The organism is Terrabacter ginsenosidimutans (assembly GCF_039539425.1).
Lineage (GTDB): Bacteria > Actinomycetota > Actinomycetes > Actinomycetales > Dermatophilaceae > Terrabacter > Terrabacter ginsenosidimutans.
The window spans coordinates 223,075-279,847 of record NZ_BAABDC010000001.1; the positions used below are offsets into that span (position 1 = coordinate 223,075).

At 70.4% G+C, this 56,773-nt stretch carries 52 protein-coding genes, 1 tRNA gene and 1 riboswitch (2 of these 54 running past the window's edge); of the genes, 25 read left to right on the top strand and 28 right to left on the bottom strand.

Translation table 11 applies throughout. The features are described 5' to 3' along the window. Together ABD831_RS01145 and arfB are read left to right on the top strand one after the other, a co-directional pair. Positions 1-743, top strand: the 3' portion of a protein-coding gene (locus ABD831_RS01145) for an SDR family NAD(P)-dependent oxidoreductase (protein ID WP_344940317.1). It extends 34 nt beyond the left edge of the window; 743 of the gene's 777 nt are visible here — the last part of the coding sequence; its start codon lies off the left edge, out of view; it ends in the stop codon at positions 741-743. Positions 744-783: 40 nt separating this feature from the next. Further along, positions 784-1,239 carry an alternative ribosome rescue aminoacyl-tRNA hydrolase ArfB gene (gene arfB / locus ABD831_RS01150; RefSeq protein ID WP_344940320.1) on the top strand — a complete coding sequence of 152 codons (456 nt, stop codon included), beginning with the start codon at positions 784-786 and terminating at the stop codon, positions 1,237-1,239. Between the two features lie 41 nt (positions 1,240-1,280). On the opposite strand, the gene ABD831_RS01155 is transcribed toward arfB, so the two are convergent. After that, on the bottom strand, positions 1,281-1,607 hold the full coding sequence (locus tag ABD831_RS01155) for a DUF952 domain-containing protein (RefSeq protein WP_344940324.1): 327 nt from the start codon (positions 1,605-1,607) through the stop codon (positions 1,281-1,283). Positions 1,608-1,756: 149 nt separating this feature from the next. On the opposite strand from ABD831_RS01155, the gene ABD831_RS01160 reads away from it, so the two are divergent. Next, positions 1,757-2,632 (top strand): alpha/beta fold hydrolase, encoded by an 876-nt coding sequence (locus ABD831_RS01160; protein ID WP_344940327.1) that lies wholly within the window; start codon positions 1,757-1,759, stop codon positions 2,630-2,632. A gap of 52 nt (positions 2,633-2,684) precedes the next feature. On the opposite strand, the gene ABD831_RS01165 is transcribed toward ABD831_RS01160, so the two are convergent. After that, positions 2,685-3,359, bottom strand: a complete 675-nt coding sequence (locus ABD831_RS01165; protein ID WP_344940331.1) for a Crp/Fnr family transcriptional regulator — start codon at positions 3,357-3,359, stop codon at positions 2,685-2,687. Positions 3,360-3,509: 150 nt separating this feature from the next. Here ABD831_RS01165 and ABD831_RS01170 point away from each other — a divergent pair, with 150 nt between their 5' ends. Continuing rightward, a complete protein-coding gene (locus tag ABD831_RS01170; protein WP_344940334.1) occupies positions 3,510-3,704 on the top strand; it encodes a hypothetical protein in 195 nt (64 codons plus the stop codon). A gap of 4 nt (positions 3,705-3,708) precedes the next feature. Here the strand turns inward: ABD831_RS01170 and ABD831_RS01175 are convergent, their stop codons facing one another. The 4 genes from ABD831_RS01175 to ABD831_RS01190 are packed head-to-tail and all read right to left on the bottom strand — an operon-like array spanning position 3,709 to position 9,567. Continuing rightward, on the bottom strand, positions 3,709-5,325 hold the full coding sequence (locus tag ABD831_RS01175) for a peptide ligase PGM1-related protein (RefSeq protein WP_344940337.1): 1,617 nt from the start codon (positions 5,323-5,325) through the stop codon (positions 3,709-3,711). Next, positions 5,322-6,509 (bottom strand): adenylate/guanylate cyclase domain-containing protein, encoded by a 1,188-nt coding sequence (locus ABD831_RS01180; protein WP_344940340.1) that lies wholly within the window; start codon positions 6,507-6,509, stop codon positions 5,322-5,324. The genes ABD831_RS01175 and ABD831_RS01180 overlap by 4 nt, the downstream gene beginning before the upstream one ends. Beyond that, entirely contained in the window at positions 6,506-6,901 is a 396-nt protein-coding gene (locus ABD831_RS01185; RefSeq protein ID WP_344940344.1) for a response regulator, read from the bottom strand. Before ABD831_RS01185 ends, ABD831_RS01180 begins: the two co-directional genes overlap by 4 nt. Beyond that, positions 6,898-9,567 carry a GAF domain-containing protein gene (locus ABD831_RS01190; protein WP_344940346.1) on the bottom strand — a complete coding sequence of 890 codons (2,670 nt, stop codon included), beginning with the start codon at positions 9,565-9,567 and terminating at the stop codon, positions 6,898-6,900. The genes ABD831_RS01185 and ABD831_RS01190 overlap by 4 nt, the downstream gene beginning before the upstream one ends. 215 nt (positions 9,568-9,782) lie before the next feature. Here ABD831_RS01190 and ABD831_RS01195 point away from each other — a divergent pair, with 215 nt between their 5' ends. After that, the gene (locus ABD831_RS01195; protein ID WP_344940349.1) at positions 9,783-10,538 is read left to right on the top strand and encodes an aquaporin; all 756 of its coding nucleotides are present in this window, start codon (positions 9,783-9,785) and stop codon (positions 10,536-10,538) included. A gap of 55 nt (positions 10,539-10,593) precedes the next feature. Then, a complete protein-coding gene (locus tag ABD831_RS01200) occupies positions 10,594-12,864 on the top strand; it encodes an MMPL family transporter (RefSeq protein WP_344940352.1) in 2,271 nt (756 codons plus the stop codon). Here ABD831_RS01200 and ABD831_RS01205 read toward each other — a convergent pair. Genes ABD831_RS01205 through ABD831_RS01215 form a run of 3 tightly spaced genes read right to left on the bottom strand, consistent with a single transcriptional unit; the run spans position 12,833 to position 16,323 of the window. Next, a complete protein-coding gene (locus tag ABD831_RS01205) occupies positions 12,833-13,276 on the bottom strand; it encodes a hemerythrin domain-containing protein (protein WP_344940355.1) in 444 nt (147 codons plus the stop codon). The two genes, ABD831_RS01200 and ABD831_RS01205, sit on opposite strands and share 32 nt — an antisense overlap. A 37-nt stretch (positions 13,277-13,313) precedes the next feature. Further along, a complete protein-coding gene (locus ABD831_RS01210; protein WP_344940358.1) occupies positions 13,314-16,001 on the bottom strand; it encodes a multicopper oxidase domain-containing protein in 2,688 nt (895 codons plus the stop codon). Positions 16,002-16,023: 22 nt separating this feature from the next. Beyond that, on the bottom strand, positions 16,024-16,323 hold the full coding sequence (locus tag ABD831_RS01215; RefSeq protein WP_344940360.1) for a DUF2249 domain-containing protein: 300 nt from the start codon (positions 16,321-16,323) through the stop codon (positions 16,024-16,026). Between the two features lie 75 nt (positions 16,324-16,398). On the opposite strand from ABD831_RS01215, the gene ABD831_RS01220 reads away from it, so the two are divergent. The 4 genes from ABD831_RS01220 (at position 16,399) to ABD831_RS01235 (ending at position 19,279) form a co-directional block, all read left to right on the top strand. Continuing rightward, positions 16,399-17,145, top strand: coding sequence for a helix-turn-helix transcriptional regulator (locus tag ABD831_RS01220; protein WP_344940363.1), 747 nt, complete (start codon positions 16,399-16,401; stop codon positions 17,143-17,145). 76 nt (positions 17,146-17,221) lie between these two features. Further along, on the top strand, positions 17,222-17,926 hold the full coding sequence (locus ABD831_RS01225) for a haloacid dehalogenase type II (RefSeq protein ID WP_344940366.1): 705 nt from the start codon (positions 17,222-17,224) through the stop codon (positions 17,924-17,926). Between the two features lie 62 nt (positions 17,927-17,988). Beyond that, positions 17,989-18,759, top strand: coding sequence for a class I SAM-dependent methyltransferase (locus ABD831_RS01230; protein WP_344940369.1), 771 nt, complete (start codon positions 17,989-17,991; stop codon positions 18,757-18,759). Then, complete coding sequence (locus tag ABD831_RS01235; protein ID WP_344940373.1) at positions 18,746-19,279, top strand: NUDIX hydrolase; 534 nt, start codon at positions 18,746-18,748, stop codon at positions 19,277-19,279. The genes ABD831_RS01230 and ABD831_RS01235 overlap by 14 nt, the downstream gene beginning before the upstream one ends. Before the next feature lie 28 nt (positions 19,280-19,307). On the opposite strand, the gene ABD831_RS01240 is transcribed toward ABD831_RS01235, so the two are convergent. Together ABD831_RS01240 and ABD831_RS01245 are read right to left on the bottom strand one after the other, a co-directional pair. Then, positions 19,308-19,544: a DUF1059 domain-containing protein gene (locus tag ABD831_RS01240; RefSeq protein WP_344940376.1), complete on the bottom strand. Its 237-nt coding sequence runs from the start codon at positions 19,542-19,544 to the stop codon at positions 19,308-19,310. A gap of 91 nt (positions 19,545-19,635) precedes the next feature. Further along, on the bottom strand, positions 19,636-21,534 hold the full coding sequence (locus tag ABD831_RS01245; RefSeq protein ID WP_344940379.1) for a potassium transporter Kup: 1,899 nt from the start codon (positions 21,532-21,534) through the stop codon (positions 19,636-19,638). A gap of 204 nt (positions 21,535-21,738) precedes the next feature. On the opposite strand from ABD831_RS01245, the gene ABD831_RS01250 reads away from it, so the two are divergent. The 3 genes from ABD831_RS01250 (at position 21,739) to ABD831_RS01260 (ending at position 24,949) form a co-directional block, all read left to right on the top strand. Next, a complete protein-coding gene (locus ABD831_RS01250) occupies positions 21,739-22,425 on the top strand; it encodes an ATP/GTP-binding protein (protein ID WP_344940383.1) in 687 nt (228 codons plus the stop codon). Between the two features lie 101 nt (positions 22,426-22,526). Further along, positions 22,527-22,895: an SCP2 sterol-binding domain-containing protein gene (locus ABD831_RS01255; protein WP_344940386.1), complete on the top strand. Its 369-nt coding sequence runs from the start codon at positions 22,527-22,529 to the stop codon at positions 22,893-22,895. Positions 22,896-22,897: 2 nt separating this feature from the next. Continuing rightward, positions 22,898-24,949, top strand: coding sequence for an amylo-alpha-1,6-glucosidase (locus ABD831_RS01260; RefSeq protein WP_344940389.1), 2,052 nt, complete (start codon positions 22,898-22,900; stop codon positions 24,947-24,949). Between the two features lie 39 nt (positions 24,950-24,988). On the opposite strand, the gene ABD831_RS01265 is transcribed toward ABD831_RS01260, so the two are convergent. Beyond that, positions 24,989-26,659 carry an RNA polymerase sigma factor gene (locus ABD831_RS01265; protein ID WP_344940392.1) on the bottom strand — a complete coding sequence of 557 codons (1,671 nt, stop codon included), beginning with the start codon at positions 26,657-26,659 and terminating at the stop codon, positions 24,989-24,991. A 421-nt stretch (positions 26,660-27,080) separates the two neighbouring features. Here ABD831_RS01265 and ABD831_RS01270 point away from each other — a divergent pair, with 421 nt between their 5' ends. The 3 genes from ABD831_RS01270 to ABD831_RS01280 all read left to right on the top strand — a co-directional run bounded on the left by ABD831_RS01270 (position 27,081) and on the right by ABD831_RS01280 (position 29,451). Then, the gene (locus ABD831_RS01270; RefSeq protein ID WP_344940395.1) at positions 27,081-27,587 is read left to right on the top strand and encodes an RNA polymerase sigma factor; all 507 of its coding nucleotides are present in this window, start codon (positions 27,081-27,083) and stop codon (positions 27,585-27,587) included. Next, complete coding sequence (locus ABD831_RS01275) at positions 27,580-28,662, top strand: hypothetical protein (RefSeq protein WP_344940398.1); 1,083 nt, start codon at positions 27,580-27,582, stop codon at positions 28,660-28,662. Before ABD831_RS01270 ends, ABD831_RS01275 begins: the two co-directional genes overlap by 8 nt. Before the next feature lie 489 nt (positions 28,663-29,151). Continuing rightward, positions 29,152-29,451, top strand: coding sequence for a hypothetical protein (locus ABD831_RS01280; RefSeq protein WP_344940401.1), 300 nt, complete (start codon positions 29,152-29,154; stop codon positions 29,449-29,451). Between the two features lie 118 nt (positions 29,452-29,569). Here ABD831_RS01280 and ABD831_RS01285 read toward each other — a convergent pair whose 3' ends face one another. From ABD831_RS01285 to ABD831_RS01295, 3 genes are all read right to left on the bottom strand, one after another. After that, entirely contained in the window at positions 29,570-30,181 is a 612-nt protein-coding gene (locus ABD831_RS01285) for a septum formation family protein (protein WP_344940404.1), read from the bottom strand. Between the two features lie 337 nt (positions 30,182-30,518). After that, entirely contained in the window at positions 30,519-31,577 is a 1,059-nt protein-coding gene (locus tag ABD831_RS01290; RefSeq protein WP_344940407.1) for a glycosyltransferase, read from the bottom strand. 774 nt (positions 31,578-32,351) lie between these two features. Beyond that, on the bottom strand, positions 32,352-32,825 hold the full coding sequence (locus ABD831_RS01295) for a hypothetical protein (RefSeq protein ID WP_344940410.1): 474 nt from the start codon (positions 32,823-32,825) through the stop codon (positions 32,352-32,354). Positions 32,826-33,567: 742 nt separating this feature from the next. On the opposite strand from ABD831_RS01295, the gene ABD831_RS01300 reads away from it, so the two are divergent. The 3 genes from ABD831_RS01300 (at position 33,568) to ABD831_RS01310 (ending at position 35,141) form a co-directional block, all read left to right on the top strand. Further along, positions 33,568-33,768, top strand: a complete 201-nt coding sequence (locus tag ABD831_RS01300) for a hypothetical protein (RefSeq protein WP_344940412.1) — start codon at positions 33,568-33,570, stop codon at positions 33,766-33,768. Positions 33,769-34,002: 234 nt separating this feature from the next. Next, on the top strand, positions 34,003-34,473 hold the full coding sequence (locus ABD831_RS01305; RefSeq protein WP_344940415.1) for a hypothetical protein: 471 nt from the start codon (positions 34,003-34,005) through the stop codon (positions 34,471-34,473). Between the two features lie 299 nt (positions 34,474-34,772). Beyond that, complete coding sequence (locus ABD831_RS01310) at positions 34,773-35,141, top strand: hypothetical protein (protein WP_344940418.1); 369 nt, start codon at positions 34,773-34,775, stop codon at positions 35,139-35,141. Positions 35,142-35,396: 255 nt separating this feature from the next. On the opposite strand, the gene ABD831_RS01315 is transcribed toward ABD831_RS01310, so the two are convergent. Then, positions 35,397-35,546, bottom strand: coding sequence for a hypothetical protein (locus ABD831_RS01315; RefSeq protein ID WP_344940421.1), 150 nt, complete (start codon positions 35,544-35,546; stop codon positions 35,397-35,399). Between the two features lie 1,010 nt (positions 35,547-36,556). Between ABD831_RS01315 and ABD831_RS01320 the strand changes: the two genes are divergently transcribed. Then, positions 36,557-37,990, top strand: coding sequence for a sialidase family protein (locus ABD831_RS01320; protein ID WP_344940423.1), 1,434 nt, complete (start codon positions 36,557-36,559; stop codon positions 37,988-37,990). Positions 37,991-38,174: 184 nt separating this feature from the next. On the opposite strand, the gene ABD831_RS01325 is transcribed toward ABD831_RS01320, so the two are convergent. The 4 genes from ABD831_RS01325 to ABD831_RS01340 all read right to left on the bottom strand — a co-directional run bounded on the left by ABD831_RS01325 (position 38,175) and on the right by ABD831_RS01340 (position 41,928). Continuing rightward, positions 38,175-38,247, bottom strand: a tRNA-Thr gene (locus ABD831_RS01325). A gap of 149 nt (positions 38,248-38,396) precedes the next feature. Beyond that, a complete protein-coding gene (locus ABD831_RS01330; protein ID WP_344940426.1) occupies positions 38,397-39,083 on the bottom strand; it encodes a transglycosylase family protein in 687 nt (228 codons plus the stop codon). Positions 39,084-39,087: 4 nt separating this feature from the next. After that, positions 39,088-39,276, bottom strand: a riboswitch (cyclic di-AMP (ydaO/yuaA leader). Positions 39,277-39,621: 345 nt separating this feature from the next. Then, the gene (locus ABD831_RS01335; protein WP_344940428.1) at positions 39,622-41,406 is read right to left on the bottom strand and encodes a serine/threonine-protein kinase; all 1,785 of its coding nucleotides are present in this window, start codon (positions 41,404-41,406) and stop codon (positions 39,622-39,624) included. 90 nt (positions 41,407-41,496) lie between these two features. Then, positions 41,497-41,928, bottom strand: a complete 432-nt coding sequence (locus ABD831_RS01340) for a CBS domain-containing protein (RefSeq protein ID WP_185744598.1) — start codon at positions 41,926-41,928, stop codon at positions 41,497-41,499. A gap of 206 nt (positions 41,929-42,134) precedes the next feature. Here ABD831_RS01340 and ABD831_RS01345 point away from each other — a divergent pair, with 206 nt between their 5' ends. Beyond that, a complete protein-coding gene (locus tag ABD831_RS01345; protein WP_344940432.1) occupies positions 42,135-43,649 on the top strand; it encodes an alpha,alpha-trehalose-phosphate synthase (UDP-forming) in 1,515 nt (504 codons plus the stop codon). Beyond that, the gene (gene otsB, locus ABD831_RS01350; protein WP_344940435.1) at positions 43,646-44,449 is read left to right on the top strand and encodes a trehalose-phosphatase; all 804 of its coding nucleotides are present in this window, start codon (positions 43,646-43,648) and stop codon (positions 44,447-44,449) included. Before ABD831_RS01345 ends, otsB begins: the two co-directional genes overlap by 4 nt. A 241-nt stretch (positions 44,450-44,690) precedes the next feature. On the opposite strand, the gene ABD831_RS01355 is transcribed toward otsB, so the two are convergent. The 5 genes from ABD831_RS01355 to ABD831_RS01375 all read right to left on the bottom strand — a co-directional run bounded on the left by ABD831_RS01355 (position 44,691) and on the right by ABD831_RS01375 (position 51,556). Further along, complete coding sequence (locus tag ABD831_RS01355; protein WP_142176784.1) at positions 44,691-45,704, bottom strand: substrate-binding domain-containing protein; 1,014 nt, start codon at positions 45,702-45,704, stop codon at positions 44,691-44,693. A 1-nt stretch (position 45,705) separates the two neighbouring features. Continuing rightward, the gene (locus ABD831_RS01360; protein ID WP_344940440.1) at positions 45,706-47,592 is read right to left on the bottom strand and encodes a glycoside hydrolase family 13 protein; all 1,887 of its coding nucleotides are present in this window, start codon (positions 47,590-47,592) and stop codon (positions 45,706-45,708) included. Further along, the gene (locus ABD831_RS01365) at positions 47,589-48,539 is read right to left on the bottom strand and encodes a sugar ABC transporter permease (protein ID WP_344940443.1); all 951 of its coding nucleotides are present in this window, start codon (positions 48,537-48,539) and stop codon (positions 47,589-47,591) included. Before ABD831_RS01365 ends, ABD831_RS01360 begins: the two co-directional genes overlap by 4 nt. After that, positions 48,539-50,083, bottom strand: a complete 1,545-nt coding sequence (locus ABD831_RS01370) for an ABC transporter permease subunit (protein WP_344940446.1) — start codon at positions 50,081-50,083, stop codon at positions 48,539-48,541. The genes ABD831_RS01365 and ABD831_RS01370 overlap by 1 nt, the downstream gene beginning before the upstream one ends. 153 nt (positions 50,084-50,236) lie before the next feature. Next, entirely contained in the window at positions 50,237-51,556 is a 1,320-nt protein-coding gene (locus ABD831_RS01375; protein WP_344940448.1) for a sugar ABC transporter substrate-binding protein, read from the bottom strand. 331 nt (positions 51,557-51,887) lie between these two features. Between ABD831_RS01375 and ABD831_RS01380 the strand changes: the two genes are divergently transcribed. From ABD831_RS01380 to ABD831_RS01390, 3 genes are all read left to right on the top strand, one after another. Continuing rightward, positions 51,888-52,991: a sn-glycerol-3-phosphate ABC transporter ATP-binding protein UgpC gene (locus ABD831_RS01380; protein WP_142176779.1), complete on the top strand. Its 1,104-nt coding sequence runs from the start codon at positions 51,888-51,890 to the stop codon at positions 52,989-52,991. A 136-nt stretch (positions 52,992-53,127) separates the two neighbouring features. Further along, on the top strand, positions 53,128-53,784 hold the full coding sequence (locus tag ABD831_RS01385; protein WP_344940451.1) for a Pr6Pr family membrane protein: 657 nt from the start codon (positions 53,128-53,130) through the stop codon (positions 53,782-53,784). Further along, entirely contained in the window at positions 53,781-55,025 is a 1,245-nt protein-coding gene (locus ABD831_RS01390) for a DUF4032 domain-containing protein (RefSeq protein WP_344940454.1), read from the top strand. Before ABD831_RS01385 ends, ABD831_RS01390 begins: the two co-directional genes overlap by 4 nt. Before the next feature lie 22 nt (positions 55,026-55,047). On the opposite strand, the gene ABD831_RS01395 is transcribed toward ABD831_RS01390, so the two are convergent. The 3 genes from ABD831_RS01395 to rlmB all read right to left on the bottom strand — a co-directional run. Next, the gene (locus tag ABD831_RS01395) at positions 55,048-55,599 is read right to left on the bottom strand and encodes a vitamin K epoxide reductase family protein (RefSeq protein ID WP_344940457.1); all 552 of its coding nucleotides are present in this window, start codon (positions 55,597-55,599) and stop codon (positions 55,048-55,050) included. 6 nt (positions 55,600-55,605) lie between these two features. Next, entirely contained in the window at positions 55,606-56,475 is an 870-nt protein-coding gene (locus ABD831_RS01400; RefSeq protein ID WP_344940460.1) for a DUF929 family protein, read from the bottom strand. Between the two features lie 196 nt (positions 56,476-56,671). Further along, positions 56,672-56,773 carry the 3' portion of a 23S rRNA (guanosine(2251)-2'-O)-methyltransferase RlmB gene (rlmB, locus tag ABD831_RS01405; RefSeq protein ID WP_344940463.1) on the bottom strand. It continues 867 nt past the right edge of the window, so the window shows 102 of its 969 coding nt (coding positions 868-969); the start codon falls outside the window, past its right edge; the stop codon is at positions 56,672-56,674.

Below are 56,773 nucleotides of genomic sequence, written 5' to 3' on the forward strand. Positions count from 1 at the left end.
CCGGAGGTGGCTCCGGCCTCGGCGGAGCCACTGCACGTCGCCTCGTCGCCGACGGCGCGACCGTCGTCATCGTCGACCTCGAGTCCTCGACCGCCCCGGCACTCGTCGAGGAGCTCAACGCCCAGCGCGAGGGCAGTGCCGTCTTCGTCGCCGCCGACGTGCGCGACGAGACCCAGGTGCAGGCCGCGATCGAGCGGGCCACGCAGCTGGGCGAGCTGCGCATCGCCGTCAACTGCGCCGGCGTCGCGACCCCCGGCCGCGTCATCGGGCGCGGCGGCCCGCTCTCGCTCGACACGTTCAAGACGGTCATCGACATCAACCTCGTCGGCTCGTTCAACGTCCTGCGCCTCGCCGCAGCGGCGATGCTCGGCAACGAACCCGTCGACGGCGACCGCGGTGTCATCGTCAACACCGCGAGCATCGCCGCGTTCGACGGCCAGATCGGCCAGGCCGCCTACGCTGCGAGCAAGGGCGGCATCGTCGGCCTCACGCTGTCGGCCGCCCGCGACCTCGCGGACAAGGCGATCCGCGTCATGACCATCGCCCCCGGCACCTTCGAGACGCCGATGCTCGCGGGCCTGCCGGGCGAGGTCAAGGAGCTCCTCGAGAAGCAGGTGCCGCACCCGTCGCGCCTCGGCCGTCCCGAGGAGTACGCCAACCTCGTGCGCCACATCGTCGACAACCCGATGCTCAACGGCGAGGTCATCCGTCTCGACGGCGCCCTCCGCATGCCGCCTCGCTGAGCTCGGCGGCCGCCTGGTCGATACCTGTGACAATGGCGGGGTGAACGAGCCCGGCGGTGACCTCGTGATCGCGCCCGGTCCCGGTGTGCGGCGCGGCCTCGTCATCCCCGCGCCCGAGCTCGTCGAGCGCTTCAGCCGGTCGTCCGGCCCGGGCGGTCAGGGTGTCAACACGACGGACAGCCGGGTCGAGCTCGTCTTCGACGTCGAGGCCTCGGCGGCGCTGACGCCGACCCAGCGCGAGCGTCTCACCGCCGCACTGGCTGGACGGCTCATGGGCGGCCGGATCACGATCGTGAGCTCCGAACGGCGGTCCCAGCTGCGCAACCGTGCCGCGGCGAGGGAGCGGCTCGCGGTCCTGCTGCGCGAGGGCCTCGCTCCTCCGCCGCCGGCCCGGCGCGCGACGAGGCCGACGCTCGGCTCGAAGCGGCGCCGCATCGAGGGCAAGAAGCGCCGGTCGCAGGTGAAGTCCGGCCGCGGTCGGATCCAACCCGACTGAGCCACACGGCATTCCGCGCCGAGCGCCGCTGCAGTCCTCGGTCAGGCGTGCGGCGGCGCCAGCACCGTCGTGTCGACGACGGCGTCAACGTCGATCGGTCCGTAGACGTGCGGGAACGCCTCGCCGGTCTCCGGGTCGCCGACCTCGTGGACGACGCGCGACGAGAGCCGCGTCTCGTCGATGTGGAGCAGGACGAGCGGCTCGGTGACGTCGGCGTAGAAGCGCGCCCGGACGACCGGCCACTGCTGCTCCGACGAGGCGTGCACGAAACCCTCCTCCGCGAGCGAGCGCCCGCGGGTCGATCGGGTGTAGGTGCCGTCCCGGAGCGCCTGCTCCCACTGGGCCTGCTCGGCGAGGTGGTAGATCATGGCGAGCGACGCTACCAAGCCCGCAGCGCCGTCGGTGAGGTGCGTCTCAGGTCCCACCTGCCGCCCCCACGGAGAGGGACGCTGGAGGTGTGGACCGTTGCGGACCAGCCGTTTCCGGCCGCACCCACCTGCTGGGAGGGCGAGGGAGCATGACGAGGACGCAGGAGCCGCGGGACGACGCCGAGCTGCGCTACCCACCGAGTGTCCTGAACCTGCGCGGGCACGACCTCTCCTTCGTCGACACCGGCGAGGGCTCGGCCATCCTCTTCATCCACGGCCTGCTCGGCTCGCACGAGAACTGGACGCACCTCGTCGACCGCCTCGACACCGACCACCGCGTCGTCATCCCCGACCTCTTCGGCCACGGCGCCTCCGCGAAGCCCGTCGGCGACTACTCCCTCGGCTCTCACGCCGCGGTCCTGCGCGACCTCATCGACCGGCTCGGCATCGACCGCGTCACCCTCGTCGGCCACTCCCTGGGTGGTGGCATCGCCATGCAGTTCTGCTACCTGTTCCCCGAGCGCGTCGAGGCCCTCGTCCTCGTCTCGACGGGAGGGCTGGGTCGCACGGTCAGTCCGCTGCTGCGCTCGGCGACGCTGCCCGGCGCCGAGCTCGTGCTGCCGGTCATCGCGTCGAGCTGGGTGCGCGAGCGCGTCGAGACCGTGGGACGGGCGGTCCGCGGGCTGGGCTGGAGACCGAGCGCCGACGCGTCGGCGGCGTGGAAGGGCTTCACGTCCCTCTCCGACGCCGAGAGCCGCCGCGCCTTCCTCGCCACGACCCGCGGGGTCATCGACCCGGGCGGACAGACGGTCAACGCGCTCGGCCACCTGGCCGCGGGCGAGCACATCCGCACCCTCGTCATCTGGGGCACCCGGGACCGGATGATCCCGGTCGGCCACGCCGAGCGGGCCCACGAGATCTTCCCGGGGGCCAAGGTCGTGCTCTTCGAGGGCGCCGGCCACTTCCCGCACCTCGAACAGCCGGACCGCTTCGCGAGCGTCCTCGAGGCCTTCGTCCACGAGTGACATGAACCCTCCAGCCCCCGACCGCCGTATGCCGTGTGGCCACGTCGGGCGGCTACCCGCGGCCCCCTGCGCGGCGCAGCGCGACAGGGTCCAGCACGACGACGCGTCCGCGGTCGAGTGCGACCACGCCGGTCGACTCGAGACGACGAAGCACCCGGTTCGCCGTCGGCCGGGTCACGCCGGCGAGCTCGGCGAGCGCGGTCTGGTTCAGCTCCACGGCCACCGGCGAGCGCTCCTGCGCGCCGGTGGAGTAGACGCCGCACAGCGAGACCAGGCTCCGCACGACGCGCAGCTCCGCCGGGGTGTGCAGGGCCTCCATGAGCGCCTCGGTGAGGCGGTTGACCCGCGCCGCCAGCAGACGGACGAGGAGGCGGCTGACCTCGGGGTGCCGCGCGCAGAGCCGCTCGAAGTCCGCGTAGCGCAGCGCCAGCGTCACGGTCGGCTCGACTGCCTCGATCGTCGCCGTCCGGCGGCCCCTGCGCACGATCATGGCGAGCTCTCCGAAGGCCTGCCCGGGCCCCATCACCGCGTAGGCGAGCCGGTCGCCGTGCTCGGAGGAGCGCTGGGCCACGACCCGTCCCTCGACGACGAAGTGGACGGAGTCCGCGGCGTCCCCTTCATGGAAGACGACCTCGCCGGCGGCGTACGTGTGCCGGTGCATGCTCGCCAGCACCTCCCGGCGCTCGTCGTCAGCGAGGTCGGAGAGCAGTCCGAGGCTGACGTTCACGGCACCGACCGGGCGGCTGGAGCGTGCCGGTGGACACGTCCCGGGTGTCGCCGCGGACACAGACGTGCACGCCCGGCGGCGAGATCGTCGAGCGTGAGCACATCCACGGGGCGAGGGGCAGCGAATCCCTCGACGAAGAGAGGCACTTCGATGACGACGACGGCACGACGACGAGTCCACCCGGATCTGGCACACCACCACCCGCGGGTCACCCGGACCTCCCCCGGAGGCTGGACGTGGGAGTGCGTCTGCGGCGGTGCGTCCGCCCACGCGGTCGTGGCCCGGCTGACCTGGCACCAGGCATACGTGGGCGCGCTCATCCACTCGGCCTCGATCGCCCCCTGAGCGGTCACCGCAGACCCTCGCCGAGGCGCACCCGGAGGGGTACCGGGAGCGGAACCAGCGACGCACGCGCCTCGGCGAGCAACGCCGACTCCGCCCGGTCGAACACATCCTGGGCGGAGTCTGGCGTGTCCCCGATCGCGGTCATGCCCACCCGACCGCACTCGGTGATCGAGCTCATCATGTGGAAGACGACGCCGGACTGGCGCGACTGGTCGAAGTGCAGGCCCGCCCGGGCGACGAGGTCGAAGAGGTCGTCGACCTCGAGGCCTCGCAGCGCCTCGTCCTCGAGGTGGTCGGTCGCCACGAGGTGACGCTCAGCCCCGGACGGCGTGCGGAAACGTCCCTCCTCGTGGACGTAGACGCCGTCGGTGAGGAACTGCAGGGTCAGGAACGGGTGCGTCGTGCCGCCGCGACGCAGGTTGATCTCGATGGCATGCGTCTGCCAGTCGTCTCCGTGCCGGACGACGACGAAGTCGAGGGCGAAGCGGCCGAGGACCCCTTTGTCGGCAAGGACCCTGCCGACCTTCTCCGCCTCCCGCGTGATCGCCGTCGCGTAGGCCGGGTTCGCCGGGAATCGTGCGCCGAGGTAGCTCTGGCCCGTGGGTCCCCCGAGCACCTGGTCGTGCGTGGAGAGGATCTCGAGCTTCCCGAGCGGCGTCACCCGCAGCTGCACGCTGGGGCTGAGCACCTCGTCGCCGACGATGCGCTCCTCGACGATCCCGCCTCGCTCCTCGAGGCTGCGCAGGTAGACGTCGATGCCGATGCGCTCGTCCTCGAGCTGCATCGCCCGCACCCGCTCGGCGACGAGCGCGCGCACGCCGCTCTCGTCGCCCGAGATGCCCTGTCCCGTGGGAAGGTCCGCGAGGTCGACGAGTGCGTTCCCCGAGCCGGAGACCCCTTCGTCGAGCTTGACCATGGCCCACCGCGCCGCGGGGCGGGCCGCACGCAGCTCGAGCAGGGCATCGACGACGTCGTCGACGGTGTGGACGTCCTCGGCACCGAAGGGGTGGTCGACGCCGGCCTCGGCGAAGACGCGGCGGCAGCCGGTCTTGGTGCCCAACGGGTAGAGCCGCGGGTCGGGGGCATACATGGGGATCCCGAGCAGGAGTGAGAGGTCACGCTCGCGCGTGGTGCTGTTGTAGGGCACCAGGTGCGAGCGCGCGGGGTCGGGCACCAGCGACGCGATCCGGGCCAGCAGGCGCGGGCGCTCCAGCAGCTTGTCGACGAGCGGCCTCGGCGACGAGTCACCGACGGCGACGAGGGAGAGCCGCGCGCGGGCATGGCTGGGGATGACTCCGGGCAGCAGGGAGAGGTAGTACTCGATGACGTGCTCGTGGATCGGCATCGACGTCACGTAGACCACGCGAAGCCGTGGCTGGCGCAGGAGCAGCAGGAGGAAGAGAAAGCGCTCCTCCAGCGCCTGGTTCATCGCGCCCGCTGAGGGTCCGAGCCGCTCGATCGTCATCGACGGCACGACGACGACCGACTCGAGCGGGTCGCCCTGGCGGATGAGGCGCCACACGTCGGGCAGCGTGTCCTGCAGGTCCTGGAAGAGCCGGCTCCGCGCGTCCTCGTCGAGGTCGTCGAGGCCGGGTCTCGTCGCCGGGTCCGTCACGTTCATGGGTCGACCTCCTGCTGGCGGGTGCCGATCGTGCCGATCGTGCCGATCGTGCCGATGACCTCGTGGACCTCGAGGGGCCGCGAGATGCCGCGCAGCTCCATCGGGCCGAGCGAGCGCGTCTCGAACCCGTCGTCGAGGCCGGCGCGCACGCGGGGGCTGACGAGGACCTGCCGGGTCGCGGCCGCCGCGCACAGCCGCGCCGCCACGTTGGTGACGGTGCCGATGGCGGCGTAGTCCCACCGGCCCTCGAAGCCGACCCGCCCTAGCGTCGCGTAGCCCTGCGCGATGCCGACCCCGAAGCCGAGGTCGTGTCCCTGTCGGTGCCAGTGGTCGGCGAGCTCGTCTACGCGGTCGCGCATGTCCAGCGCCATCCGCACGGCCCGTTCCGGCGCGTCCGCGCACGGCGGCGGGTCGTTGAAGAAGACCATGAGCCCGTCTCCGGCGAAGTGCTCGAGCGTGCCCTCGTAGCGGAACACGAGCTCGCCGAGCGCGGCGTGGTAGTCGCGCAGCACCGACATCGTCTCCTCCGGCTCCGACGTCTCGGCGAAGGCGGTGAAGCCGCGCAGGTCGGTGAAGACCGTGGTGATGTCGCGGCGGTGGCTCTCGAGGAACGACTCGTCGCCCGACTCGACGATGAGACCGGCGATCTGCGGCGAGAGGAAGCGGCGCAACCGGCTCAGGCGCTCGAGGTCGGCGACCTGCTCGGCCACCCGGGACTCGAGCTCGGCGTTCCAGCGCTCGAGCGCGACCGTCTGCGCGACGACGGTGTCGTGGAGGCGCTTGACCCGGGCCAGGGACCGGACCCGCGCCATGAGCTCGGCCTGGTCGAAGGGCTTGGTGACGAAGTCGTCGGCGCCCACCTCGAGCGCGCGCAGCCGCTCCCGTGACCCGCTGGCGGTCACCATGACGACGGGCAGCATCGCGGTCCGGGGGTCGCCCTTGATCCGCGCACACGTCTCGTAGCCGTCCAGGCCGGGCATGAGCACGTCGAGCAGGACGACGTCGACGGCGCACTCGGCGAGGGCGTCGAGGGCGGCAGCACCTGAGGCCTCCGAGCGCACGACGAAGCCGTGCGGCTCGAGGACGGCGTGCAGGAGCTTGCGGTTCTGCTCGAGGTCGTCGACCACGAGCACCCGCACGCCCCCGGGGGGCAGGGTCGCGAGCTCCTCGGCAGCGGCCGTCATGGCCGCCCACCGTCGTCTCGTCGGGGCAGGTGGCGACGCACCTGTGCCGGGAACTCACGGACGCTGATCGGCTTCTCGAGGTAGCCGGCGAAGCCGGAGTCGAGCGCTCGCTCGCGGTCACGCTGCATCGCGAAGGCGGTGAGCGCGACGACGGGGATGTGCGCGGTCGCCTCGGTGCCACGGAGCAGCTCGAGGGCGGCGAACCCGTCGATCCCCGGGAGCTGGAGGTCCATGAGGATGACGTCGGGCAACGTCGTCCGGGCCTGCTCGACCCCCTCCTCACCGGTGGCGGCGACGACGACGGCGAACCCGGCATACTCCAGCACGTCACGGGCGAGCTTGAGGTTGCGCGGGTTGTCCTCGACGAGGAGCACCACCGGTGGCCGGCTCATGGCCCCTCCTCCGGTGCCGGATGGGCAGCCGCGACGGCTGCGAGCCGGCGCGCTAGACCCGGCAGGTCGATGCCCGCCTTCTCGGCGACGAAGGCGATGCGGCCCTCCAGCCGCGAACGGTCCTGTGCCGTGAGGGACTTGGCCGTGAGCACGACGATGGGCGGACCGTCGGTGTCGCGGTCCGGCCGCAGCTCGTCGATGACGGCGAAGCCGTCGACCTGGGGCATGAGCAGGTCCATGACGACGACGGACGGCGCGACCGCCCGCACGAGGTCGGCCGCCCGCTGGCCGCCCGCGCAGGTGTGGACCTCCCAGCCGAGCGGCTCGAGGGTGCTGCGCACGAGCTTGAGGGCGAGAGGGTCGTCGTCGACGACGACGACGCTGAGCCCGGCGCCCGCCTCGGACGCCCGGGTCGGGGACAGCAGCCGGGTCACGGCGGCCAGGAGATGGTCGCCGCTGACCGGCTTGACGAGGTACTCCGTGGCCCCGAGCGCGAAGCCTCGACCGCGCTCCGGCTCGACGCTGACGACGACCACCGGCACGGCGGCCGTGGCCGGGTCGCTCTTGAGGGCCGTCAGCACCTCCCAGCCGTTCATCCCGGGCAGGTGGATGTCGAGGATGACGGCGAAGGGCGACTGCGTCCTCACGAGGTCGAGCCCGAGCTCGCCCGTCGGGGCGCCGACGGCACGCAGCCCGGCCGCCCTCAGGTGCAGTCCGACGAGCTCCGCGGAGCGCGGGTCGTCCTCGATGACGACGACCGTCGGGCCGCCCACGAGCTCCTCGTCGTCCACCCACACGCCGGCCTCGGGGGTCGGCGGGGCGCTCGGCTGCGGGATCGAGAGCCCGAAGGTGCTGCCCTCCCCGGGCCTGCTCGTGACCCAGAGGCGACCGCCGTGCAGCTCGACGATGCGGCGGCTGAGAGTGAGGCCGAGGCCCGTGCCCTCGCTCGACGACGCCGACCGCTCGCCCTGCTGGAAGGAGTCGAAGATCCGGTCCTGGTCGGCCGGGTCGATGCCGATGCCCGTGTCCGTGACGGTGACGGCGACCTCCTCACGGTCGCGCCACGCGCGCACGTCGACGCTGCCCCCGTCGGGCGTGAACTTGACGGCGTTGCTCAGCAGGTTGAGCAGCACCTGCTTGAGCCGCAGCTCGTCTGCGGTCACGGTCCCGAGCCCGCCGTCCATGTCGAGCGTCAGGCGTATGCCGTGCAGCGCGGCCCGCTCACGGACGAGCGAGAGGGCCTGCACCACGACGTCGTCGATGGGGAAGGTCGTGAGGTCGAGCTCCATCCTGCCGGCCTCGATCTTGGACAGGTCGAGGATGTCGCCGAGCAGGGCGAGCAGGTGCCGGCCGGCAGCGAGGATGTCCTTGAGGTAGTCCTCCTGACGCTCGTTGAGGTCACCGAACATCCGCTCGAGGAGCACCTCGGAGAAGCCGATCACGGCGTTGAGCGGGGTGCGCAGCTCGTGCGACATGCTCGCGAGGAACTCGGACTTGTGCCGGCTGGCCTGCGCGAGCTCGACGCTCTGCCGCTCGAGCTCCTGATAGAGCCGGGCGTTCGTCAGCGCGACGGCCGACTGGCTCGCGAAGGCGGCGAGCAGCTCGCACGTCTCGGCGCTGAACGACCCCGTCGACTTGCGTCGCACGACGAGCGCACCGACGACCCGGTCGGGGCGCACGAGCGGGATGGCCACGAGGGAGCGCCAGCCCGACCCGTGCAGCACGGCGAGGTGCGGGTCGAGCGGCTCCGGCTCGGCGTCGAGGTCGGGGATCTGGAGCACCTCGCGGCTGCGGGCGGCCCGGCCCACCCACGTCCGGTCGATGTGGATCTCCGCGCCGCGCAGCGCCCCGATGACCTCCTCGCTCGTGCCGTACGCCGTGCGCACCCGGAAGAGTCCCGTCGCCTCGTCGAACTCCATGAGCGACCCGCCGTCGGTGTCCGACAGCTCGACCGCGTGGCTGACGATCGTCGTCAGCACCTCGTCCGCGACGAGCGTCGAGCTGATCGCCTCCCCCACCTCGGCGAGCGCCTCGAGCTGGTCGACCTTGCGGGCGAGCTCGGCCGAGCGGCTCTCGAGCGCCGAGTAGAGCTCGACGTGCCGGAGGGCGAGGGCCGCCTGCTCGGCGAAGGTCGACAGGAGGTCCTCGGCCGCCTCGTCGAAGGGCGCGACCTGGGTGCGCCACACGTTGAGCGCACCGACGACCTGCTCACCGACCACCATTGGCGCGCCCATCATCGTCCGGTAGCCGCCGACCCGCTGGAAGTCGGTGCGCCGGTAGTCCGGGTCGGCGAGGACGTCCTCGATCTGGTGCACCCGCCGGTCGATCGTGACCCGCCCGACCAGCGTCGCCCGGTCCCGCACGATCGGGTGCTGTGAGACGAAGTCGACGAACTCCGGCGTCAGACCGCTCGACCGCGCGAGCACGTAGGAGTCGCCGTGCACGAGGTAGATCTGCGCGACCTGCGCGCCGAGGAGGCGCCGGGCGCTGTCGACGACCGCGTCGAAGACCTCGTCACGACTGGCGGCGCCCCCGGTCGTCGAGGCCGTGAGGACCTTGAGGATGTCGCTCGTGGCCCGCAGCTGCTCCTGCGTCGTCGCCAGCCGATCGGCGAGCTCGTGGGCACCCTCGACCGTCTCGTCGCCCGCTTCTCCGAACCCGCTCATGCGAGTCCCCCATCGACCTGTGAGTCCCTGTGGTCCCCCACACGAGTGTCCTCCTGGCCGGCCTCCGGCACCACGGATTCCGCGGACTCGCGGGCCGGTGTGCGCGGCGTCTTACACCCACGAAGGGTGACGCGCCGCCCGGAGGGCCCGTCCTACGCTCGGCCCGGAGCGTCCCGGGGGAACGGGTCCGCTCGACCCTTTACGGAAGGAGTGCCATGCCCGACACCAGCAGGTCTGCCGCCGCCACCCGGATGCCCGACCTCACGCGTCGCGCCGTGGCCGAGGCGGTGGGGACGTTCGTCCTCGTCTTCTTCGCGGTCGGTTCCGTCGTCTTCGGCATCGACACCATCGGCTTCGTGGGCGTCGCCCTCGCCTTCGGCTTCGTCCTGCTCGCGCTCGCGTATGCCATCGGCCCGGTCTCCGGGTGCCACGTCAACCCCGCCGTCACCCTCGGCGTCCTCCTGCGCAGGGGGGTGACCACGACCGAGGCGGTCTACTACTGGATCGCCCAGCTCATCGGTGCCATCGTCGGCGCCGCGCTGCTCAAGCTCATGGTGTCCGGCTTCGGCGGCGCCAAGGACGTGAGCGGCGCCCTCGGCACCAACGACTGGGGCAAGAACATCTCGGCAGGCGGCACCTTCGTGCTCGAGGTCGTGCTCACGTTCCTGCTGGTCCTCGTCGTGCTCCTGGTGACCAACCGCGCCGCTGCTCCGGGCTTCGCCGGACTCGCGATCGGTCTGGTGCTCACCGTGATCCACCTCGTCGGCCTTCCGCTCGACGGCACCTCGGTCAACCCGGCCCGCTCGATCGGCCCGGCCCTGCTCTACGGCGGCGAGCCCCTCGCGCACGTGTGGATGTTCATCGTGGCGCCGCTCGTCGGTGGTGCCGTCGCCGCGTTGGCCGCGCCGTACTTCGAGACGGCCGTCTCGAAGGCCGACACCGACCCCACGGGCGCGGACGTGCCCGCATGACCGGCGTGGTGCGCTGTCGAACGTTGGGACCCGCCGACTGCTCCATGATGTGTCCATGAGCGACACCTCTCGGGGCACGGCCACGCCGACGAGACCGAAGGGACGTCGCGCCGTGCGCTGGATCGCCGCCCTCGCCGTCCTCGCGTGGCTGGCCATCGGCGGCGTCGGTGGTCCTCTCGTCGGGCGCCTCTCGGAGGTCGCGACGAACGACAACGCCAACTTCCTGCCGCCGTCGGCGGAGTCGACGTCGGTGAGCAAGCTCGTCGGGCGCACCACGGACACGCAGACGCTGCCCTACCTCGTCGTCGTCGAACGCACGAGTGGGCTGACCCCGGCCGACCTGCAGGCCGTGCAGACCTGGGTCGCCGGCATCCCGGGCCTCAAGCTCGCCGACCCGACGCGGACGGTCGGAGAGTTCCTGCAGGCGCCCCCGACCGCCGCGATCCCCAGCCAGGACAAGCAGGCCGCCCTCGTCCCCGTGGCCTTCCTCGCCGACCGGGCCGAGGTCACGATCGCCGGGGACACCGCGTTGTATGCCGTCGCGAAGGCCCTTCGCGAGTCCGCGGCCTCGTCGCTGGGATCGACGGGTCTCACGGTGCACGTGACGGGGGCGGGCGGTTTCTTCGCGGACTTCATCATCGCCTTCAGCGGCATCGACGGCATCCTGCTGCTCGTCGCCCTCGGCGTCGTCTTCGTCATCCTGCTCATCGTCTACCGCAGCCCGATCCTGCCCTTCGCCGTGCTCATCACCGCGATGTTCGGCCTGTCGCTCGCCGCGCTCGTCGTCTTCCCGCTGGCCCAGAACGGCTCCATCAGCCTCAGTGGCCAGAGCCAGGGCATCCTGTCGATCCTCGTCGTCGGGGCGGCCACGGACTACGCCCTGCTGCTCGTCGCCCGCTTCAAGGAGGAGCTGCACGACGAGGAGTCCACGTGGGCGGCGATGAAGACCGCCTGGCGGGCCTCGCTCGAGCCCATCGCGGCAAGCGCCGCCACCGTGGTGCTGGGACTGCTCTGCCTGCGCCTGTCGGACCTCGGGAGCACGAAGGGCCTCGGCCCCGTGGGCGCCCTCGGCATCGTCGGCGCCTTCGTCGCCTCACTGACGTTCCTGCCGGCCGTGCTCCTCCTCATCGGCCGCCGCATCTTCTGGCCCCAGGTCCCGCGCGTCGACCACGTCCACAGTGCAGACGCCGTCGGTACCCGGGGCATCTGGGGTCGGGTCGCCGGGGTGGTCGGGCGTCGTCCGCGGCGCACCTGGGTGGTGACGCTGCTGGCCCTCGTGGCCTGCGCTGCCTTCCTGCCCACCCTCAACGCCCGCGGCATCGCGCAGTCCGACCTGTTCCTCACCAAGGTCGACTCCGTCACCGGCCAGGAGGTGCTGGCCCGCCACTTCCCTGCCGGCTCGGGCTCCCCCGTCCAGATCGCCGCGCCCGAGGCCAAGGCCGATGCCGTCGTGCAGGTGCTCGGCGCCACCGACGGCGTGAGCAACCCGCAGGTGGGCCTGGTGCCGGGGCAGCCTCCCAAGGTCGTCGACGGGCAGGTCATCGTGCAGGGAACCCTCGACGCGGCGGCCGACAGCGTGGAGGCCGAGGACACCATCGAGACGCTGCGCGCCTCGCTCGACCGCGTCGGCAGCGACGTGCTCGTCGGTGGGACGACGGCCACCAACCTCGACGTGCGCCTCGCGAGCGAGCGCGACCTCAAGGTCATCATCCCGACGATCCTCGGCGTGATCTTCGTCGTCCTCATGCTGCTGCTGAGGTCGGTCGTCGCCCCGCTCGTGCTCGTCGCGGCCAACGTCCTGTCGTTCGCCGCGACCATGGGGGTCTCGGCGATCGCCTTCAACCACGTCTTCGGCTTCCCGGGGTCCGACCCGTCGACGCCGCTCTACGGCTTCGTCTTCCTCGTCGCGCTGGGCATCGACTACTCGATCTTCCTCATGACCCGCGTCCGGGAGGAGTCGCGCACCCGCGGCACCCGGCCCGGCATCCTCGTCGCCCTCGCCGTGACGGGTGGCGTCATCACGAGCGCGGGCATCGTTCTGGCGTCGACCTTCTCGGCCCTCGCGGTGCTGCCGATCCTCTTCCTCGTGCAGATCGCCTTCATCGTCGCCTTCGGGGTGCTCCTCGACACCCTCGTCGTCCGGAGCCTGCTCGTCCCGGCCGTCTCCTACGACCTCGGCGACCGGATCTGGTGGCCCATCGGGCTGCCCCGTGCCGGACGTCACGAGCCGGGCGCCGACGCCGTCGTGGACGTGCGGGCTCGCCTGGACGACGTCGCCGCGCGCGAGGCGGGGCCTACCCCTTGGCCGCCCGGTCCGACGGCGTGAGCCGCTCCACCTCGTCCCACTCCGGGCCCCCGAGGTGGATGGCTGCCGCAGGGAAGAGGCCGTTGTCCTCCCGGTTGATGTGCTCCCGGAGTGCGTCCTCGAAGCGCGGGTAGAGCTCTACCTCCCCGTCGGCGACGCGCGCGAGCAGGTCGTCGAGCTCGCGGTGCTCGCTGCAGAGCCGGCTGATGTGGTCGGTGAAGAGCTCGTCGCGGGCCATCACCGTGAAGAGCCCGACCTCCTCGGCCTCGACGTGGGGCAGCAGGTGCGCGGCGAGCGTCTCGGCGGCTGCGCGCCGGCGCCCCGGGTCGTCGAGTCCGTCGCGCAGGGCGCCCAGGTGGTTGATGATGTGCTCGTGCTCGGCCATGAACCGTCCGACGACCTCGAGGTCGGCACATCCGCAGTAGCTGCACATCAGCTGGTCCCTTCCGGGTGGGGTGGCATGGTGGTCCTCACGGCCGCACGACCACTGTTCCACGGGCGCCGCGCTCGGCGTCGGCCATGACGTGGTCGACGAAGGAGTAGTGGCCGGCCTCCGTGAAGACCGTCTCGACGAAGCCGCCCTGTGAGGCGCCGAGCGACAGGCTCTGGCTCCCGCCCGCAGACCCCGGGCGGAGCAGCCAGGCGCCCTCGACCCATACCGCGTCGAACTGTGCCCCGACGACGTGGAAGCTCGTCGGCCGGTTCGGTCCGGCATCGAGGACCCAGAAGCGGACTCGCTCACCGACCGTGGCGGCCAGAGGGTGGGTGTCGTACTGGTCGGCGGTGCCGTTGAAGCTGACGACGTCGGGGGTGTCCGCCCGCGCCTTGGCCGCGTCGACCTCGCTCGCGGACCCCTTGGCCGTGCCTGCTCCGAGGTAGGCCTCCGACTGCACGAGGAGGTAGGAGCGGTCGACGGCCGGCAGGTCCGGCGGCTCGATGACGACGGCACCGAAGAGCCCTGCCGAGATGTGCGCCGTCATCGGCATCGTGGCGCAGTGGTACATCCAGATGCCCGTCCTCGTCGCCGTGAAGCGGTAGGTGAGGCTGCCTCCCGGTGGGACGGTGCGCATGACGTCGTCCGGGGCCCGCGACCCGGCGTGGAAGTCGATCGAGTGGCCCATCGTGCCGTGGTTGACGAGGGTGACCTCGAAGACGTCGCCGACGCTGCCGTGCAGCGTCGGGCCGGGCGACGTCCCGTTGTAGGTCCACCGCCGCTGCCACGTCCCCGGCGCGACCTCCTGCTCGCGCTCCTCGACCGTGAGCGTCACCCGGTGCGTCCGGGTCGCCGTGAGCGGTGCCAGGACGGGGTCGTATGCCGAGAAGCCCGGGTCCATGGCCGGCTGACCCGACGGTGCTGTCCCTCCTACCATCTCGCGGGTGCCGGGCGACGTGGCCATGGCGTCGTGACGGGCCGTGGGGCCGCCCTCGGCTGTCGGCGCACCGACGACGAGAACGTGAAGGACCATGCCCATCTGACGGTGCCCGACCACGGAGCACCAGCCCTCGACCGACCGGCTGACGACGCCGGCGTCGATGCGGGCGCTGGCTCCGGGGGCGAGGCGGGGCGTGCGCAGCCCGATGTCGAGGACGAGGTCGTGCGTGGTGGTGCGGTCCAGGTTGGTCAGCTCCACGACGAGCCGGTCACCGAGCGGAACGCTGATCGTCGACGGGCTGAACCGCATCGCGTCGGCGACGACGTGGACGGTCGTCGTGTGACCCGTCGGTCTCACGTCGACCGCTGACGCCGACCCACTGTCGCTCTGGATGCCGAGGCTGCCCGCGACCGCGAGCGCCACCACCGAGAGCGCCACGGGGATCTGCGGCGAGGACCAGAACGGCTTGTCGGGCAGCGGAACTCGTGGCTGCGGCCCCGCCGCGACGCCGGCCGCCGCCTTGCGAGCCCGGACGGAGTCGCGGACGGAGAGACCGACGAGGGGCAGGAACGAGGCGACCGCGAGGCAGACCGACACCGCGGCGGCGGCGCGGGTCGGGGCAGGCAGGGGCAGCAGCCACAGGAGGATGGCCGCGTTGAGGACCACGACGCGGAACGGCGCTCCACGCTCGAACCACGCGAGCCCGGCGCGGACTGCGGACGGTCCGCCTCCGAGGACGCTCGGGACGAGGTGGCTGAGGGCGGCCAGCACGAGCTGGAGCGCGAAGCCGACCGCGAGCGCGGCTGCCACCCTGTCGTACTGCTCACCGACGGCAGCCCAGCCCGGGGACGCGATCACGAGGACGGCCACGCCGACGACGGTCACGACGAGCCACACGAGGGCCGCCGCGGCGGAGACCGTGGCGAAGCGGCGGGGCGCGCTGCGACGGGCGGGTGCGAGCAGGGCACGGCCCCACCAGAGCAGGCCCACGGCATACGCCATCAGTGCCGCCGAGGTGAGCGGGCGCGCGTCGGCGAGGGACGCAGTGACCGCGCCGGCAAGACTGACGAGGAGCAGTGGAAGCGCCTGTCGGGCAAGCGTTTCCGCGCGGTCGTCCATCCTCGTCCTCAGCATCGTCGGCCAGAGGGTCACGAGCGTCCCGGTGACGGTGAGGCCGAGCCAGCCGAGGACCATCGTCAACGAGTGGGCCACGACGAGGCGGGCGTGCCACGGGTCCGCGGGCTCTCGGGCCAGGAGCACCCCGAAGGTCGCGCCGACGGGCATGCACGCGGCGGCCGCGACGTAGTAGCGGATGGTGATGCGGAATCGTCCGGGTAGGGCGGACCTCAGCCGGCGCCAGAGCTGCACGCCGTGCCAGGTGACAGCGGTGGCGGCGCACGTGGCCCCGGCAACCGTCACGGGCCACCAACCCGCCGGCACCCCGACGACGACGAGGGCCGAGCCGAGCAGGAGCAGCGCGAGCCGGCGCCCCTGCTGACGTCGCCCGTCGAGGGTCGGCGGGGTCTTGAGCAGGGCTTGTGCGAAGTGCGTGCTCCACACCATGACCGCGTGGGTGACCGCGCCGAGCAGGACGAGGTGGACGACGAGCCAGTCCGCCGCCGGCAGACCTCGCCCCACCGCCGCGACCACGAGGGCCGCAGTCAGCCAGAGCGTGGTCGGGTGGTCGCGCAACGGCCATGCGCCACGACCGGGGAGCACTGCGGCTGTGGTGCGTTCGGCCGACGCGGCGTCGCCGGGGCGGCTCGTGCGGTCGGAGGAGGTCACGGACGTCGCGCCGGGTCGGGCGTCAGGCGCGGCGGGTGAGGCGGAGCGTCCAGGCGTCCGGCCCGGACACGACGTAGGTGACCTCGAAGGCGCCGTTCTCACGGTCGGCGATCTGGGCGAGCAGCGGCTTGGGGTCATGCGGTGCGACGAGTCGCAGGGACCCGCCGGCAGGCACGGCGGTCAGCGCACCGAGGACGGTCGCGTGACGGATGGCTTGCGGGATGGTGCGCACGTCGAGCTCCGGCTCGCCCGCGTCGCCGCACCCGCACCCGCACGTGGGCTGGCTGACGTCGGACACGGGCAGGGGGTTGGGTGTGGTCACGATGACTCCTGGGATGCGGACGGTGCGAGCATTTATTACACTTGACATGTGAAAAATACTCCTCGACCCGGCCCCGTGCCAAACCGGCCCCGCGCGTCCGCCGGCAGACCGGGTCCGGCGCCGCTCCCGGAGCTGTCCCCGGCCCGCGCCCGGGTGCTCATGGCCGTCGCCGACCGCGAGGACCGCGGGACCGGGACGACGATCGGCGACCTCGCCGCCGACCTCGGCGGCCACGCCAACACCAGCCGCGTCCACGTCGGCGAGCTCGTCTCAGAGGGCCTGCTCGAGCGGGTCGCAGTGGCAGGGAGCGCCCGAGGGCGGCCCGCCCACCAGCACCGCCTCACCGACCGTGGACGACTCGTCCTCGACGCCCTGCGGTTCGCGAAGCCGGTCGCGACCGACGAGCTGGTGTCGGCGATGGCCGAGCACCTCGCCGCGACGCCCGACGCCGAGGCGCACGCCCGCGCCATCGGGCGGCTCTGGGCGACGCAGCTGACCCGGGAGCCGGACACCGACGCGGGTCGGACGGGAGAGCGCGCGCGTCCACGTCGTCGCCGGCACGACTCGCTCTCCCCCACCGACCGGGTGACGGCGCTGCTGCGGACCGCCGGCTTCTCGCCACAGGCGGAAGCGTCGGGAGACGTGGCCCTGCTCACCTGCCCGGTGCTGACCTCGGCACGCGCCCACCCCGGAGTCGTGTGCACCATGCACGAGGAGATGCTGCGCGCGTCCCTCGACGACGCAGGCGACGCGGAGGTGGACGTGCAGCTGGTGCCCTTCGCCCGCGAGGGGGCCTGCCTCGTGCACCTCGCCCGACACTGAGGTCCAGACGCCGACATCACCACGCCGAAGTCTGCGAGTGCGGGGCGATGCCGCCGGGCCGGGGGCACCATGGGGCATGACCTCACCGACGTCCACCGCCCTCGTGCGGCGACCCCGAGTCCTCGTGTTCGACGTCAACGAGACACTGTCGGACATGACGCACCTCGGCGACCGGTTCGTCGAGGTGGGCGTGCCGCCCTATCTCGCCGCGCCGTGGTTCGCCGGGCTGCTGCGCGACGGTTTCGCGCTGGCTCTCACCGGCCGGAACGCGGCCTTCGCCGACGTCGCGCGGTCCTCGCTGCACACGGTCCTCCACGACAAGGCAAACGTCGAGGCGGCGACGCGCCACATCATGGCCGGCTTCCTCGCCCTGCCCCTGCACGACGACGTGTGCGACGGCATCCGGGCGCTCGGGGCCCTCGGGCTGCGCCTCGTGACGCTGAGCAACGGGTCGGCCGACGTCGCCGAAGGCCTCTTCGAGCGCGGTGGCATCCGGGACGCCTTCGAGCGCGTGCTGTCCGTGGAGGACGCACCGGCCTGGAAGCCGGCCGCGTCCGCCTACGCCTATGCGCTCGGCGAGTGCGGCGTCGCCGCCGAGGACGCGATGCTCGTCGCGGTCCATCCGTGGGATGTCCACGGCGCCAAGGCCGCCGGCCTGCGGGCAGCCTGGATCGACCGGACGGGCGCGCCCTATCCCCAGACGATGGATGCCGCCGACGTCGTCGCGCGGTCGCTGCCGGACCTCGCCTCCCGGCTCGAGGCACTGCCGGCCAGCGTCTGAGTCCGACCGAGCGGGACGGTCCGCGCGGCTCCCCCGGCGGGAACCGTGTCAGGATGCTCGACATGTCTGGTCGCGCGCTGAGCTTCGGGACGGTCGCTGCGGCATACGAACGCTTCCGTCCGGGCTACCCCGAGTCCCTCGTCGACCTCGTGACGGCGTATGCCGGGCGGCCTGTTCGGCGCGCCCTCGAGATCGGCGCCGGGACGGGCAAGGCCACCCGGCTGTTCGCGGGTCGGGGTGTGCACGTCACTGCCACGGAACCCGACACCGCCATGCTCGAGGAGCTGCGTCGGCACGTGCCGTCCACGGTCACGACGCGTCGAGCAGCGTTCGAGGACCTGCACCCGGGCGAGACCTTCGATCTGGTCTATGCCGCGGCCGCGCTGCACTGGACGCGACCGGAGGAACGGTGGCCACGGATGGCCGCGCTGCTCGCGCCCGGCGGCGTGTTCGCCTCCTTCGGCGGACCCGTCCGGCTGGCCGATCCAGCTGTGGCAGAAGCGGTTCGGGCCGCCCGGCAGCCCTTTCTCGAGAGCGACGAGGTCCCATCCCCGGACGGCACGCCGACCGGACAGCACCTGCAGTGGCCGGGCACGGAGCTCGTGCTGTCGGACTGGTTCACCGACGTCGAGCAGTCGGTGGTCGAGCGGCCCCTGACGATGAGCGCCGGCGACTTCGTCGGCTACCTCTCGACCGTCTCGGCCTACCTCGAGCTGTCGGTCCCGGACCGGGAGCAGGTGTACGACCGGATCCTCCGGGCCCTCCCCGGGACGGTCGAGATCTCAGCGGACATCACCGTCCACCTCGCGCGTCGGCGCGATGACCTCCCGTGACCGCCGCACGCCTGCTCGGCACCACGGTCGACCACCCTGGCTACCGCCGGGCGGTGACGCCGAGGTCTGGGTTGGCGACCTCGACTCCCTCCCGGAGCCCTCGATCATCGTCCGGCTCCTGTTGACCCGGCACCCAGGCGACGGACCGGCTCGCTTCTTCTGCGTGCCCGGCGCCAAGGGGCTGGACCTCCCGACCCGGTTCCTCGAACCGGGGCCCGTGCGGTCCGACCCGGCGATCGGCGTGGGCCGCCTGGTGGCCCACGTGCTCGGTGTCCGGGAGGTGGGCACGCACTGTGTCGGCTTCGTGCGCAACGTCGTTCGGCAGCCGGACACCGGCTACCCCCACCCGGTGCCATGGGCCCACGTGCCCGTCATCGCCGTCGACGGCGGCCCCGAGCCGGTGGTGTCCGGCGAGTGGGTCGATGTCGAGAGCGCACGCGACACCCTGGGCGGCAGGCACTGGTGGCCGATCGTCGAGCACCGCCTCAGCCCTACGGCGATGCCCGACGACCGACCCTGACGCCCGACCCTGACGGCCGTGAGCGGCGTCAGTCCTCGGCGATGGCAGCAAAGGCCTGCTTGGCGTCGCGGTACCACCCCATGGACTTCTTGGGGTGGCGCCAGCGGCCCTTCATCTCGTCATGAGCGGCCTGATGGGTGGCGTCCCCGGCCTTGACCGCCTCCTTGAGGTGGCGGTCCTGGGCCTTGATGACGTCGTCGGCGTTCTCGCCCCGGTGCTCGAGGTCGCACGGTCCTCCGAGCGCCCGGCAGGTCATGGTCTTCATGGTCGTCTCCTTGCTGATGGGATGTTCTGCCCTACTGACGATCGAGCCGCACAGAATGTGACGGGGAACCGACGGCGCCTGGTGGAGACCCCTAGAACGTGACGGTCGCGCCCATGGAGACGGTGCGGTCCTCGGGCAGGTTGAAGTATCCGGTGGGCGATGCGGCGTTGTGGGCCAGCGCCAGGAACAGGCGTTTGCGCCACACGGGCATGGTCCGCTCGCCTCCGCGCTCCAGCGAGATGCGGGACAGGAAGTAGTACGCGTCGTCCGTGTCCACGTCCACCAGACCTTCGGCCCGGGCGACGCGCAGGGCACGCGGGACGTCCTGCTCCTCCTGGAAGCCGAACCGCAGCGTGAGGTGCGTGATCGCGTCGTAGGGGTCGCCCAGGTGGTCGAGCACGACCCGCTCGGAGTCCGGGACGAACGGCACGTTCTCCGAGGAGATGCTGACGATGAGGACGAGCTCGTGGATGACGTGGTTGAAGGTGGCGTTCTCCCTCAACGCCAAGGGTGCCGAGGCCTTCCCGGGATGGAGGAAGACGGCGGTGCCGGGCACCTTGGCGACCGGGTTCCCGTGCAGCCACTCGATGAACGGCTCGAGGGGCCCCTCCATCTCGGTCCGGCGGTCGGTGACCAGTCCGCGGCCCCGTTGCCAGGTCAGCATCACCGTCGCGACGAGGACGGCGATGACCAGGGGCAGCCAGCCGCCGTGGAGGATCTTCGTCAGGTTCGCGCCGAAGTAGGTGAGCTCCAGCATCCCGAGAGGAACGCCGACGAGGAGCAGCCGACGACGGTTCCAGCCCCAGGCGGCCTGGGCGTGGATGAGGAAGAGCGTCGTCGTGATGAGGAAGGTCCCGGTGACCGCCAGCCCGTAGGCAGTCGCCAGTCGCTCGGACGAGCCGAAGAGCAGCAGGAGGGCGATGACCCCGACGAAGAGGGTCCAGTTGACCGCCGGCACGTAGATCTGCCCACGCTCCCGCTGGGACGTGTGGCGGACCGTCAGCCGAGGCAGGTAGCCGAGTCGCTCCGCCTGCCGGGACACCGAGTACGCACCGGAGATGACTGCCTGCGAGGCGATGACGGTTGCGACCGTGGACAGGATGACGAGCGGGAACCCCAGGGCGTCCGGGGCCAGGTGGAAGAACGGGCTCACCGCCGTCGACGGATCCCGGAGGATCAGCGCGCCCTGCCCCAGGTAGTTCAGGGTGAGCGCGGGGAAGACGACGACGAACCACGCGCGGCGGATGGGGGCCCGACCGAAGTGGCCCATGTCGGCATACAGCGCCTCGGCGCCGGTGATGGACAGGACCACGGCACCCATGGCGACGAACGCGATCCCCGGGTGCTCCGCGACGAACAGGACCGCGTAGTGGGGTGAGAGGCCGACCAGGATCGACGGGTCACGGACGACCTGTGCTCCGCCGAGAACCGCCAGGACCACGAACCAGAGCGCCATGACGGGTCCGAAGAACCGCCCGACGAGCTCGGTGCCGAACCGCTGGCCGGCGAAGAGGACCGTGATGATCGCGGCGCCGATCGGCACCACGAGGTGCTCCACCCCCGGGGTCGACACCGACAGTCCCTCGATCGCCGACATGACGGAGATCGCGGGAGTGATCACGCTGTCGCCGTAGAAGAGCGAGGCCCCGAGGACCCCGAGCAGCATGACCAGGCCGTAGCGGCGCCCGCCCGGTCGAACGGCGGTTCGGGTGAGGGCGGCCAGGGCCATCACGCCGCCCTCGCCGTCGTTGTCCGCCCGCAGGATGAACACGACGTACTTCACGGAGACGACCAGCGTCACCGACCAGAAGACGAGGGAGATGACGCCGAAGACGTCGCCCGGCGTGGTGGCCACCATGTTGTGGTCGACCGAGAAGACGGTCTGCAAGGCGTACAGCGGCGACGTGCCGATGTCGCCGAAGACGACGCCGAGGGCGCCGAGGGCGAGCCCGGCGATGCTGCCGTGCGACCGCTTCGAATCGTGTTCCACGACCAGCCATCCTCGCAGCCGTCCACCGGCGATGCGCGGGCACGGGCGGAACCGGTCCGTCAAGATCGCGTCAAGAAGCGCGGCGCGTGGTCGCCGGGCCCGGCCCACGACCCGAGACCTCGACCCTGAACGGAACCGCACCGTCCCCCCTCGGCCGGGAGGACACTGGAACCATCGGGGGCCACCGAAGGAGGTGCCGGGTCCATGACCGCGTGTGGCTGCACCGAGGCCCACGAACGAGAACGAATCGTCCTGACCGGCGGTCCCGGGGCCGGCAAGACCGCCGTCCTCGAGATGGTGCGTCACACCCTGTGCGAGCACGTCCTCATCCTGCCCGAAGCCGCCACCATCGTCTTCGGCGGCGGGTTCCCCCGTCGGGAGGAGCGAGAGTCCCGGCGCGCCGCCCAACGGGCGATCTTCCACGTGCAGCGCGAGCTCGAGGCCATAGGGGACGTGCCACGCCCGGCGGTCGTCCTGTGCGACAGAGGCACCGTGGACGGGCTCGCCTACTGGCCGGGCCCGCCCCAGGACTTCTGGGCAGCCACGGGCACCGATCCCCGTGACGAGTTCGCTCGCTACGACCTGGTCGTGCACCTCCGGACACCGATCATCGGATACGACCATGCCAATCCGCTGCGGGTGGAGACCGCGGCCGCGGCCGCTGCGATCGACGCCCACCTCGAGAAGGCGTGGCGCGGGCACCCGCGCCGGGTCCTGGTCGAGCCGACCGGGGACTTTCTGGACAAGGCCCGCTCGGTCGTCGCACTCCTTCTGGCGGAGCTTCCGGAGTGCTGTTCCAGCAACCTCGAGTCCTCGCTCAGGCGTCAGAACCACCCTGCCCCGGCAGCGCCGCCAGCAGCGCCGCCTGCGGCTCCGGACTCCGGGCGGTAGACGTGGAGCCCGCGTGGCGCCGGCGAGCCGGCACCACATCCGGCGATTGCACGACGGCTCTTCGACCGCGTCGTTACGCTGGAATCCGAAAGGCGCCGCCGATGTCGACCACCACTGAGTTCTTCGAACAACTGGGCCGCAGGGGCCACGAGGCCCTCCTGCAGCGGGTGTCCGCGAGCATCCGGTTCGAGATCACGGAGGACGGACACACGGTCGGCCGGGTGCTCACGATCGACCACGGCGACCTGCGGCTGTCCGCGAACGACGGACCGGCGGACGCCACCCTCTCCTGCAGCGGCACGGAGCTCGACGACCTGGTCACCGGCCGGACGAGCGCCATGTCGTCGCTGCTCCGCGGAGGTCTGGCGGTCCAGGGCGACCCCGAGCTGGTGGTGCTCGCCCAGCGACTGTTCTCGCAGGCTCCCCTGGCCGGCTCGACGCCCCAGCCCCCCACCGTAGAGAAGCGGTAGCCATGACGGAGAGCCTCGTCCGGATCCTCGATGGGAACACCTTCGTCGTGAGCGATCGCCGCGGCGACATCGAGGCGTCCGCCACCGATCCGAGCGGACTGTTCGCGTGGGACACCCGGTTCCTGTCGCGCTGGGTGCTCACCGTCGACGGCCAACGGCTGACCGCGTTGTCCACGGACGACCTCAACTACTTCGAGGCGCGGTTCTTCCTCGTCCCGGGCACGGGCACCGTCTACGTCAATGCGACCCTCACGGTCATCCGCCAGCGCGCGGTCGGCGACGGCTTCCGGGAGAGCATCACGCTGCTCAACCACGAGCAGAAGCCCGTCGACGTGACGGTCCGCATGGATGTCGCCTGCGACTTCGCCGACCTCTTCGAGGTGAAGGACGCACTGCCCAAGCAGGGCGACTTCGACACGCGGGTGGCGGACGGCACGCTCGTCATGGCCTACGACCGCGACACCTTCCACCGCACGACGACCATCTCCGCGACGCCCCCCGGACGCGTCGACGAGCGCGGACTCGAGTTCGACGTGCACATCGACCCCCACGACTCCTGGGCCGTCGAGCTGTCCGTGACGCCGGCCCTCGTGCATCCCGGCGCCCCGACCTTCCTGCGGGCGGCAGGCGCCGCGGGGGACTCGCCGCGCGGCCGGCTCGAGGAGCTGGACGCCTGGGTGGCCTCGGCCCCGAGGCTGGTCACGGACTCGGACCAGCTCGCCGCGACCTACCGTCGAAGCCTTGTAGACCTCGCAGCACTGCGGTTCTCACCGGCCATCGCCGGGACACGGAGCCTGCCCGCGGCCGGGCTGCCGTGGTTCATGACGATGTTCGGCCGGGACAGCATCTTCACCAGCCTGCAGGCACTGCCCTTCGCCCCCGAGCTGGCGGCGACGACGCTGCGGGTGCTCGGTGACTGGCAGGGCAGCCGCGTCGACGACTTCCGCGACGAGGATCCCGGCCGAATCCTCCACGAGATGCGGTACGGCGAGCTGACGGCCTTCCAGGAGCGCCCGCACTCGCCCTACTACGGCTCGGCGGACTCCACGCCGCTGTGGCTCGTCCTGCTCGACGAGTACGAGCAGTGGACCGGGGACAGCGATCTGGTGCGGGAGTTCGAGCCGGAGGCGCGTGCCGCCCTGCGCTGGATCGACACCTACGCCGACCTGCAGGGCAACGGCTACATCTCCTACCGACGGCGCAACGAGGAGACGGGGCTGGAGAACCAGTGCTGGAAGGACTCGTGGGACTCGATCGCCTACCGCGACGGCAGGCTGCCCGGTTTCCCGCGCGCCACCTGCGAGCTCCAGGGTTACGCCTACGACGCGAAGGTCCGTGCAGCGCGCCTCGCGCGAAAGTTCTGGAACGATCCCGGCTACGCGGACGAGCTCGAGCGGCAGGCGGCGGACCTGAAGGCCCGTTTCGACCGCGACTTCTGGGTCGAGGACGGCGAGTACTACGCGCTGGCCCTGGACGCCGACGGGACGCAGGTCGACGCGCTCTCCTCGAACATCGGACACCTGCTCTGGAGCGGCATCGTCGACGATGCCAAGGCCCCCATCATCGCGGCGCACCTGCTCGGCCCGAGCCTGTTCTCCGGCTGGGGAATCCGGACGCTCGCCGACAACCAGGCCCGCTACAACCCGATCGGCTACCACGTGGGAACCGTGTGGCCGTTCGACAACTCGTTCATCGCCTGGGGCCTGCGCCGCTACGGCTTCAAGGCCGAGGCAGCCCGGGTCGCCGACGGGATCCTCGACGCCGCGGCGTTCTTCGAGGGCCGGCTCCCCGAGGCCTTCGGCGGCTACGAACGCTCGCTGACGAAGTACCCGGTCCAGTACCCGACGGCGTGCAGTCCGCAGGCGTGGTCGACGGGCGCACCGCTGCTGTTGCTCCGGACCATGCTCGGGCTGGAGACGGTCGACAACCACCTCATCGTCGACCCCGGCGTTCCGGTCCCGCTCGGCCGCATCGAGCTGCTCGACATACCCGGCCGCTGGGGCAAGATCGACGCGTTCGGCCGCGGGCTGGTCGACGTCGACCATCCGAGGTAGCGCTCGCGTCGCCGGCCCGATCGGGCACGAGGTGACCGATCACAGGGGGTGGAGTGGGCCGGGCGCCGCGAGCGGGTGCGGCATGGCGGGAAGCTGCGCCCAGTGAGGCGGGATCAGCTCCCTGAGGCGCGGCTGCTGCTCGAGGTAGCCGGCCACCTGCGGCATCGGGGTCTGCCGGATCTGCCAGGTCCTGCCTTGGTCGAGGCTGACGACGAGCTGGTCCTTGTTCTCGGCGATGCCCTGGTAGTAGGCGATCTCGCAGTCTGCTCCGCCCTCGGCCATTCCGGTGGCGGCCCTGTCCTCGGGGATGTCGGCGCTGGCGAACGAGCCGTCGCGCTGTTGGATGACCAGGCGCAGGTTCCCACCGGCGCCGGCCAGTCCCCACAGCCCGCAGCCCCGGGCGGTCGGGGTTGCCCACCGGGTGTCGGGGACGCCGGGCAGGGCGAGTCTCTCGAGGGTCCGTGCGTTGAGGTTCAGCGTGCACAGCCCCACCCGGTCCGCGCACTCGATGCCGGGAACGCCGAAGCTGTGCGTCACGGCCCGGTCCAGGACGGTCAGGTGCACCGGCTGGCTCATCGTCGCCGAGACCAGGTAGGGCCCGGGGCTGGTGTGAGCCCAGTACCAGAGACCGGCACCGACCTCGCGGAGCAGCCCGTCGTCGCCCAGCGACGGCTGCTGGGAAGAGCCGGTCACGGCTCCGAGGGCGGTGAGCCGGTGGCCCGCTCCATCAGCGACGGCGATGGCTTCGCGACCGAAGCAGTCATGGTCTGGACGGGGTTGGGTGCAGCGTTTCCACACCGTGAGGACCACGGAGACGTGGGTGCGGGACCCCAGCTGGGTCACGACGAAGGCGTCCGGGTTCCCGACGATCTGCTCGGCGGTCCACTCGGGCAGGAGCGACTGAGGCGCCGGCCCGGACGGCAGCTCCCGCCGGTGGTCGTGGCCGACTCCGGTGATCGCCAGGGCGACCGCGAGCGCAGCGGCCGCCGCTCCGGCGCCGGCGGCGGCCGACCTGCGGCGACGCTCCCGGCGCCGGCGCCGGATCATCACCTGGAAGGGCGGCTGGTCGAGCGAGCGTCCGGTGTCGCGGGCAAAGCCAGCCAGGTCGGAGGTGGTCGGCGTCCGGGCGGCCGCCGGCGTGCCTGCCAGCTCGGCTCGGGCCCGGGCCAGGCGGCCCTTGACGGTGCCTTCCGGGACGGAGAGCTCGTGGGCGATCTGCTCGGCGCTCAGGTCGTCGATGTAGTGGAGCACGACCGCGTCTCGCACCGGCAGGATCAGCCGGCTGAGCGCGTAGACGATCGCGAGGTGGTCCTCGGAGGCCTGAGGTCCGAGGTCGATGCTCAGCTCTGACCGGAACCTCGGCCAGGCGGGGCCGGTGAGCCGGGACCATCGCCGGCGACGGCGCATCCGGTTGAGGGCCACCGCCCGAAGCCAGGCTTCCTTGTTCCCCGCCTCTGCGAAGTCGTTTCGGTGCAGGCCTGCGACGAGGAAGGACTCCTGAACGACGTCCTGGGCCTCCGAGCGGCTGCCCGACAGCGCGATGAAGTGGGTCACGAGGGGCCGGTAGGACTGCTCGTACACCGCTCTCAGCGCGTCCTCCTCACCGACGAGCCACTCCTCCGTCGACGAGGCACGCCCCCTCTGCGACGGACGTGATGGTGAGGATGACGGTGTCGGCCAGTCCACGCTGATGTTCCTGCTCTCGGACATGCGGGTCTCCTTTGCCAGGGCGTCGGCAGGGCTCGTTGCTCGAGGTCCAGCGGTGCCGTGCCTCGGTGGCACCGCTGGCGTCGGTCCCGTGGTCACTGCCTCGTGCGGGCCACGCCTCACCTGGATCGCGTCCTCGGCCGGTCGAGGCGCCGTGACGGCACGACCACCAGGTTCCCTCCACCCTGACGAACCCTTGCGGGCTCCCCCGGTTGCGTGTCCGGGCAACATTTCGCCGGGCTGCTGGTCGTTCGCTGCCGACTCAGCCGCGCGGCTCCACCTTGCGCGCTGTCCGATCGCCTCTCTCCGAACGGCGCTCGTTCGACGGGACGGAAACGAATCGCCCCACGCATGCAACCGAAACACCGTCCCGCGGTTCGTCCAAGGTGGAAGCATCGTCAGGGAAACCCGAGGCGGTCAGCTCATGAATGACGACGGAGACGTGGTCCGCTCGGTGTACGACCTGTCCTACCGGCGCCTGGTGACCCAGATGGTGGCGTTGTGCGGCAACCGGGCCGAGGCGGAGGACGTGGTCCAGGAGTCGTTCCTGACCGCCTTGACGCATCGCAGCGACTTCACCGAGGCGGCCAACAAGGAGGCGTGGCTGCGGACGGTGTGCCTGAACCTGCTGCGCAACCGCTGGCGCCGGGCGCGGGTCGCGGGGCGCCTCCTGCCGAAGTTCCGGGCCGAGCTGAACATCCAGCTCGGCCCGCAGGCACCCGAGGACCACGTCGCGCTCGTGCAGGCGTTGAGCAGGCTCAGCGCGCAGGTCCGGGTCACCGTCGTGCTCCACTACATCGCCGACCTCAGCGTCGCGCAGATCGCGCACGAGCTGTCCGTCCCCGAGGGGACGGTCAAGGCGCGCCTGGCCCGAGCCCGCGCCCAGATGGCCAGCCATCTCAGCGACCACGAGGAGGCCGACCATGTCTGACCTGCGCGACTTCGCCCGCGACACCGAGCGGTCCCTCGACCAGCCACGCTTCGACGTCATGATCGCCGCCCGCCGCCGGGTCCACCGCCGCCGCGCGGCCGTCACCGCCGCGGCGGCCGTGGCCGCCGTCCTCGCCCTCGCCTTGGCCGTCACCGGCCTGGCCCAGCTGCACCAGAAGCAGATCCCGGCCCGGCCGGCGCCGCCACAGCTGCTCGTGCCGGACTGGACCGCACACCAGATCGTCGGGCACCCCGACGCGTTCGTCGTCAAGCAGCTCCAATCCCGCACCGACCCGCGCACCGTGCTGACGGTGTGGAAACGCTGCCCCACCCGCCCCCAGCCGAACCACGATGACTGCCTCGGCCGCGAGGCCATCGCCGTCGCAGACGGCGCCGGCCACCGGCTCGTCACGCTCGCAGCAGTCACCGACACCAGCCAGCTGCCAACCCCCGGCGGGGACGGATTGCTTCGCGAGGTCGGCGACGGCCTCTGGTACTGGGCGCACCAGGACCCGGGGCCCTACCTGGTGTCGGCGACGATGAGGACGCCGGTGCACCTGACGGTCCTCGACAGCCCCACCCCCCACGCCTATGGGGTTCCAGGCGTGGAGTGCGCGAACCAGGAGGGCCTGTGCACCCTCGACCTGAACGCCCGGACCCTGGAGCGGCTCGCCATCCCCGACCTGCCCGACACCCGCTGGGCGATCCCCACGGCCCAGGGCTGTGGGCTCTGGGGTCTGGTCGGGGTCGGCGCCCGCACGCGTCTGGTCATCCAGCAGCGTGACGGCGGGTTCGCGACGGCCGACCTGCCGCACGCCCCGCTCGGTGTGGCCATGGCCGAGGGCGGCCCGAACTGCGAGGTCGCCTACTACCAGAGCCTCGTCCCGGACAAGAGCCAGCTCGTCGTCAGCGTCGACCAGGGCAAGACCTGGCAGATCCGCCAGTCCCCCCTGCCCCAGGTCGCCGGGTACTACGAGCACCAGCCACGGGACAGGTTCCTCATCCCGCCCCGTTGGGCCGACCTGCCGCCGACGGCCCACCCGCTCGAGCCACCCGGCGCACTCCACCCGCTCTGACGCCCAGCACTGCGGAAGGCGCTCCCCCAACGGCCCCATGTGCGAACACGTGGCCCGTGACAGGCCCATGCCGTGCCGATCAGACTGTGAAGCAGTCGAATACGAGCTGGCGAGGGGACTCGAAACCCTAATGCCTGTTTACAAGCCGTCGAGCGATGCGAGTCCGGAAACAACGTTGACGAGCACCAACGTCATCTGCGGTTCTACGTCTGCAGGCGGTCGTGCGGTCTGTGTGCGATTAGTCCAGCCCACTGATGCCCTGCTCCGTCAAGAGGAAGCTCCCAGACGCCATGTCGACTCTCGGCAAGTCTGGCCGCTCGGGTGGGTCCCGACGCTCGAAATCGCGGGTCGCGGATCCCCTTGTAGGGCCTCAGCTGACGGTCGTGATCTACCGGATCTGCCGATGTCAGGACGTTGCGATCCTGCCGATGAGCGGACGTCCATATGCTCGTCCACTCGGGGCGTCGCTGGGCGTTCTAGCCTGCGAGAATGACGATCTTCGACACGGTCACGGATGGGGCGGACTTGCTTCTGCTCCTGGTATTGGGCGTGGGCATCGTCATCCTCTTCACGAACTGGGTGAGCGACTTCCTCGCCCAGGTCGTGAGGGCCCCGACCTGCCCCGACTGCGGCCACCCCGCCTCCTTTCACGAGGGGCCACACTGCCGCGGAACCGCCGAACACCCGACCGGGCACGCGCAGTCGTGGAGGCCCGGCATGAGGTGCCCATGCACGCTAAGCCGGCCGGAACTGAAAAAGCCCAAGAGGGGGAAGACCCCCGTAACTTGAGTGCGTGCGCTTGCTCGGGCCACCCGGAGCACCGGATCGAACTCCGGCAAGTCCACTCTGGGCGTCGACCGGCGTGGACAGAACACCTAGAGCACCTGGTCGCGACTCGAACCGCCGGCTACAGGTGACTGCCGCGCAGGGACCGGGCCAGCGAGCTGTCGTTAGGGTCATACACGAGGCAGATGAGCCGATGGTCGCCGGCCGACCAGCCCGCCCGATCCGTGGTGGCGTAGTCGGTCTCGAGCCGTGACTGCTCGAACGGGACTCCGACGTACGATGCGAAGGCATCAGCTTGACACTTCGCCTGCGCCGAAGCGTCCACCGCATCGTCACCCGGCCACTTCCTCGTTCCCGTCAGGAGGGCCCGGAGCGTGACCTCGTCGTCGTGGGTCGCCTTGCAGTCCACGACGGTGATGAACTTCGCGGAGGCGCTCGACGGATTTCGGATGCACATACCGGGCCGGAGATCCTCCCAGTAGATCCGCTTGGCCTTGGCGAGATGAGCCGGAGGCCGCGTCGACGGCTGGGTCGGTGGCCTCGTGGATTTCGGCGGCGGAGGCGAGGATGTTGCCGCTTCCGAAGTGGGCTGGGAGCTGGCGGACGAGCTGGACGAGGTAGCGGAGGCGCTCGACGCCGCCGTGCCGGACACGGTCGGCGGCTCGGGCTTCTGGCACCCAGCCAGGACGGTGACAGCGACAGCCGTCGCCAAGGTCACCACGGCATACGCCATAGTTACTGCGTTCCGAACGATGCGGCGAGATCGCACTCCCTTGGACATTGCGCCCTCCCATGCCGCCCAAGATGTGTTCAATGCTAGAGCCGCGCCTCGGCTCGCGTCCCGGACTTGTCGCAACGCCGCGCAGCACATTGACTTCACGCGAGATCGCAACACAACTCGGAGGGTCGAAGGCGCACGGTCATGCCGCGCAGAGGACGGCTACGCTCGTCCGACTTTGCCACCGGCTGGATGGCTCGCCGGCTTCGTAACCCACGGCGCTACGGCTCCGGGGCCCAGTCGCGGTTGGAAGGCGCCATGCACCCGTGGCGGTTTCCGCCCCAACGCAGCTTCACGTCGACCGGAGGAGTGCCTCGGCCTCGTCGGCGGCCGACGGGCGCGTCCGAGCCTCCTCGGCGAGCACGGCCGCGAAGCGCTTCGCCGCGTCCGCGTACTGACGGTCCTGAAGCACCAGACGCACGGCAGCCGCGATCTGGTCCGGTGAGGCCGACCGGCTCACGCGCACCCCCGCTCCGAGCCGGAGGAGACGGACGGTGTTGTCCTTCTGGTCCCGGCCCATCGGCAGGCAGACGAGAGGTACGCCGGCCGCGAGGGCGCGCAGCACGGTGCCGTGGCCAGCATGCGTGACCACGGCTGCCGCCCGGCGCAGCACGAGGGAGTGCGGGGCGGCTCGGACGACCTGAACGTTCGGGGGCGCCGACACGTCCTCCGGAGCGACGGCCCGACCGGTCGTCACGAGGCCACGGACGGGCAGCCTGCCCATGGCGGCGGCGATCTTGCCCAGCGTCGCGGTCTGGCCCTGGTGGACGGAGCTTAGGCCGACAAGCACGAGCGGTCGTGACCCGTCGTCGCCGCCCTGCCACTCCCCGGCCCAACCGGGGTCGTCGAGCTGCGGCCCGACGTAACGTACGTTGGCCGGAAGGTACGGTGTGGTGAAGTCGAACGACGGGCTCGTGAGAACCAGCACGGCGTTCGCATGGTCGAGCCCCCCGAGCATCTCGCTCACCGGCGCGAGCCCGTGCAAGGCGCGAACTGCGTTGAGCTGCTTTGTCATTCCCTTGGTCGCCCACTCGACGGCAGACAACGCAGCCGCGTCGCGCACGCGCCCAGCAGGACCTTCGGCCGCCGACCAGCCGGTCGTGAAGGGCGGCAGGCCGCGGGTGGGCCGGGCGTAGATGTTGGACATCAGCGCAGCAAACGGGAGCACGCTCGCCTCGGCGCCGATGACCATGCCGGGAATCGTGCCCTCAACGAGGATGGCATCTGCCGCGTGACCGGTCGCGGCGTCGAGCACGTCCCGGGCGAAGAGGTCGGCGGGTCCGACCAGCACGCGCTCCCGGACCCGCCGCAGCCGGCGCAGGGGCCAGCCGCTCTCGAACTGAGTGATCATCGCGGTCTGATCGGTGAGAGATCTGATCTGCGGAGCCGTCCGCCACGGCGTATAGCTGCAGCCGGCCGCCCGGGCCACCTCCTCGCCTGTCGGGTCAACGAGAACCTGGACCTGATGGCCACGTCGAACCAGCTCGGCGGCCACCCCCATCATCGGCGGCAGGGTGCCGCCCGCGTCGATGGCGACCATGAGGAACCGGCCGGCGGCCGGTGCTTCCCCCGCTGGCGTCACCCGAGCACCTCGTTGGTCCCCGCCAGGAGGGCGTCTGTGGGCGGCTCCACGACGTCTGGCTTCCTGAGGAGCTTCGAGAACCACGGGGTTCGACGTGTTCGACGTGTTCGACGTTGCATGGTGAGCCCCCGATGTACGGGCGGGTCTGCGTTGGTGTCCGGTGATGCAGCTCCCAGTCTGCGCCTCGCGGAGCACCTCAGGCACTCGGCGTGCTTGAAAGGTAGGGCGGCTGGTCGCCTTTCGGCTCAGCCGAGTCGCCCGCGCGGCGCGCGCGTGCGCGAACGAAGTCTCTGCGGCGCCCTCGAGCCCCTATCGCGGAAGGGTCAGGAAGGCGTACGGCTGAACCCGCTGACACGCAGCGGCGGGGCGAACCTGTCGGGCCGAGCGGCGGGGCGAACGCGCACCTAGGGTCTCAGACCCCCGGAGACACTCTTCCTGTCATGCCGCCGAGCGGGCGTGCCATTGGGACTTCCTCGCGGTTGCGACGGGCAGGGGGCCTCGGGGTCGGGTTTGCCGGGATGGCGTGATCAGTCGGACGCGCCATCATCCGGACGCGTCGCCCCATGTCGGCGCGAGGGCGAGGGCCTGCAGTGAAGCGAACTCCCACGGGTCGACGGGCTCTGTCGGTCCAGCCTCGGCATACCTGTTCAGCGTGACGACGAGGCCATCAGACCGAAAAGCCACAAGGATGCGGACGCGCTCGTACGGTTCTTCGTTCTCGTCGGCTCGCACTTCCTCGTACCACGCGATGATGCTGCCGTCAGGTGCGCGGACACACTCTGCAACGGCCGCAAATCCGTCGTCGTCACATGACCCTGGCATGCCTTCGCCGTACCAGAGCGCGAACATCGAAGTCGACTCGGCGGTCTGGACGAGGACATCCAGGATGTCTGACTCGTCGCCGCCGGGAACCGTCGTCTCTGCGTACCTGGAATGCTCATCACGCGGGTTCGTCTTCAGCTCACCCACCAACCGGTAGATCAGATTCTGTGCCTCTGGCGAGATCTCGCTGCTCACGGCGCTGATCTTGTCAGCGACGGTTTTCCTGCGGCAAGTCGGCGCACGCTCACGTCCGCTCATGCCGCACACAGGAAGTCGCTGACAGCCTCAAGGCCCGGTCGTCGACCCACCATCCCGGAGCGGGACGCCGAGACCGCTCGGCTCGAAACCCTGAGATCGAAGTACCCGTCGATAAGCGCGAGTCGCAAGCCAGAAGCCGGCGACGGCCGAGCCCGCTCGGGCAAACCAATCGGAACCATTCGGCAGCAACGAAGTCAGGGCCAGGTAGCCGCCGAACGCCACCAGCAGAACGACGAGGGCAGCACAGACAGCTATTGCTTCAGCGCGCCAGACCGCGCGTTCATCAGGCATCTCGCGCTCGCGGACGTCATTCACGTGACAGACCCTAGCCACGAGTGCGGACGGCTGCGGGGTCCTCGGAGAACGTCCGCAACTGCCGCTGTCGTGTCGTCTACCAGCCCATGCTGCACCCGACGTCCTCGCGAGCCAGTGCGAAGCCCGCTTGGGGGGCCGAATGGGTCCTTCTCCCGGGCCCGGTCATGCTGTTCGCCGTCGCGGACTGGTTCCTTCGGACACCCCCGCGTCAGTTGTCCTGCCCCTCCTGGCTATCGCTGGAAGCCTCGCCTTGACGCGAGGATGGACCGTTTAGACGCGATCCGTTGCCGCGGATCATTTTCCGGGACCGACTTCAGATTCACGTTCAAGGACCTCCACGCGTCCCCGTTCACCAAGGAGTGCGATGCAGGAGAGCAATGTGGCAGTAGTGGATCAAGGGCAGGAAGTTGTCATCACGATGACGCGCGACGACTACTTCCTGGTCAGGTCCCTGATCGCCGAGACGGTGTTCCTCGGGGACCCCCGCGACTTTCAGACTCGACTCGGGGCGACGGTAGAGAAGGCGCAGGAACTGCTTAGGGGGTTGCCTGACATTGGAGCTTGACCGCTGAGTTTCGTTCCTGAGGCGTTGCCGTCACAGGGGTCGGCGAGCATCCGCACGGCCTTGCGCGACGTCCGCACATGCCGCGAGTCGCGAGGCCTTTTCGGCTTGGCAGGGACCTTCGACTCTGGTGCGAAGGTGTGGCACGCCTCAAGATCAACGTGATGGCTCGGTGGCACCTCCGAAACCGAGACTGAGGTGAGAACCATGCAAGACCCTCGATCCAACACTCATGTTGTGGAAGCAACTCATGCGCAGAGCGCCCTGGGCCAGACACACCCCAGCATCCAGCGGCAGATCTGGCACTTCGCCCGCCACTACCTCGAGATGTGCGTGGCGATGTGCCTGGGAGGCACAGCCCTCGCGCTGCTCGTATTTCGCGCTGCGCCAGCGGTGTTGGGGATCCAGGACCTGCGCGACACCGCTCCGGCAGCAGCCTTGATTGTCGCAGCCGTCCTCTACACGCTGCCGATGGCGACGTGGATGCGCATTCGTCATATGGCTTGGCGTCCCACCCTTGAGATGTCCGCCAGCACGGTGGGTGTCGCAGTCATCGTGTCCGTGCTGTATGGCATGGGTGTTCTCTCCCTCGCGACGCTCGAGGCTTGGGTCGCAGCAGGCTGCGCTCCTTGGTGTGCGGTCATGTTGATCCCCATGTTGTTCCGGCTACCCCTCTACACGGGCCGAAGCGGGCACCACGCGAGTTAGGCCACGAGTGGCCGGGGTGACATACCCTCACAGGCTCGGCCAGGGGAGGTCCCCAAGCGGGCCAAGGTGGAGGACCGGCGATGCCGAGGCGAGGGTGGATGACCGCAACGATGGCGACCGCTGCGGGTCGGGCGCGTCTCGAGCGCCTGGGGTGACTCGCGCGGGCCTCCTGTGCAGGCCAGGTCCTGAAACTCTCGCGACCGGTCCGAACGTCCCGAATCGTGTGCACTGCGGGGTGTCGCGGGTATGAGCTGAGCAGGGCGTGGCGCGTGCTCGGGGCAACAAGTGAGGAGACCGTGGTGCAAGCTCCGGAGGACCTGGCTGCATTCTTCGTCAAAGCCGCAGCCACCGTCGTGCGGTTCAACCTCACGTTGGGACCGGATGAGGCCAGCTTCCGTCGGCTGGCGATCGACGACCTGGTGGACGGCATCCCGCTCTCTGATCCCTGGGGCGGACTTCACGCCCGTCTGCTCGCCGGCGAGGACCCGGCAGGGGCTTTGTCCCAGGCGTTCGCCGAACAGGCCATCGGCTACTGCGAGGCGGCAGCGAGGGCGACCGTCGAGCTGGTGGAACAGGCGGTCGGGCATCTACGTGCGGCTGGCGGAGACGAAGCCGTACAGGCGTTCCTCGACGACCTGCAGCGCCAAGAGGGAGCACCGGCCGCCTGAGCATCAGGTCTCCCCCCATGGCCGGTCACCGCATCGAGCATCACCACGCCACCACCGGTGGTCGAAGGACCGCTCTAGTGCGTTGCGGCCCTCGTACGCCTCAGCGTCGAGGCGTCCGTGGCCCGCCACCTGAGGACCCCTTCGCTTGACCGCTGCCCGTAACCCTCCAAGAACGGGCCCCGGCTCGAAATCCCGGGCGCCTGAAAGGAATGGCATTCCGGTGTGGGTTCGGCGCGCCGAACCAGGTCCTGTCGCTCACTTGGCTGCATCGCTCAGGACCGTCACGTGCAGGAGGTACACGTGCTTGCTTGCCTCGGGGAGCGGGTCAGGGGTGGGGTCGATGCCGGTGACAGCGCGGAAGGCGCCAGTGAGCGCCAGCTCGGTGGCCTCCCCAGTGGGTGGCACGCGGCGGCGACGGGCTCGCTGGCCTTCGGGGGCAGGCCGTGCGTGCTGCGTTGAGAGGGCATTCCGCGCCCCCTGCATGGCACTTGGAGGACGGCGTCGACCTGTTCGGTCGTTAGGTGGTCCGAGGAGTCCGCGACGGTGGCGATGACGTCCAGCAGGAGCTCGATCTCCTCCCGCAACGCTTCATCCTCCAGCGGCAGGGGCCGAATCGGTTCAAGAATGGGGTGGGTCGCTGGAGGGCCTGGGTCACGTCCAGTGCCGAGCGCCTCGAGAGAGTCGGTCATCATTGCCTCCAGACTGCCGGGCGTTGTCAGTTGCCGGGTCTGGGGCTACCACTTCCAGAGTAGGCCAGAGGAGCCGGCCGGCGATCAGGGCGGCGCCGGGGCCACGTGGCTTCTTCACCTGAAGTGGACCAGAACGCGGCCGAAGTCGTCCGAGTCCTTCTCGACCCGGGTGGAGGGCCTTGATGTCAGGTCTCCGAGGGCCGCGCTCCGTTCTTCAGCGATGAATACCGTACGTCGCACCGGGATCGTTGAGCCCTGTCGTGACGAGATCTGCCGCCCGGCCGTCGACGTGCGTCACCGCCGCCAGCGTCTCTCGCGTGAGCACGACTGTCGGGTCCTTCGGCGTGCGGCGGGGTGGCGTTCCCGTATGCGGCCATCCGGGCTATTGAGAATTGCCCGCCTGCGGAGAACGATCGTTTGGTAGAGCGTCAACGACGGCGCTGGGCGCCGCCTCTGGGGGTCGGAGGAGAGATGAAGCGAAGTCACGTATGGACCGTCGCAGCCTCGATCGCGGCTCCGCTGCTCCTGGCGACGGGGGGCGCATCTGCTGCCCCTGCTTCCACTGCGGGCAGCGGCTGGGGCTCCAGCGTGCCGTTCACCAACGTCGTTGCCAGCTCGCCGACGACAGGGGGTGGCTATCCCGTTCCTTCGGGGTCACGTGTCCCTGAGGCGGGCACCTGCGGTGGGGGCCCGTTCAACGCGAACCACTCCGAGTCCTGGCTCGCGGTGAAGCCTGGCACCGAGGACCTCGTCGGCGCCTCGAAGTTCTTCTTCGACAAGTTCTCGACCTTCTACATGTTCTACGTCGGCGCCTACCAGATGCCGAGCGGGACACCGTCGGGCAACAACCAGGTCCAGGGCTACGACTGTGTCTCGACCGGTACGCAGGCGATGCCACCGAGCTGGACCGACTCCACCGACCCCAACGTGGACTTCGACACCCAAGGCCGCGCCTACCAGACGATGCTGCCGTTCAACTCCTACTTCGACGCCACGAAGCTCCACCCTGACGGCGAGATCGACATGTCCTACAGCGACGACCTGGGCCGGCACTGGACCAAGGGCAACGGCGGCGTCCCGCTCGAGCCGACCAACAACGCCTCGGCACGGCAAGCCGGTCACGTCGAGGACAAGCAGTGGGTCGCGGTCAACCACATCGTCGGCAACGCCTTTCAGGATCACGTCTACGCGGCATGGGCGGTGTTCAACGGCTCATCGATCAAGGTGAGGATCGCTGTCTCGCGTGACCGCGGGCGACTTTTCGACAAGGCGGTCACGATCAGCACGCCCTCGCAGGTCGGTCCCGGCGTGACCTACGTCTATCCGGAGATCGACGCGGCGGGCAACCTGTACGTCTCAGTCGTGTCGTTCCCACCGAACGGCGGCCCGTCGACGATGTACGTCGCTCGGTCCAGCGATGACGGCCGCACGTTCAGCGCGTTCGTCCCGATCACGACGGTGACCATCCCTCCCGGCGAGGTCTACGCCAACACGCGCTTCCGCAGCGGCATCCCCGCCACCCTGGCTGCCAGCCCCACCTACGCCAACCACCTCTACCTCACCTTCGAGGACTGGGACGCGGCCGCGGGACAGGCAGACGTCAAGCTCACGCAGTCCACCGACGGCGGCGTCACCTGGACGACGCCGGTCCTGGTCAACGACAACTCCGACGCCCCAGGCGTGCCCACCGACCAGATCCAGCCGTCGGTCGCCGCGGGCCCCGGTGGCGCGGTCGCCGTCGCGTTCTACGACCGACGCACCGCCTGCCCGACGGACGCGAGCATTCTGCCGGCCGATGCAGGCCGGACCAACTTCTGCATCGACACCTCTCTGCAGGCCTACAAGGACAGCGGCAGCGGCGCGGTGCCGGTCGGGACGAACGTGCGGATCTCCAAGTACACGTGGGATCCAGAACAGCCCGGACAACACCTCGGCGGCCTGCCGCAGTACCCCTGCGCCGGGGCCACGGACCCCTGCCAGAGGGGCAGCGGGTTCATCGGCGACTACTTCGGACTCGCAGTCTCCGGGCGCAACATCTATGCGCTCGGCGTATCGACCCACTATCCCTCGGCAGTGACCGCAGATGAGAAGGGTCCGATCTACTACCAGCAACAAGTGCTGGCCACGGTGCCCCGGACCGACTTTGGCGCCGGCTACTGAGGCTCCATCAAACGGCCTGTTCAGCCGCCGTTCCCGGCCCTCGGAGTCTCAGGCAAGAAGTCGCGGGGAGACCTCCCTGCCGCTAAGCCCCGATTGCTGGGCTCGTCCTGTCGACGGGCTGTCCGCCCTGCCTCACGGCGGCGAAACCGCAGGTCAGGAGCACCATGAACCCGCCTGAGCAGAGAGCTGGCGAGGGGACTCGAACCCCTAACCGCCTGTTTACAAGACAGGTGCGCTACCAATTGCGCCACGCCAGCACGTCCTCGGCCGCAAGCCGTGGACGGGCGAAAGCGTAACCGAGCCCGACGGCATACGCCCAAACCGGTGGAACGGGGAACGAGAGAACGGCCCCGCGCAACCCAGGGGTTGGTCGCGCGAGGCCGTCCGGCTCAGTTGTATCAGGAACTCACGGAAGACGCAGCGTCTGACCCACGAAGATGAGATTCGGGTTCGTGACCCGGGCCCCGTTGGCCTTCCACAGGGCCTTCCAGCCGCCGGCCACGTGGTAGCGCGCGGCGAGCTTGCCGAGGGTGTCACCGTTGCGGACGGTGATCTTGGCGCCCTTGGCCGTGTTGGTCGTCGCCGGCTTGGTCGCGTAGGTCTTCTTCTTCGAGACCGTCTTCTTCTTGGCCACCGGCTTGGTCGCCGACGGCTTCTTGGCCGCGATGGCGGTGCGCGTCGTCGACCGCGAGACGGCCGTCGTCGTGGCCCCGCCGTTGGAGCGGGTCAGGCCGGCACGCTTGGAGCAGACGGGCCAGGCGCCGGGTCCCTGCGAGGCGAGCACGCGCTGCGCGATCGCGATCTGCTCGGCCTTGGAGGCGAGGTCGGCACGGGAGGCGTAGGCGCCGCCACCGAAGCCGCGCCACGTGCTCGAGCTGAACTGCAGGCCGCCGTAGTAGCCGTTGCCGGTGTTGATGTGCCAGTTGCCGCCCGACTCGCACGAGGCGACCGAGTCCCAGACGGAGGCGGCCTTGGCCGACCCTGCCGTGGTGATGCCACCGACGATGGTGGCGGCTCCAGCGATTCCGACTCCCGCAAGGCGCTGCTTGACCGAGGTCTTCCTGGCCACAGCATGCTTGGACATGTACTGCATGGGTGATTCCTTCCTGACGCGCGCCTGCGGGGTTAGCTGTCGGGTTGGGGCGTCAGGTGCCCTGTCGCAGATGCGACTTCACCCCCAGGCCAGATCTCGTCCTCTTTGACACGTGCTTCGACACACATGCACTCACTGGCCACACTGGGTCCCCCGTCCTCGCCCGGCCCACGGGTGTGGGCTACATCCCTGGCTGGCGAGGCTCGGCGCGCTCAGGGAACGGATTCAATGGGTGTCCATGTGAAGTTGTGGGAGCGTTCGTGTGGAGCCGGACGCGACGAAGCGACCCGGGAGCCAGTGCTACAGCTCCCGCTCCGACCCGAGGGTCGGGTGCCGCCGAGCACTGACGGTACGTGAGGTTTCAACCCCGCACAACCCAAGTCGAGACACTTCCGTGATCTTTTTCCCAGCCGATCTCGGGGGCGATGCGCTACCTCGCACAGGACGCGCACAGACCTCCTCGACGACACGCACAGTGGCCCAACCGGCACCGCGGACACGACACGTGGGGCCGGCCTGTCTGACGCAGGCGGGCCGGTCAGGCTCCGAACGGGTTGCCGGAGAAGGGGCTCCAGGTGAGGCTCGCGCCCTGCTGCAGCGCCACGAGAGCAGCTGCGACGCCAAGGACGACGAGGAGTCCCGCCACGACCTGTGACGCGACCCCCGCGGGCACCAGGCTGCGCGCGATCGAGCGCGACCCCCGCCGGAGGGAGGCGCCACCCGGCCCCCACCACAGCATGAGCAGGCCGAGGACCCCGCCGACCGCCAGGGTGATCGGCGTGCCGGGGCCGAGGTCGGTCCCCTGCGTGCCGGCCAGCAGGAGAGCCCCGGCGAAGATCCCGGCCAGCGCGACGGCCACCGGCAGCAGCAGCCCCACCGCGGTCGCGATGATGCCGACGACGAGGTGCCAGGGGCTGGAGACGACGGCGAACGGCACGTCGCTTCGCCGACGCCCGAAGTCGTAGCGCCTCATCACGAGGGCCGTGACGGAGCGGTCGGTGGCGCGAGCCAGCACGGAGAGGGCCGCCAAGACGACGATGGCGATGCCGGGCCACGCCATGAGGGCGCCGATCCAGGCGGCGCCGGCCGCGGCCAGCAGACCCGTGCGCATGGGGAGCCCGATGCGTGGGTCGCCCTCGCGCTGGGCGGGCTCCTCCTCGTGCCACTCCTCCTCGGGCCAGTAGCCGTCGGGAGCGGGCTGGTCGTCCCACTGGTCGTATGCCGCGGGGTCGGGCTCAGGCGCCCGTGGCCCCGTCGGGGGCGGCGCCCACCGCACGACCGGGTCGGGCACGGGATGCACCGCCGTCGGCATGACCGCGGGCAGGACGGCAGTGCCGCTGCCCTGGACGACCTGGGTGTCCCCGGGCACCGCACCCCGACCGTCGTCCCACGGGTTGCCACTCGGGGTCGGGACGGTCGCGGCGTGCCCTGCTGCGTAGAGCTCGAGAGCGGCGATCACCTCGTCGGCGTGCGGACGCAGTCTGGGGTCGGGTGAGAGCGACGCCCGAAGGAGCGGCACGAGGCGCGGGTCGACACCGTCGAGATCGACGTCGCCCGCGCGGACCCGGGTGAGGACGGCGTCCATGCGGGCCCGGCCGAACGGCGGGCGGCCCGACGCGGCATACGTGATCGTGGCGGCCCAGCCCCACCAGTCGGTGGCGTCCGTGATGGCCGCGCCCTCGACGAGCTCGGGCGAGAGGTAGCCCGGGGTGCCCATGACGAGACCTCCGACGGTGTGGCGCACGTCGTCCTGCAGGTGCGCGATGCCGAAGTCGATGAGCACCGGGTCGCCGTCCTCGAGGAGGACGTTGCCCGGCTTGATGTCGCGGTGCACGACCCCGCAGGCGTGGATGGAGCGGATCGCCTCGGCGATGCCGCGCGCGAGACGAAGGAGGTCGGCCGGAGCCAGCGGACCGTGGTCCTCGACGACCTCATCGAGCGCCGGACCGGGGACGTAGCGGGTCACGATGTAGGGCCTCGGCGCCATGACGTCGGCGTCGATGACGCTCGCGACGCGGGCGTCGCGGATGCGCGACAGGGTGTCGACCTCTCGTGCCAGCCGCTGACGGGCATCGGCGTCGTGCGCGACGTGGGCGCGCAGCACCTTGATCGCGACGGCGCGGCCGCGCGGGTCGAGCGCCAGGTGCACGACACCCATCCCGCCCTCGCCGATCTCCTCGATCAGACGGTAGGGGCCGATGCGCTGCTGACCGAGGTTGCCGGGGCCCCCCGGTCCCCCGGGCCGTGCGGCCACGGGGACGCCGCCGGTGCGCGCGCCGGGCCGCGGGGCAGGCACCCGCTCGGTCCGGTCGTACGCACTCATACCCCTACGGTATGCGACGGGCGGGCCGCGACCCCAACGTCACAGTCGCGCGCCGCGGAGTGTCCTGGTTCGTCCTGCTTGCCCGGGTGGTCAGCTGCTGATGTAGTCGCGGAGCTGGTCGCGCTCCGACTGCAGCTCGGAGAGCCGGTGCTTGACGATGTCGCCGATGCTGACGATGGCGGCGAGCTTGCCGTCCGCGTCGACGATCGGCACGTGACGCACCCGCTGCTCGGTCATCGTGCCGGCGAGGTCGGCGATGTTGTCGCCGACGGATCCGGTCGTGACCTCGTGCGTCATGATCTGCGAGACGGGGGCCTCGAGCACGCTCGGCCCCGAGCCGTGGAGGTGGACCACGACGTCACGCTCGCTCACGATCCCGTCGACGCTCGAGCCGTCGGTGCTGACGACCACGGCACCGATGCGGTGCTCGGTCAGCAGGTCGAGCAGGGTGGAGACGGTCTCGTCGGGCTTGACGGTGATGACCTCGCTGCCCTTGTAGCGCAGCACGTCGGAAACCTTCACGGCGACTCCTTCACCTCGGCGCGATGCCCTCTGCCGGCCTTCCTGCGCCGCCAGAGATGCCCTGACTCGACCCTAGAGCCGGACCGCACCGGGCGCCACCGTTCGCTCGTTAGAGTGAGACCGATCGCGCCTCGCCGCGCGCCCCGCCCTCGGGTCGGGTACGTCGTGGGCCGTGCCCCTCCCCTCGAGCACCAGGAGTTGATTGCGTGCCGACCCCTCGGCCGACCTACGACCTCGTCATCGCCGCGAACCGCCTGCCCGTCGACAAGGTCGTCGGCGACGACGGGGAGGTCGAGTGGCGGCGCAGCCCCGGCGGTCTCGTCACGGCCATGGAGTCGGTCATGCGCACCCAGCCCGGTGCCTGGGTGGGCTGGGCCGGTGACGCCGGCGAGGCGCCCGAGCCCTTCGACGAGGACGGCATCCACCTCCACCCGGTCCCGCTGTCGACCGACGAGGTGCGTGACTACTACGAGGGCTTCTCCAACGACACCCTCTGGCCGATCTACCACGACGTCATCGTGCCGGCGACCTTCCACCGCGAGTGGTGGTCGAGCTACCAGACCGTCAACCGGCGCTTCGCCGAGGCGGTGTCCGAGGTCGCCGCCGAGGGAGCCACTGTCTGGGTCCAGGACTACCAGCTGCAGCTCGTCCCGGCCCTGCTGCGCCGGCTGCGACCCGACGTGCGCATCGGGTGGTTCAACCACATCCCGTTCCCGCCGGTCGAGCTCTTCGCCCAGCTGCCCTGGCGAGCGCAGCTGCTCGACGGCCTGCTCGGCGCCGACTTCCTCGGCTTCCAGCGCCAGGCCGACGCGCGCAACTTCGTCCGCGCCTGCCGCCAGCTGCTCGGCGCCCAGACGAAGCGCGACCGCGTTACCGTCGAGGGCTCGCACCGTCAGGTCCGTGCCGCGGCGATCCCGATCTCGGTGGACTTCCACGGCCTCGAGGAGCTGGCGAAGCGGCCCGACGTCATGGCGCGGGCCCGCGAGATCCGCGAGAGCCTCGGTGACCCCAAGGTCCTCATGCTCGGCGTCGACCGCCTCGACTACACCAAGGGCATCCGGCACCGGCTCAAGGCCTACGAGGAGCTGCTCTCCGAGCGACGGATCGGGCCGCCGGAGGTCACGCTCGTGCAGGTGGCCACGCCCAGCCGTGAGCGCGTCGACGCCTACCGCATCCTGCGCGGCGAGATCGAGCAGACCGTCGGCCGCATCAACGGCGAGCTCGGCAAGATCGGCGCACCGGCCGTGCACTACCTGCACCACTCCTACCCGCGCGAGGAGATGGCGGCGCTCTTCCAGGCCGCGGACGTCATGCTCGTCACGCCGCTGCGCGACGGCATGAACCTCGTCGCCAAGGAGTACGTCACGTGCCGCCACGACCTCGGCGGGGCGCTCGTGCTCTCGGAGTTCACCGGCGCCTGGCACGAGCTGCACCAGGCCTTCGCCTGCAACCCGCACGACATCGAGGGGCTCAAGCAGACGATCCTGCGCGCCATCAACACGCCCGCCAAGGACAAGCAGCGCATCATGAAGGCGCTGCGTCGCCGGGTGTCGGACCACGACGTCCAGCGCTGGGCGGCCCGCTACCTCGCAGCCCTCGCCGCTGCCCCGGACCTGCCGCAGGCGGAGCCACGCAACCCGCCCACCCCGCACGCCGTGGAGACGCCCCTCATGCCCTCGCCGCACGAGTCGCGGGCGGCCTCGAGCGGGGCGCAGTCGTGAGCGCCGTGGCGCCCACGGGCGAGGCGCTCGAGCGTGCTGCCGCGGCCCCGACCCTGCTGGTGGCGACCGACTACGACGGCGTGCTGGCCCCCTTCGACGCCGACCCGATGAAGGCGGCGCCGCTCCCCGGCACCATCGACACGCTGCGCACGCTCGCCGGGCTGCCCGGCGTCCACGTGGCCGTCGTCTCCGGCCGTGACCTCACGACGCTGCGCACGCTGACCGGCCTCGGGGAGGACGAGCCGATCGTCCTCATCGGGAGCCACGGGGCCGAGTCGTCGAGCGAGGCCGTGCGCGAGGCCATGGAGGCCGCCGCCGTCACGCCCGACGACGAGGCGACCCTGGCCGAGCTGCGCTCCGACATCGAGGCCCTCGTCAAGGAGAACCACCCCGACGCCGGCATCGAGCTCAAGTCCGCCGCCGTCGTCGTCCATGTGCGCGGCCTGCCGCGCGAGGTCGGGGACGCGGCGATCGCCGATGCCCGCCGCGTCGCCCTCGACCATCCGGGCGTCAAGGTGCTCAAGGGCAAGTCGGTGCTCGAGCTGTCCGTCTCGCACGCCGACAAGGGATCTGCCGTCACGGCGCTCGGTCGCCACGTCGACGCCGTCGCGCGCGTCTACCTCGGCGACGACGTGACCGACGAGGACGCGTTCACCCGCATGCGCCGGCCCGACGACCTCACGGTCAAGGTCGGCACCGGCTCGACCGCAGCCCGCTACCGCGTCGACGACGAACCCGCCGCCGCCGCGTTGCTCACCCGGCTCCAGCAGCTCTGCTCCGCCGCCCGCGTCGCGAGCTGACGAGGGCGTCCGCGCCACCCGGCATACGCCATCGGGCGCCACGGCCCCCAAACCGACGCCCCCAACCCCGCCGGCCCCGCACCTCACGGCGCCACGGCCCCCAAACCGACGCCCCAACCCCGCGGGCCCGCACCTCCGGGCGCCACGGCCCCCAAACCGACGGACCAGCTGCGCCCGGGCTGAGTTGGCGCGCAACCAATCGCCTGATCCGGTATGCCGTCCCGTCGCCTTGGGCGCGGGCTCAGTGTCGCCGGACCGCGCCCGTCGAACCGCGCACCACGAGCTCGGGTCGGAAGACGTACTCCGCACGGGGAGAGGGCTGCCCGGCGATCTCGTCGAGCAGCGCGCGCACCGTCGCGGCACTCATGGCGTTGACGCTCTGGCGCACCGTGGTCAGTGGCGGGTCGGTGAACGCGATGAGCGTCGAGTCGTCGTAGCCGACCACGGAGAAGTCGCGCGGCACGTTGAGGCCACGCTTGCGCGCCTCGCGGATCGCGCCGAGCGCCATGAGGTCCGAGCCGCAGACGACGGCCGTGGCACCGCGGTCGAGCAGGCGACCGGCTGCCGTCGCTCCTCCCTCGACGGAGAAGAGCGACCGCTCGATGAGGTCGTCGACGTCCGAGCGGCCGGTCAGCTCCTGCATGGAGTGGCGGAAGCCCGCGATCTTGCGGATGACCGGCACGTAGCGGTCCGGCCCGACGGCGAGGCCGATCTCGCGGTGTCCCAGGCTGACGAGGTGCTCGAGCGCGAGCCCCATGGAGGCGACGTCGTCGTTGCTGATGAACGGCGCGTCGACGCCCTCGATGTAGCCGTTGACGAGGACGAGCGGCAGGTTGCGGTCGCGCAGCGCGACGTAGCGGGCGGGGTCGGTCGTCGTGTCGGCGTGCAGGCCGGAGATGAAGATGATGCCGGCCACACCCCGCTCGAGCAGCATCTGGACGTAGTCGTCCTCGTGCACTCCCCCGGCCACCTGGGTGCAGAGCACCGGCGTGTAGCCGTTCTGGGCGAGGGAGTTCTCGATGATCTGTGCGAAGGCCGGGAAGATCGGGTTGGTCAGCTCCGGCACGATCAGACCCACGAGCCCGGCGCTCTTGCGGCGCAAGCGACTCGGGCGGTCGTAGCCGAGGACGTCGAGAGCCGTCAGGACGGCCTGCCGGGTCGACTCGGCGACACCTGGCTTGCCGTTGAGCACCCGCGACACCGTGGCCTCGGACACGCTGGCCTGGTCCGCGATGTCGCGCAGTCGCGCCTTCATGTCAGCTCCCCCTGCGTCGCACGTGCCGTGGACCGTCGTCGGTGGGACGCCACGTCCAGATGCTGACGGCCGGCCCTGAGGCGCTCAGTGTGACAGCACGCTTGCCGACCTTGGGTGCCGGTCCGTAGAGCGGCGAACCGGACTCGATGCCGGCGAGGTGACGGGGGGCGAGGACGACCGGATCGTGGGCCGCGCGGGCGACGTGGACGAGGGCGACCTCGTCGAGCGTCTCGCGCAGGTAGACCATGGCGTCCCCCTCGGCGTGCACCCAGCGCAAGCCCCCACGACGGAGGGCGACCGAGCGCTGCCGCGCCTCGATGAGGCCTCGGTAGACGGCGAGCGTTTCCGCGTCCCAGTCGTTCTCGTCCCACGGCATCGGGCGGCGACCGTCCTCGCCGAACGTGCCCTCCATCCCGATCTCGTCGCCGTAGGTCATCATCGGCATCGACGGGAAGGTGAAGAGCAGGCCGGCGGCCACCTCGACGGAGTCCGGCCCGACGAGCGTGCGGATGCGCGGCACGTCGTGCGACCCGACGAGGTTGAAGGAGTGGACGAGCGACTGCCAGGCGATCCGCGACGTGAAGTCTCGCATCGTGTCGACGACCTCACCGGCGTCGAGCAGCGGCAGCGGCACCGGGGCCCCGAGGAAGCGCGGGTCCTTCGGCTCCTGGCGCAGCCACGTCCACGCCGGCTTGCAGAAGCCGGCGTAGTTCATGACCCCGTGCCAGCCGTCACCGGGCATGTCGGGGGTGTAGTCGTGGAAGTGCTCGCCGACGAGCAGGGCGTCCGGAGCGACCCGGCCCATGACGTCGCGCATCTGCCGCGCCACGTCGTGGTTGACGTCCGTGGCGCGCCAGCGACCGGTCATGTTGGCGACGTCGACCCGCCACCCGTCGAGCCCGCCCGACCGGCCCAGCCACTTGCGTACGACCCCCTGCGGGTCCTCGAAGATGCGGTGTCGCAGGGCGGCGTTGAGATGGTTGAGCTTCGGCAGGGACGGCACGCCCAGCCAGGCGACGTAGGTCCCGTCCTCCCAGATGTAGTAGTCCCGTTCAGGAGTGTTCTTCCCACCCGGGCCGGCAGCCTGGAGGAACCACTCGTGCGCGTCCCCGGTGTGGTTCGTCGTGAAGTCGCCCATCACCTTCAGGCCCCGCTCGTGTGCGGCCTTCGTGAGTCGGCGCAGCGCCGGAGCTCCACCCAGGAGCGAGTCGATCTGCTCGAACGAGGACGCGTCGTAGCGGTGGTTCGAGCGAGCGGGGAAGAACGGCGTCATGTAGACGACGTCGATGCCGAGCGACTCGAGGTGGTCGAGGTGCTCGGTGATCCCGTCCAGGTCACCGCCGTAGAGCTGGTGTCCGACGCCCTTGGGGCTGAGGTCGACGGGGTCGGACCAGTCGGCCGGGATCGCCCAGTCGGGGGTCTCGCGCCTGTCGGCGCCCTTCGAACGCGCGAAGCGGTCAGGAAAGATCTGGTAGACCACGGACCCCAGTGCCCACTCCGGCGGGGGGCTCGAATGCGCCACGAGACGGAAGTCGCTCGCATCAGGCACGTCTCGCGCGTGGACGCCGGTCCCGTTGAGCCACTGGTACTTCGTGGGGCCACCGGTCAGCAGGAAACGGTAGTTCGTGACCGGGTTGTGGCAGGTGAGGGTTGCGCGCCACCAGTCGTCGGCGGCCGTGGTGCGGACCTTGCGGGCGACGGTGAAGGTCGCCTCGCCGTCCGGAGCCGTGCGCACGTGGACGGCTTTCACCTCGGCGTCGAGCGGCACCCGGACGAGGACGTCGACGCGGTCGCCGAGGCGGGGCGACTGGTGGGAGACGTACCGCCCCGACCCGTCGTGGTGCGGCTGGCTCAGCCACGTCTGCTGGCGGGTCGGGACGGGCGTCACTTCACGGATCCCGTGGTGAGACCGCCGACCAGCTGACGCTGGAAGGCCAGGTAGAGCAGCATCACGGGGATGGAGCCGAGCAGGGCGCCGGCCGTGAACCGTCCGAAGAGGGTGTTGGCGTCGTTGCCGAGCGTCATGCCGTAGAGGCCGACCCCGAGCGTCTGGTTCTCGACGTCGGTGAGGAAGACGCTGGCCAGCATGAACTCGCCGTAGAGACCGACGAAGACGAGCATGAAGACCGTGACGAGGATCGGCATGACGAGCCGGAGCGTCATCGTGAAGAAGATCCGGGCGTGACTGGCGCCGTCGACGATCGCCGCCTCGTCGAGCTCACGCGGCACCGTGTCGAAGTAGCCCTTGAGCAGCCAGACGTTGGCCCCGAGCGCCCCGCCGAGGTAGGCGAGGATCAGGCCGGTGACGGTGTTGAGGCCGATGGACGGCAGCACGTCACCGATGCCCGCGAAGATGATGTACGTCGCGACGATGGCCAGCAGCGCCGGGAAGAACGTCGTCAGCAGCAGGAACATCATGCCGCCGCGACGGCCCTTGAACCGCAGTCGGGAGAAGGCGAACGCCGCACAGGCACCGATGAAGACCGCCCCGAGCGCCCCGGCGAAGGAGATGATCATCGAGTTCTTGTACCAGGTCCAGAACGGGCGCGAGCTGTCGTTGAACAGGTCGGTGAAGTTCTTCGTGGAGAAGCCCGACGGCCACAGGCTCGCCGTGTTGAGGGTGCCGCTCGGGTTGGTCGCGGCCGAGTAGATGAACAGGATCGGGAAGAGCGCCCACATCAGCGCGAGGATGCCCAGGGCATGCCGCCACCACACGGAGCCGCCTGCGCCCTTGCGCTTCGGCGACACCGGCGTCGGCGTCGGTTCTGTGGTCTCGTGCTGGACACGTGCGTCCATCCGCGGGTCGGCGGGGACGGGAGCGTTGAGGGTCGACATCAGTTGATCTCCTCGAGGGCCTTGGTGCGACGGAAGCCCGGGATGCTCATCAGCGCCACGAGCAGGAAGATGATGACGGACACCGCTGCCGCGAAGCCGTAGTTGGGCGCGCTGCCCGAGAAGGCCAGGCGGAACGCATACGTGATGAGCAGGTCGCTCGAGCCGATGCTCGTGTCCGCGCCGTTGAACGGGCCACCCTTGGTGAGCAGGTAGATGAGCCCGAAGTTGTTGAAGTTGAAGGCGAACGACGCCAGCAGCAATGGACCGACCGCCACGAGCAGCAGCGGCATGATGATCGAGCGCAGCGTCCGGAAGGCGTTGGCGCCGTCGATGGTCGCCGCCTCACGCACGTCCTGCGGAATCGACTGAAGCGCACCGGTGCAGACGATGAACATGTACGGGAAGCCGAGCCACAGGTTCGTGATGAGGATCGCGGCCTTGGCCCCGGCGGGGGTGCCGAGCCAGTCGACACTCAGGTTCAGCGTCTGGTTGATGATGCCGTAGTCCTGGTTGAACATGCCCTTCCAGACCAGCGCCGTCACGAACCCGGGCAGCGCGTACGGCAGGATCAGCAGGGACCGGTAGATCGCCTTGCCGCGCAGTCTCGGGTCGTTGAAGAGCAGGGCGATGAGCATGCCCAGCAGGAAGGTCGAGAGCACCGAGGCGATCGCGAAGACGACGTTCCAGACGAAGATGCCGAGGAAGCCGCTGCGGATCGTCGGGTCGGTGAAGATGCGCGTGTAGTTCGCGAGCCCGACGCTCTCCTTCCACCCCTGGGGGTAGGACTGAGTCGCGTCGGCGACGTTGACCCAGCGGGCGTCCTTCGGTGCGTACACCGACGGCGGGGTCGTGGACGTGTCGGTGAGCTTGTCCGCCTTGGCGTCGTAGCTGACCGTCGCCTTGCCCTCGAAGGCCTCGGAGAGACCGACCGGTTTGATACCGCCGCCGTCGCTGGTCGGCACGGCAATGGCGGACAGGTCCTTGCTCCGGGCGTTGGCCTGCTTGGCATTGAGGACCGTGTAACCGGGGGCCTTGGTGATCTTGCCGATCGGCGTCTTCTCGACCCCAGCCGCGGGCAGGGACTGCAGGCCCTTCTTGTCACCGACGTACACCGAGCCGTCGGGCTTGGTCAGCAGCAGGACGAGGTCCGCGGTGACAGGGTCGCCGCCCTCGGCCGTCGCGACCGACATCTTGTAGCGCGGGGTGTCGGGGACCTCGCGCACCGACTGCGCGATGATGTCCGAGACCGACTCCTCCTTGCTGTAGAGGTGGCCGTCGCCGTAGTTGGTCGTCGACAGGCTGGCGGTGTAGAGCACCGGCCACAGCTGGAAGAGGGTCATGAAGAGCAGACCCGGAACGAGGTACTTGAGGGGCACGGAGCGTCGCGTCGCGTAGACGGCGAGGATCCCCATCCCCACGAGTCCTGCGATGACGACCGCCATCGTGTTGCCTGCCTGGGCGAGCTTGGTGGCGATCCACAGGATGCCGGCCATCGTCGCGACGATGAGAACCCACTTGATCGCGAGCGCGAGGGGCTTGGTCATGTGACACGTCCTTTTGCGCCGGACCGGCGCCGTTGCCGTTGGTGCACGAAGGGGAGCCCCGTGGGAGCTCCCCCTGTTGGCCCGTCCGCGGGGCCGGGGCTCCGGGGTCCGCCACTACGGCGGACCCCGGAACCCCTCTCAGACCGAGGGAGCTCAGCCCTTGGCGATGTTGGCCGCGATCTCCTTGGCAGCAGCGTCCAGACGCTCCTTGGCACCGGCCTTGCCCGAGATGATGTCGGCGGTCGCCTGGCCGAACGGGCCCCAGACCGAGTTCATCGCCGGGATGTTCGGCATCGGCTTGCCGTCGACGCCTGCCTCGTACCAGGCCTTGACGTCGGGGTCACTGGCGGACACCTCGTCGTAGGCCTCCTTGAGGGCCGGCGGACGCTTGCCGACCTCGAAGAGGGCCAGCTGGACGTCCTTGCGGGGGATGTAGTTCGTGACGAACTCCTGCGCGAGGGCAGCGTTCTTGGCCTTGCTCGAGACGTAGAACATCTGCACACCGAGGAACGGCTGCATGGCGCCACCACCGGTGAGGCTGGGCAGCGGGGCGATGCCGTAGTTGATGCCGGCGTCCTTGGCCTTGGCGACGCTCCACGGACCGGAGATCATGAACGGCGCGGCCTTCGTGTCGAAGAGCGCGTCCTGGTTCGTGTCGTCGACGTTGGTCGAGAGGACCTTCTTCTTGCCGAGGTCGGCGAGGACTTCGCCACCCTTGACGGAGCCCGCGCTGTTGACGATCAGCTTGTTGGGGTCGTAGTCGCCGTTGGGCTTCGTGCCGAAGATGCCGCCCTCGGGGAAGGCCGAGAGGTACGGGTAGGCGAAGTACGCGTTGCCGACCTTGGAGACGAACTGCGACAGGACCTGCTTGGCCTTGCCCTCCTTGACGAGCTTCTCGCCGGTGGCGACGAGCTCGTCCATGGTCTTGGGCGGGTTCGGGACGAGGTCCTTGTTGTACATGAGGCCGATGTTCTCGACGGCATACGGGACGCCGTAGGACTGGCCGTTGAACTTCGTGGCGGCGATCGCCGTCGGGAGGAACTTGGACGCGACGTCCGCGCTCAGGTTGACCGGGGCGACCGTCGAGTTCTGGACGAGCTCGCCGAGCCAGTCGTGGGCTCCGACGATGACGTCCGGACCCTTGCCGACCTTCGTCGCATCCTTGAACTGGGTGCGGGTGTCGGTCGCGATCTGGACCTTGACCGAGACGCCGTTCTCGGCGGCGAACTGGTCGGCGTACTTCTGCACGGCCTTGGAACGGTCGGCGTCGGTCCAGATGACGAGGTCGACGTTGGCGTCACGGACGGGAGCAGCGGTGCCGCTCGGCGTCTCGGGGGTGCCGGTCGTCGTGGCCTTGCTCGTGCCGGCGGCGCCGGTGTTGGACGGGGTGGTGGGGCTGGACCCACCGCAGGCGCTGAGGGCCAGGGCGGCAACACCCGTGACAGCAGCAGCGCCGAGGGCACGCTTGTGCATGGATTCTCCTTTGAAGCCAGGTGGCACACGCCGCCACCGGTGCCCCGGAATCTAGCAAGAAGTTGCAGACAGAGGCCACTTGCTTGCAGCAACTTTTTGCAACGTTCTGGACACGACCTCGCGGACCGGGGTCGGCGCGGGGCCGGCTCGGGCTCGGAACCGGGGCACCCCAGCACCCGGCCGGGCACGGTTCAGACATGGTCCCGGCGTGGTCCGGGGGTGGTCAACCCGCTGCGCATGGGACATGATGACGATGCCTGCTCAGCCGGGCAGGCACCTTTACAACGGATCGTCCGGCACGTTCCTGCCGGTGAAGGAAGGCAAAGAAGCCATGGCAACAGTGACGTTCGACAACGCGACGAGGCAGTACCCGGGAAACCCGGTCCCCTCCGTCGACAAGCTCAACATCGAGATCGCGGACGGGGAGTTCCTCGTCCTCGTCGGTCCCTCCGGATGTGGCAAGTCCACCTCCCTGCGCATGCTCGCCGGCCTCGAGGAGGTCAACGGCGGTCGGATCCTCATCGGTGACCGCGACGTGACGAACCTGTCCCCCAAGGACCGCGACGTCGCGATGGTGTTCCAGAACTACGCGCTCTACCCGCACATGACGGTCGCCGACAACATGGGCTTCGCGCTCAAGATCGCCGGCGTCGACAAGGGCGAGATCCGCAAGCGCGTCGAGGAGGCCGCCAAGATCCTCGACCTGACGCCCTACCTCGACCGCAAGCCGAAGGCCCTCTCCGGTGGCCAGCGCCAGCGCGTTGCCATGGGTCGCGCGATCGTGCGCTCACCCCAGGTCTTCCTCATGGACGAGCCGCTGTCCAACCTCGACGCGAAGCTCCGCGTGCAGACCCGCACGCAGATCGCCTCGCTCCAGCGCCGCCTCGGCGTCACGACGGTCTACGTCACGCACGACCAGGTCGAGGCCATGACGATGGGTGACCGCGTCGCGGTGCTGAAGGACGGCATCCTCCAGCAGTGCGACAGCCCGCGCCGCATGTACGACCACCCGGCCAACGTCTTCGTCGCCGGCTTCATCGGCTCCCCCGCCATGAACCTCATGAGCGTCCCCGTCACCGAGGGCGGCGTCGACCTGCACGGCCACACCGTGCCGATCGCGCGTGAGGACCTCTCCGGTGTCGGCAAGGACGTGACGCTGGGTGTCCGCCCCGAGGACCTCGAGCTGTCGTCGGACGCCTCGGGCATCCCCGTCACGGTCGACGTCGTCGAGGAGCTCGGCGCCGACGCCTACATCTACGGCTCGACCGAGCAGAAGCTGCTCGAGGCCACCGGCGAGAACGCCGGCGCCGTGCCGTTCATCGCACGCGTCGACGGTCGGCGCCCCCCGGAGAAGGGCGAGAAGATCTACCTCAAGCCCAAGACCGGTCACGTGCACGTCTTCAACTCGGAGTCGGGGCTGCGCGTCGGCGACTGACTCGAAGCGCCTCTGGCGCAACCAGATTGCGTATGCCGCTGGGCCGGCACCTCTCGGAGGTGCCGGCCCGGCCGCGTTGCGGCACAAGGCTGGACAAAACGCGGCGCACGGGACCGCGCAGCCCTAGGCTCCGCGTGTGACCACCTCGAGGATCGGCCGCAGCTGGCACACCCTGACGCTCGTGGTGGCCGTTGCCGCGCTCGTGCTGCAGCTGGCACTCATCCTCGGCGGCGACAACATCCTCGACTCGACCGCGGCCGCGAGCCGGCTCGAGCAGACCCGCCGCTACTTCTCCTACTTCACGATCCAGTCCAACTTCCTCGTCGCCGTGTCGATGTGGCTCATCGTCCGTGATCGCACCGAGAGCCAGCTGTTCCGGGTCGTCCGGCTCGCGTCGCTCGTCGGGATCACGGTCACCGGGATCGTCGCGGCCGTCGCGCTGCCGCCGTCGCCGAACTACACGACCGGCAGCCTGGTCTGCGACCGGCTGCTCCACGTCGTGGTCCCGGCGCTGGCCTTCATCGGCTGGGTGGCGTTCGGACCGCGTGCCAAGGTCACGCGCGAGGACCTGCTGCCCTCGCTGGTCTGGCCGGTGCTCTGGCTGGCCGCCACGCTCGCGCTCGGCCCGTTCGTCGACTGGTACCCCTACCCCTTCATCGACGTCGACCGGATCGGGCTCGGCCGCACGCTCGTCAACTGCGCCGCCATTGCCGTCCTTTTCCTGGCCCTCGGGGCCCTTGCGCTGTGGGCTGATCGACGCCTGTCGCGCGACCGTGCCACGATGAGCGCGTGACGCTCGAGATCACCACCGCCAGGCCTGAGTCCGCCCTGCTCGACCTGCCGTGGTCGACACCATTGGAGGAGTGGCCCGAGAGCTACCTCGCTGCGTTCCCCCGCGGCATCTCGCGTCACGTCGTGCGCTTCGTCAAGCTCGGTCCCCGCGTGCTCGCCGTCAAGGAGATCAAGGACGACATCGCCGACCGCGAGTACGCCATGCTGCGCAACCTGCGACGCCTCGACGTGCCGAGCGTCGAGCCGTTCGGCGTCGTGCACGGGCGCACCACCGCTGACGGTGAGCCGCTCGATGCGTGCCTCATCACGCGTCACCTGCAGTTCTCGCTGCCCTACCGCGCGCTCTACAGCCAGAACCTGCGCCCCGACACGGCCGTGCGCCTCATGGACGCGCTCGCGGTCCTGCTCGTGCGCCTGCACCTCGAGGGCTTCTGGTGGGGCGACGTCTCGCTGTCCAACACGCTCTTCCGCCGCGACGCCGGCGCCTTCGCCGCCTACCTCGTCGACGCCGAGACCGGCGAGCTGCACGCACGACTGTCCGACGGCCAGCGCGAGCACGACCTCGACATCGCGCGGGTCAACATCGCCGGCGAGCTGATGGACCTCGCCGCCGGTGGCTTCCTCGAGGAGCACGCCGAACCCTTCGAGGTGTCCGCGTCGGTCATCGAGCGCTACCACACGCTGTGGGACGCCCTGACGGGCACCGAGCGGTTCGAGGTCGGTGACCGCTGGCGCGTCGACGAGCGCATCCGGCGTCTCAACGAGCTGGGCTTCGACGTCGACGAGCTGTCGATGACGACCGACATCGGTGGCACCGAGATCGTCATCACGCCCAAGGTCGTCGACGCCGGGCACCACTCGCGCCGCCTGCTGCGCCTCACCGGCCTCGACGTCGGTGAGAACCAGGCCCGCCGCCTGCTCAACGACCTCGACGCCTACACCGCCGCGACCGACCGCCAGGGTGACGACGAGGAGATCGTCGCGCACGACTGGCTGGCCAAGGTCTACGAGCCGACCACGCGCGCCGTGCCGCGCGAGCTCACCGGGCGCCTCGAGCCCGCCGAGATCTTCCACGAGGTGCTCGAGCACCGGTGGTACATGAGCGAGCGTGCCGGCCACGACACGCCCCTCGAGGATGCGCTGCGCGACTACGTCGCGACGGTCCTGCCGGCCAAGCCCGAGGAGAAGGCCGTGCTCGGAGTCGACACCGAGGAGATGCCGGTCATCAGCCGGTTCGACTGAGCCGACTCCGCGGCGTGTGCCGTCAGTCCTCCTCCGCGCCCACGGTCAGCTCGTCGACGAACTCATCGGCACGCTCCGCGGCAGGGGTGGAGAGGATCTGCCCGAAGAGGACGACGATCCACAGCAGGAACGTCACGACGTGGACAGCCGTGCACCACAGGCAGATGGAGTGGATCCGGTAGAGCTCGGCCCACACGAGGTAGAGCACCATGCCGAGCCCGATCGTGAGCCACCCCAGACGCGCCAGGTCGAGCCACGCCTCGGGCCGGCGCCACACCCGCGGCAGGCAGAGCGCGAGCGTCACGACGAAGAAGACGAGACCGAGCAGTGCGACGGGCACCCCCATGAAGGTGCTCCAGGCGCTCGTCGTGACCTTGGCGCAGTCGACGACACCGCCGATGCTGCAGGCGAGGGTGGCGTTGGCGGTGAAGTGCTCGAAGGTCAGATAGGCCGAGACGAGCAGCCCGACGACGGAGAGCACGACGGACACGGGTGCGAGCCAGGCCGGCCGCCCTCTCCCGGCAGGCGGCGTCGCGGTCCCGCCCGTGGTCACGTCGTCACGCAGCGAGCTCACGCGACGTCACCGCTTGAGCAGGACGGAGGCGGACTGCACGCCCTGGCTCGTGCAGACGTTGGCCGGCTGGCCCTTGGTCTGCGAACAGATCTGCGCGGTGATCACGTTGATGGCCGGGGTGACCGTCTTGCCGATGTCGGAGGTCGGGTCCTGGATGCCGGCGATGATCTGGTCGTAGGTCTTGCCCTCGAAGGCGTTGGCGTCGACCGTCGCTCCGTCGGTGGCGTGCGTGCCGCCGTAGGTGATCCACGGGATGCCGCCGCCGGGGTTGAACTTCTGGAACAGCGCGAGGTTCTCACCGTCGAGGGTCTGCAGCGGCTTGCCATCCCGGTCCTGGGTCTCGACGGCCTGGAAGGCCACCGTGTCGCTGGTGAACTTCGCGTCCTTGAACGAGAAGGTCGGGGTGTCCGGGTGGACGTCGGTGCTCGAGCTCGTCGTCTCGGTGACACCGGTGAAGGTGCCGAAACGCGAGAGCGCACCGATGAGCGCCCAGCGCTCCATGGCACAGAACGGGCAGTACTCGGCGCCGATGTAGAGCACCTTCGGCTTGCCGTCCTGGGTCAGCGCGGTGCCACCCTGCAGCTTGGCCGGGGCCTGCGACGGAGACGGGGCGGGCGCCTTGTCGAAGAGCGTGGCCGGGAGCTTCTCGAGGGTGGCGAGCGCCGCCGCGCCTCCCCCGCTGCCTGCCGTGCTCCCAGCCGCGGGGGCGTCCTTGGGCCGGTTGGAGATGACGACGCCCAGCACCACGGCGATGACCACGACGACGACGGCCACGGACGCCGCGATGACCTGCGTGCGCTGCCGGTCCTTGCGGGCGGCCTCGGCGCGCAGCTGCGCGGCTCGGGCGGCCGTCTCGGCACGGGTGCTCTTCGCCACGATTCGTCCTTCGGTCCGGCTGCTCGGGCGCAGCGCTCAGTGTGACGCCCCACTGGTTACTACAGGGCGTAGTCGATCCGACAGCACTCTAATCGAGCACCATCTGACCAGCGTGGGAGGGCCGCTCGAAGTTCCCCGGCTCACAGGCGGGCCCGTCCTCACCGGCGGGCGGACGGCACACGTCCGGCCAGGTCCGTCAGCGGCGGCGCTGGCGGGCGATCTCGTAGAGCGTGACGCCGGTGGCGAGGCCGGCGTTGAGCGACTCGACGGCCGAGCTCATCGGGATGGAGACGATCTG

Coding starts and splice junctions, on each gene's coding strand:
- ABD831_RS01370 (WP_344940446.1), bottom strand. CDS start 50,083: ATGACCAAGCCCCTCGCGCTCGCGATCAAGTGGGTTCTCATCGTCGCG.
- ABD831_RS01225 (WP_344940366.1), top strand. CDS start 17,222: ATGACCTCACCGACGTCCACCGCCCTCGTGCGGCGACCCCGAGTCCTC.
- ABD831_RS01255 (WP_344940386.1), top strand. CDS start 22,527: ATGTCGACCACCACTGAGTTCTTCGAACAACTGGGCCGCAGGGGCCAC.
- ABD831_RS01260 (WP_344940389.1), top strand. CDS start 22,898: ATGACGGAGAGCCTCGTCCGGATCCTCGATGGGAACACCTTCGTCGTG.
- ABD831_RS01250 (WP_344940383.1), top strand. CDS start 21,739: ATGACCGCGTGTGGCTGCACCGAGGCCCACGAACGAGAACGAATCGTC.
- ABD831_RS01190 (WP_344940346.1), bottom strand. CDS start 9,567: ATGAGCGGGTTCGGAGAAGCGGGCGACGAGACGGTCGAGGGTGCCCAC.
- ABD831_RS01380 (WP_142176779.1), top strand. CDS start 51,888: ATGGCAACAGTGACGTTCGACAACGCGACGAGGCAGTACCCGGGAAAC.
- ABD831_RS01285 (WP_344940404.1), bottom strand. CDS start 30,181: ATGGCGTATGCCGTGGTGACCTTGGCGACGGCTGTCGCTGTCACCGTC.
- ABD831_RS01355 (WP_142176784.1), bottom strand. CDS start 45,704: ATGAAGGCGCGACTGCGCGACATCGCGGACCAGGCCAGCGTGTCCGAG.
- ABD831_RS01275 (WP_344940398.1), top strand. CDS start 27,580: ATGTCTGACCTGCGCGACTTCGCCCGCGACACCGAGCGGTCCCTCGAC.
- ABD831_RS01230 (WP_344940369.1), top strand. CDS start 17,989: ATGTCTGGTCGCGCGCTGAGCTTCGGGACGGTCGCTGCGGCATACGAA.
- ABD831_RS01200 (WP_344940352.1), top strand. CDS start 10,594: ATGAGCGACACCTCTCGGGGCACGGCCACGCCGACGAGACCGAAGGGA.
- ABD831_RS01160 (WP_344940327.1), top strand. CDS start 1,757: ATGACGAGGACGCAGGAGCCGCGGGACGACGCCGAGCTGCGCTACCCA.
- ABD831_RS01205 (WP_344940355.1), bottom strand. CDS start 13,276: ATGTGCAGCTACTGCGGATGTGCCGACCTCGAGGTCGTCGGACGGTTC.
- ABD831_RS01365 (WP_344940443.1), bottom strand. CDS start 48,539: ATGTCGACCCTCAACGCTCCCGTCCCCGCCGACCCGCGGATGGACGCA.
- ABD831_RS01335 (WP_344940428.1), bottom strand. CDS start 41,406: ATGAGTGCGTACGACCGGACCGAGCGGGTGCCTGCCCCGCGGCCCGGC.
- ABD831_RS01280 (WP_344940401.1), top strand. CDS start 29,152: ATGACGATCTTCGACACGGTCACGGATGGGGCGGACTTGCTTCTGCTC.
- ABD831_RS01180 (WP_344940340.1), bottom strand. CDS start 6,509: ATGACGGCCGCTGCCGAGGAGCTCGCGACCCTGCCCCCCGGGGGCGTG.
- ABD831_RS01240 (WP_344940376.1), bottom strand. CDS start 19,544: ATGAAGACCATGACCTGCCGGGCGCTCGGAGGACCGTGCGACCTCGAG.
- ABD831_RS01175 (WP_344940337.1), bottom strand. CDS start 5,325: ATGAACGTGACGGACCCGGCGACGAGACCCGGCCTCGACGACCTCGAC.
- ABD831_RS01375 (WP_344940448.1), bottom strand. CDS start 51,556: ATGCACAAGCGTGCCCTCGGCGCTGCTGCTGTCACGGGTGTTGCCGCC.
- ABD831_RS01155 (WP_344940324.1), bottom strand. CDS start 1,607: ATGATCTACCACCTCGCCGAGCAGGCCCAGTGGGAGCAGGCGCTCCGG.
- ABD831_RS01170 (WP_344940334.1), top strand. CDS start 3,510: ATGACGACGACGGCACGACGACGAGTCCACCCGGATCTGGCACACCAC.
- ABD831_RS01265 (WP_344940392.1), bottom strand. CDS start 26,659: ATGTCCGAGAGCAGGAACATCAGCGTGGACTGGCCGACACCGTCATCC.
- ABD831_RS01300 (WP_344940412.1), top strand. CDS start 33,568: ATGCAGGAGAGCAATGTGGCAGTAGTGGATCAAGGGCAGGAAGTTGTC.
- ABD831_RS01185 (WP_344940344.1), bottom strand. CDS start 6,901: ATGAGCCGGCCACCGGTGGTGCTCCTCGTCGAGGACAACCCGCGCAAC.
- ABD831_RS01330 (WP_344940426.1), bottom strand. CDS start 39,083: ATGCAGTACATGTCCAAGCATGCTGTGGCCAGGAAGACCTCGGTCAAG.
- ABD831_RS01235 (WP_344940373.1), top strand. CDS start 18,746: ATGACCTCCCGTGACCGCCGCACGCCTGCTCGGCACCACGGTCGACCA.
- ABD831_RS01290 (WP_344940407.1), bottom strand. CDS start 31,577: ATGATCACTCAGTTCGAGAGCGGCTGGCCCCTGCGCCGGCTGCGGCGG.
- ABD831_RS01195 (WP_344940349.1), top strand. CDS start 9,783: ATGCCCGACACCAGCAGGTCTGCCGCCGCCACCCGGATGCCCGACCTC.
- ABD831_RS01270 (WP_344940395.1), top strand. CDS start 27,081: ATGAATGACGACGGAGACGTGGTCCGCTCGGTGTACGACCTGTCCTAC.